This window comes from Leptolyngbya sp. PCC 6406 (assembly GCF_000332095.2).
Lineage (GTDB): Bacteria > Cyanobacteriota > Cyanobacteriia > Phormidesmidales > Phormidesmidaceae > PCC-6406.
The window spans coordinates 18,125-74,943 of the sequence record NZ_KI913950.1 but is presented as its reverse complement, the minus strand read 5'-3'; the positions used below and the strand labels follow the sequence as shown (position 1 = coordinate 74,943).

Sequence of the window (56,819 nt, the reverse complement as noted above, 5' to 3'; positions counted from 1 at the left end):
TGGGGTTGAACGACTACGACAAGCTTTTGGCGCGGGGCAAGAATGCGGGGTTCCTAGCCAGTTAAAGGGCGACTTCTGGAATCTCATCAAAGTCAGGCACCCCTGGTATCCTCCTCTCTGGTTCAACGGTGGTTGGGGTTGGAGACTGTCTCAAGAGTTGCTGCTGAATCCATGCCCCGGTCTGGTGCTGCTGCCGGGGGTGCCAGGGAATGACCATTGTTTGAGGCGGATGCTTCAAGGTCAGCGCCACCACCACCAATTTCAGTTGCCCTGGGGCTATCCCCAACACCTGCTGAAAGTGCTGAGTCGCGACCCATAGTTTCACCCGGTCACTCTGGGTGATCTGGGGTCTGCGGATGGCCCAGTCTAATAGTTTGGGTAGCCCTTGGCGATAGCCCACATTCACCGACACCTGCACTTGTACCCCTTGGCCCGCCACCGTCAAGGGAGCCTGGAGTTCCATCCCCAGATGCAAGTAACGGCGGGGAGTTGACAACGATTGGGGCATCACCCCTTGCAATTGGCCAATCAATCGGGCCAGCTTCGGATCTGTGGACACCATGGGACGATAATCGAGCCCCAACTGCGCCTGCCGCATCACCAGCATCAATCGGTCCTGCAAGGTGCGGGTGCTGAGGTGTTCTGAGAAATGTTGGGGGCGGCGCTGGAGGGCATAGCGCCCTGGGCAAATATCCTGGAGGGTAATGATGGGGGGAAGAACCATGGGGAATCAGGGCCAAGAACAGCTCCCCATCCCCCGTTAGGGAACTGTTCCCCTAATCTTCATCCAGTTCGTATTCCTCATCCTCTGGCTCTAGGTCTTGAAATCCCTGGGCAAAGGAGAGGGTTAAATGGCAATGGGTATAGGGAGCCGCAAGACAATGCTTATCCACCTTGGCCTTCACCTGGAAGCCATATTCCCAGGGCTCTCCTGGATGCTTCAGCCCTAGGATCCGATTTAAGGTGAGGCGTAAGGAGGCCCGATAGCTGAGAATGCCATCGGCAACGGGAAAATTAGGGTTACCGTAGAGCACCCCAGCTCGCCGTCGCAGTTGATTCGTGAACAGCACCACCCACCGGCTGCGGCTGCGATTGAGCTGGGCAATCAGATAGGTCAGGGCTTGGTCTAGGGCTAAGGTTTGACCTTGGGTAAAGGCTTCCGGCTCCTCTGGCCAGGGTTCGGGCAGCAAACTGGCCAAGGAGTCCACCACCACCACGCCTCCCAATGGACGGCGCACCAATAGGCGCAATAGGCTAAAGACTTGGCTAACCTCATTTACCTGGGATACCCGCAGTCGGGTCAGATCACACCCTAGGGCTTGGGCACGGTCACCATTGAAGGTGCGGTCGCTATCAATCAATACCGCCAATTGTCCCAAACCCTGAGCCCGAGCCAACAGGTGCAGCGCCAAGGTGGTCTTGCCACTGCCCCCATAACCCGACAACTCTGTAATCCGGCCCTGGGGTAGGCCACCCCCCAGAATGGCATCGAGGGGGTCGAGGCCCGTGGCAAAACTAGACAGATGCAAATGGGGTTCATGCGCGGCATACCAAGGGGTGACAGCCGCGCGGCCTGATGGGGATAGGCAGGAACGGCGATAACGGGCAGGATATCGAAGCATCGCTTGCTCTCTATAGGGGAACACCCTCCCCGGCGATAGCCCTATCCCCTTGGCCCCTTCCAGGGTTTAGGGCTCCCTGCAACACCGCCAGCCCCATCTGCTTAATCAAGCCCTGGTTCTTATCTGGGCAATGCCATTGGGCCAAGCACTTGGGACAACCCGCAACACAATCACAGCCCTCCGCTAGGGAGATCGCCTGGGGCACCAGCTGATCCCAATAGCGCAGAATCGCCTCTGTGGCCCCATTGCCCCCATCACTGGTATCAAACCAAGCCCCACTCACCTGTCCCACCCTCGGTTGCTGGCAAATAAACTCCAAATCCCCTTGGCTGTGCAAAACCACCAAGGGCAGCGCCAACATCAACTGATGACCCAGGCTATGAATGGCAACCAAGTCGCTGGGGTGGTCCCATAGGGCTTGATACGCCCCCCGCTGCTCGTGCTCCTGAAATTGCTTCCTCAAGCGACGGTTATAGCCCTCCAGGTAGTCCTTCGCCGCCCCATTCAAGCTCAGCTCCAGAATCGGACTCTCGAAGCTGGTGCGATACACCTTTGGCTCTAGACTGCGGGTCTCAATCACCTCCACAATCTCTGCTCGACGGGTGGTCTGACGGCATTGGGGGCATTGGCCATAGTCCAGCAGGGGCTTTTTGAACTGGCTACATTTTCTGCTCAAGCAGGTGCGCTCATAACGACGCTCTTGCACGTCATAGCCCTCCATCTGTTGCACGATGGGGCCATAGTTTAGAGTCAGGGTCAGCGCGGGGGTGCCCTGGGCCGGGGGCCAATGCAGCGGTACCGTTACCGGCGCAGTGAGGGGCTGACTTCCCTGGATGTCCGTGGTGCCCTGGACTGCGGTGAACCGGGTCTCAAGGGGGTAGGCTTCTAAGTCCGCTTTATCCCCATGAAATGCCTTCACCCGAAAGGTCTGCATCTGGCCCGATTCGTCCTGGCGGCGGTAGATCGCTCCGGCAAATACTTCCCGGTGGGCGATATCTTTGGACATCGACTCCACGGTTCGACCTGTCCCCAGGTCAATCAAGTCCACCATGCCGACACTCGTCCCCCCCCGAAAGTTGACGCTGCCATGGGGGTAGCCTGTGGCGTACAGTGTCCCATCCCGGCGAGACTTCAGCTCCCCTTGCTGGCGCAAAAGCTGGGCAATCCCTACCGCATCGGGGCCAAAGTACGCTTTCACCTGGTCGGCTTTAATCCCTGATTCAGAGGCGCTGCACAGCAGGTGTTTCGCCACCATCACGGGGTAATCGGGATTGAAGTGAATCGCTTCGGAAGGACTCAGCAAGGGTTCCGGTTGGCTGAAGTGGGTGTCCAGCAAACTGGTGGCCATGGGAATCAAGATGGCAAGACCGCCCTGTTGTCGTCCGGCTCGACCGATGCGTTGCAGGAAGCTCATCACACTACCGGGAAAGCCCCTCAAGATGCAGCAATCCAGTTGGGGTAGATCAATGCCCGCCTCTAGGGCTTCGGTGGCCACAATCCACCGCACCGCTCCCGACTCTAGCTGAGCCACAATATCCCGACGGCGCGATTCATCCAAGGAGCCATAGAAGCTTGCGACCTGACTTTGGAGGTGGCCCCAACCCCGATGTTGCGCTTCCTCTGATAGCAATTGCACAATTCGTTTGGTTGCCTCCCGTGAATTGCAAAAGGTAATCCCCTGCATCCCTTCGACCATCAAGCTCACCATCACCTTCGCCACATCCCCATCAATGTTGCGACTGGCTTTGGCTACAATTAAGCGCTTTTCCGGAGCCGCTGCGCCACTGCGATGAATCCAAGTCAAGCGGGTATTTTTACTCCCATCTAGATTCACCGCAGGCCGGGAGATCAAACTACCCGCCAGCTCTCGGGGGTTACCAATGGTGGCAGAGAGGCAAATGAATTGCAGGTGATCGCTATGGCCACCACAGGCATCTATCGCTAGCCGCAGCCGCCTCAGTAACCAGCACAGGTTGGCTCCAAACACCCCTTGATAGGTATGCAGCTCGTCAATCACCACATAGCGCAACTGGGCCAGGAAGCTTTGCCAGGGCTGCGACCAGTAGACCCGGCGCAGTTCGTGGTGTAGCAGGTCTGGGGTCATCGCCAACAGGTGGGGGTTCCTGGCCAATAGGGCATCACGGGTCTCTCGGCCCTTCACATCCCCCGTCAGCTTGACTAAACCCACCTCAGGACCTTCTATCTCCCCCAGCAAGGTTTCGAGCTTGGCAGCTTGGTCGCTGGCCAGGGCCTTCAAGCCATAGAGCGATAGACACCGATGTCCTTGTAAAATTGCGCCTTCTAGCACCGGCACGTAGGCCGCTAGGGTCTTGCCCGCTGCGGTGGGGGGCGTTAGGACCAGGTCTTTGCCCTTGCGAATCACGCCATAGGCTTTGGCCTGGTGGCTGTAGAGCTGCTCAATACCAATGCGCTCTAGAGCTTGGCGCAGCGCTGCGGGCACTGTCTCTGGAATCGGCACCAGGGTAGGGGCTTGGGCGGGCCAAGTCGTTTCCCAGTCGGTGAGTTGTTCCAGGGTGGTCTCTACCGCAACGCCAGTTTCGACCCTAGCAGCGGCGGGTGAGGGTAGGGCGGCAGCAGCAGGTGCCTCTGGGGTTGGACTGTCGTACCAAGCTGACCCCAGGAGTTGAGCAAAGTTAGGTGGGCTCATGGCCGCTCTCCTTAAAAAACCACCCCCCACCCCCATCGGGGGTATCTCGGGCTCAGGATTCGGGGGTCAAGATTCGGGCGGCATCGGGCCACCCATTCCCCTCACCTAAGCTTGCAGTTCTTGGGCCGCTTGCAGCAGTTCCGGCAGTACCCTACGCCGGGGCCAGCCTGTCTTTAGGTGCAGACTCAGGGCTTGCAACCGACAGACGGCCTGCATCAATCCCTCTAGGCTCAGGGGCTCTACCTCTTGCTTAAGGTAATACAACCGCTTGGGATTATTGAGGCCGCAGCGTTGGGCAATCTCAGCATCTTTATACCTAAGGCGTTCCTCCAGGGCTGCTTTCACCCACAACCAGGTGCGGCACTGGGTCAACACCGTCGCCACCAGCACCCCGCTATAGACCGTGGCCATCCCATGGAATTGGGCTATCACTCGTGCCCTATCCCCTTGACGAATGGCATCGGCAAGCTGAAGGGCATTTTGGGTTTGATTTGGCACGAGCTGTTTCACGACCTTCAAGGTCACGGGCTGGGGGGCTAGGGTCAGCTTGCCTAGTTCTCCAAACATTCGTTGGCGATCATTACCGATGGCCTCTACTAGGTACCCTACGACTGATGGTGCTAATACCAAACCCAGCTCTTCAGCTTGGCTGCCAATGGCGTCAGTCATGCCCTGCCGGTCCCAGGGGCTGAGGCCGCTACAGTCATGCCATTGGCCTTGCTTCAGCAGAAACTTACTCAGCTTGGTACGCCGATCTAGTCTGGGGGCACACAGCAGTAGGGTGTTGGCGGCGGGCATGGCGGGCAGCCAGTCTAGGGCCGCTAGCAGGCTGGCGTTGAAGGTGCAGTGTTTAACCACGACCACTTTGCCTGCACCCGCCATGGGCAAGCTCCGGGCTAGGGGGGCGACGGTGTACAGCAACAATCGCCCCAACTGCTCTGCCTTAAGCCCCTCGGCATCAACGCTATGGGTGTTAAGACTGCGCCATTCGGGCTCTAGGCGATCTCGGTGGGCGGCAATCCGCTGCTGGATTTGGTAGGGGTCATCACCAATCAAAAGTTCTAGGGTCATGGATGGGGAAGGGGGAATGAAGACAGGAGTTCTGATGTAGCACCAGAACGCTTCCCCCACCCGGCGATAGCACCCTAGACTCCTACTGGGTCAGTGATTTGCAGCTTTAACCTCACGGGCTGTCCCAACACCTGCTCCAAGAGGGCTTCTACCTTCGCCTTGTGCTTCACCAGGGTGTTTTGCCGGCATTGGTCCACAATTAGGGTGGCTTTGCCCCTATCCACGTCCAGGTGACTCAATTGGCAGTAGCGCTTCAGGATGCCTTGGGCTTTGGGTTGCGCTTGGGCCAAAACCTGTTCCCATACTTCGGTGCAACTTAGGGCATCGGAGGGGAGGGGACGGGGCGTGATGACAGTCTCTGGCATCAGTTTCATCAGCACCACCTCTAGCCAGGGTTGGGGATTGGGGCTGAAGCGCAGTTGCCGTTCTGATTCCCCCAGAACCTCCAAGCTCTGATAAATCTGCTCTAGACTCAGGCTCCCGGCTAGGGGCTCTAGTTGTGATGGGCTCAGGGGTCCACTCAGCAGGGACTCGGCCTTAGGGGTTTGCTTCACCACCATCAGGTCGTGGTACACCGCTAGCAGGGCTAGGTGCAGTTCCATGGGTGTGTGGCCTGTTTCTATCAAGGTTCTGGCCCTTTGCAGCAGCTCTAGTACGGCTCTGCTCAAGACCGATTCCAACACCGGCAGCACCTGATGGCCACCCACTTGCCCCGTCATGGCGTATACCTGGGGGCCATCTACTTCATCGCTATCAAGCAATGCCACTTTGGCCAGCAGTTGCAGGGCATCTCTTAGTCCGCCCTGACACAGCTTCGCCATCGCTTCAATCCCATCTCCGGTAATAGCAATCCCTTCTGCCTGGGCGATGCGGCCCAGGTATGCTTTCAGCGCCTTAGCACTCAGGGGCCGAAACTCGAAGGTCAAGCAACGGCTACTAATGGTGGGCAACACTTTGTGGGGTTCGGTGGTGGCCAGAATAAAGACTACTCGTAGGGGCGGTTCTTCAATCACCTTCAGCAGGGCATTTTGGGCCTGGGTCGTCAGCATGTGGCATTCGTCGAGAATGACCACCTTGTAGCGACTTTGGGCAGGGGAAAGCTGGCTACTCTGCACCAACTCTCGGGCATCCTCTACCCCGCCATGGCTGGCTGCATCAATCTCAATTACGTCTAAGGCTGATCCGTTGGCGATACTGCGACAGGTGCCACACTCGCCGCAGGGGGTCGCTGTTGGGCCTTCACGCTTCAAGCAGTTCAATGACTTGGCAAGGATGCGCGCGGTGGAGGTCTTCCCCGTCCCCCGTGGCCCATAGAACAGGTAGGCGGGGGCAATCTGGTTCTGGTTCAGGGCTACGGTTAAGCAGTCTCGAATCAAGTTCTGCCCGACCAAGTCCACTAGGCGCTGGGGGCGATATTTCAAATGTAAGGGTTGGCTCATGGGGCTGGGTTGCTAAACTCTCCCCACAACAAGCGATAGCGGATCCCCAATCTCCCTAGGATAAGTGGCGGCGATCAGAGAGGGCATCCTCTCTACTCAGCCTCGCTTTCATCGAGCAAAGATTCCAAGTCGCGGAGTAGGCGCTCCAGCCGCTTCCGCTTTTGGGTTCTCTCAAAAAAAGCTTTGGCCTTCTTCGCTCGTTTCACATTATTTTCTAGGCGATCTAACAAAGAGGGTTCTGGCGGGGACGGAACCGGATGGATTGGCTGGGCAGTGGTTTTAACGCGATCGCGAATCTCACGGAATGAAAGCTGATTGCCTAGCGCCTCTTGCAACAGAACATCCCGTAGAGTTGCATCCTTAATCTTGTCTAGCTCGAAGGCCGCAGAATAGGACAATTTGCCGGTCAAGTGAGCCTGCTTGAGATCATCGGGTAGCCGTAGTGTCCGCAGATTCTTGGTTCTAAAGGTTTGCAAGCCGATATTGAGCTGGGACAGAATGGCTTCGATTTGCTGAAGTTCAGCGCTCGGAGCGACGTCGCTCCGAGACTGGCGATCGCTGTGCCCCTCTCGACCAATGAGGGCGATCGCCGCATCTCGATCCAGGCCAACTTTGATTTCGATGAGCTGCAAGATGCCTTCAGTTTCCTCTAGCTTACTGAGGTCTTCCCGTTGGAGATTTTCCAGCAGCGCAAACTCTAGGGCATCGGCATCGCTGTAATTATCGACAATGCAGCGCACCTCTGACAGTCCAGCCTTTTTAGCCGCTCGCCAACGGCGTTCTCCAGCGACGATCTCATAGGAGCCATTGGCCAAGGGCCGGACATTGATCGCCCCTCGGAACCCCTGTTGTTGAAAAGACTGGGCTAGGCTATCGATGCTTGATTCGGAAAAGTATTGCCGTGGCTGACAAGCGCCCGGTTGAATTTGGTCAACGGGAATAAATTTGGCCGCTTGATCCTGGGCGGGCGACTCTGGAATCCCCGGTTGAGAAACTAATCCCTGGAGAATCCCCCGGCCTGCCAAGTTAAAGGTGGAGTTAGTAGACTGCTTACTCATGGCAACTGCTGAATAGCTTGGGTAATGATTTCCAGGGACTCTAGGGCTGGGTGCCGGGGAGAATACTGGGCCAGGGGTAAATGTTCCGCAGTGGCATTGGCAAAGTCGGTGCGCCTGGGGATGGGGGGAAACACAATCGTGTCCGCAAAGCTTTTGTTTGTCTTGAGAGAGAGAAACACTTCTGTGATCGTTTGTAGTGCCCGCTTGGCCTGAGAGGTACGCTCGTCGTACATGGTGGGTACAGCCCCGGCAATTTTTAGGGTTGGGTTCACCACCTGAGCAATCTCATGGGTTGTTTGCAGCAGGTTCACCGTTGCCTCTACGGACTTATATTCAGTTTGAATTGGGATCAGCAGGTATTGAGCCGCCACCAGGCAGTTGACGGATAAGAGCCCTAGGGAAGGCGGGCAATCGATGAGGACAAAATCATAGTTGGGCTGAACGGCTTTCAAGGTCTCAGCCAATCGATACTCCCGACGCAGTTCCGAGGCCAACTGCAACTCTGCTTGAGACAGGAAAATATTCGCCGGAGCCAAGTCACAGCCCAGCAGGTCAGGGATTATGGCTAGGGGATCTCGTTTCAAGAGACTATCGTAAATGGTCTGCTGTAAGTCGAAAGGCCCCAGCCCCATAAAGGTGGTGAGGGAGGCTTGGGGATCCATGTCTACCAGGAGAACGCGGTTCTTTTCCTGAGCCGCCAAATGAAACCCTAAATTCATGGTTAGCGTAGATTTGCCAACCCCACCAGACATATTGAATAGGGCGATGATTTGGCTCATGGCGTAGCACGGGTGAAGAGCGGCAGAGGGGCGGGCAGGACTGCTTTCAGGAGATCTTTTATCTGTGCCTACAGGGCATCTCCATAACTATAGGTCTCCGTTAGGAAAACGGAGGGAATTTCTATAAAATTTTGCCTGCTTTTTACCGAAAACAGGCTTAGATTTTACCTGCTATTTTTATCGGCCATTTTTATCGACGATGGTGGGCCTACCCTCAGGTGCGATCGCGAGCCAGGGAAAGACTCTGGGGGTAGGCCCATGGAATTGGCCCTAGGCCGCTTTCTGGGCCTGGGATTCGTTGCCGAGATAGTCATTCAGGCGATCAATAGCCTGGTCAATATCCGTTACAGCGCCTTGTATCGGCGGGGCTTGTACCCCAGCGGCAAGGCAATATTCCAGATGGGCCAGTTCAATCACAAGCTGTTTTACAACGCTACGGAGACGACGGTGGTGGGCGGTGCCAGGGGTGGAGTGGGGGGAGATCATGGGCGGACTCCTAGATGGGTAAGGGGTACACCGCAGTGATAACATGACGTGCATTGTTGCAACAACATGCAATAGTTGCAACACTTACTGCGACTGAACCGATGCGGTTGGCAACAGGTTCTGTTGCCGATCTGTTGCAGAACAGTTAGGGATAGGGTGCCGTAGCCAGCAACTCGCTATATGCCGGTTCAGAGCCTTTGCCCTCGAGTCAGATGACCCCACCCGGTGGTACGGGTCAGGTTGCTTAAGCTTTACCCCGACAACAACAGGGCTCCCGCTGGGCCTGGTCTTGATTAGACTTCCTTAGTGGAGTCAGGCTGCTGGGCACCGTCCCCTCGGGATGGGTCATGTTTACTGAGGATAACCAGTGCACTGTCGATATCTCGGACTTTGATGCCCCTCAGAGCCGTCAAAATCGCTTTGATGCGGACAACTTCGTCAGGAGTTAGGGTAATCATGGTTTTCTCCTAGCAGTACGCCTCACCTGGGTTCGCCAGAGCGGGCATGATAATAATGGCCTTACTATAAGGCAATCGCCTTATAGCGGCAATATCCCTAGATTTGCGTAATGTAAACCATCAACATAAGGAGGTAGCCTTAAAGACAGAGCACGAGTGTCTAAGCCAGCTAAGCCACAGATCAGGGTCTATATCACCGAGGAAAAGGATCGTCTGCTGAAGGCGATTGCGGGTATCAAAGACTCCTCGGTAAATGCGATCGCCAATGAAGCCATCGACCACTGGCTAGCGGAGGCAGAGCAACGGGACATCATCAAAAAATTCAATCTTGATCAACTAGAAGAGATGGACTGACCTTGGAGCCGTGATAGTCGGGGCTTGGGATGTTGGGTTTGTTTGGGCAGGGATAATGTTCGACTAATCCGTACCCCCAGATTCCTCTAGGCTTCGGTCACTCTTAAACCTTTGCTAGGAGTGCACGTTTTTCCTTTCTGGCTCTGCCTGGGAACTCTCCAGGAAGCTCTGCCTCCCGTACCTGATCGCGGCGCAGACCTGAATCGAGGCGGAGCCTCGGGGAATGGAGCCTGGGTGCCCGGTGGAATCGCCAGAGGGCAAGAGGGAACATCACCACCACCAGACGGCAAGGGCTTTTAGCTAGGAGGTGCGATCGCAGTCTCTAAGCGGCGATCGCCTGTTGCTGGGGCACTACTGCCGCAGCACACCAGTAGACCAATACCTGGTCATAGGTGCCCTCGGTGACAGGCTCAAATTCCCTAACGGTGCTCGCCACCCAACCTGGCATATCGTGGACTTCAGAACCTACTTTAGGAAGTGCCTCAGAATGCTCAGGTAGACCAAACAGCACATCGTCTGGAGAGATGCAAACATACATTAGCCGCTGCCCTGAACTGTCCCACGGGTCGCGATCGGGGACTTGGCCATTCATGGTCAACACAGCCACACTAAAACTGTTTTCAGAACCATCGGCGGGGGAATAATTCTCAACCTGAGCGACTGTCCACTGCCGTCCTTCCCAGGAGCGGACATCGCCAGCCGCAGGAGCAACACCACTCATCTCGAAGTCGTAGTCTTCAATAGCCCACCCTTGGTAGGTGTCAGGTTCACAGGAGTATTGAGCCTCCCGAGGCCAAGAAAACACAAGCTGGGTAACATTCATGGCTGACTCCTGAATCGACAAAGGTAGCGGTTGCGGGTCTTGGTACTGGCCTTGATGACGTCGATCAACTCAATCTCTGAACGACCCTGCTCAGTATAGTCGTCGGCCATTGCCTTACACTTTCGCCTAGCCTGCTGCTGTCCATCGGCCAGAATAGGCTCATCCCAATCTTCGGGGACGCCATCGGGGTCTGACAAATTTTCCTGGTTCCCTGGCTCTGCCTGGGAACTCCCGAGGAGGCTCTGCCTCCCGTACCTGATCGCGGCGCAGACCTGAATCGAGGCGGAGCCTCGGGGAATGCGCCCAGGCGGAGCCTGGGTGCCAGATGAGTCCGGTGAAATCGCCAGAGGGCAAGAGGGGAAAAGGGTAAAGAGCTATGTCCTTGCGATGCCGCACGCCACCCGAAAACCAACGAGGCTGCCGATGCTGTCGGGCGCGACCCTGAGACGGTACGCCGACCGGCAGCCCTCAGGATAGAAGTCCCAGGAACCGCCCCGCAGTACGCGCTTTTCTTCAGCGTCTTCCTCATGGGCTAGCCAGGGGGTGCCATCACCGGGCGCACCCTCATAGCTCTCATGCCACCAGTCCTGGCACCACTCCCACACGTTCCCGTGCATGTCATACAGACCAAAGGCATTGGCCACTTCAAAGCTGCCTACGTCTGTCGTCTCTTCCCGAAACTGTCCGTGGGGGCCATCGCCATAGGCTCCAGAGTAGGTTTTACCTTCATATTCCCAATCAGTGCCCCGGTAGTTAGCCAGGTCGGTGGTGATCGAGTCACCAAAGTGAAACGGGGTGGTAGTGCCAGCTCGACAGGCATACTCCCATTCAGCCTCGCTAGGCAGGCGATAGGGGCGGCCCGTGGCCTTTTCTAAACGACGGCAAAACTCAACCGCATCAAGCCAAGAAACCTGCTCGACTGGGCGATTATCCCCCTTAAATTTAGATGGATCTGACTTGAGTTCACGCTCCACCTGAGGCATTGCCGCCACACCTCTCCACTGGGCCTGGGTGATAGGGTGCTTGGCCATGAAGAAGGGCTGAGTAATCGCCACAGGGTGCTGAGGGCCTTCATCCTTATATCGGCCTAACTCATCCTCTGGAGAGCCCATCAGGAAGCTGTCAGGGGGGATGTAGACCATATCCAGCGGTGTTTGTCCCTTCGATAGTTCCAGCTTGCCTTCGGTGAAAAACTGGGCGGTGCGCTCTCGATACTGGATGATGGGCTCTGGTTTAGCCGTCGAAGGTGCTGCCATAGAAACCTAGAAAAAGGGGGTGGAACTCTGGTGCCCAGACTCTGAAACTCTGGTCCCCTGGCTCCGCCTGGGAACTCCCCAGGAGGCTCTGCCTCCACAATCGAGGCGGAGCCTCGGGGAATGCGCCCAGGCAGAGCCAGGGTGCCAGACTCTGAAACTCTGGTTCCCTGGCTCCGCCTGGGAACTCCTCAGGAGGCTCTGCCTCCATCAATCGAGGCAGAGCCTCGGCAAATGCGCCCAGGCAGAGCCGGGGTGCCAGATGGGCAGAGCCGGGGTGCCAAGTGGGCTGGCAATTCCAGTCAGGGGATGCACCTCAAAGTCAGGAAATGGGAACCCTAGACAGGGTACTGACGCTAACTTACTATGGGGCGTTCTCGTTACCAAGTACTTGGTTCTCAACCACATTTTGTCACCTGCTCCACCGTTGAGTGGATGCCCATTTTTAGCCAGCCAGAGCTGGTTGCGATCGCACTGGATTCTCTTCAGTTTCTGCAAGTTCAGCAGCGGCTCACCCTGTACAGCTACGTGATCATGGAAAACCACCTTCACTTGATAGCCTCAGCGGAGGATTTGTCGAAGGAGATGGGCAATTTCAAATCATTTACCGCTCGATCTATCGTTGATTGGCTACACGAGGAACAGCCCAACAGCTATTGGCTAGCCCGCTTGGAGGCGGCCAAACTAGCGCATAAGTCGGGGCAGCGGTATCAGCTTTGGCAAGAGGGGAGTCATCCCCAGATGATCTCTTCTGAAGATATGTTGCGGCAAAAGCTGGAGTATATTCACAATAATCCGGTGAAGCGGGGCTATGTGGATGATCCGGCCCATTGGCGATATTCAAGTTATCGGAATTATATGGGTGAGGTCGGGTTGTTGCCGGTGACGATATTGTGATTGATGGCCTGAATCGAGGCGGAGCCTCGGGGAATAGCTGCCTCTGGTTCCCTGGCTCCGCCTGGGAACTCCTCAGGAGGCTCTGCCTCCATCAATCGAGGCAGAGCCTCGGGGAATGCGCCCAGGCGGAGCCTGGGTGCCAGACTCTGAAACTCTGGTTCCCTGGCAGAGCCAGGGAACTCCTCAGGAGGCTCTGCCTCCACAATCGAGGCGGAGCCTCGGGGAATGCGCCCAGGCGGAGCCTGGGTGCCAGGTGGGAGGGAAAAAGGGTAAAGAGCTATGTCCTTGCGAGGCCGCACGCCACCCGAAAACCAACGAGGCTGTTGACGTAGTCGGGCGCGACCCAGTAACGGTTCGCCGACCGGCAGACCACAGGATTGTCGAGCCAGGAACCGCCCCGCAGTACGCGCTTTTCTTCAGCGTCTTCCTCATGGGTTAACCAGGCACTGCCATCAACAGGAGATCCTTCGTAGTTGTCATGCCACCAATCCTGACACCACTCCCAGAGGTTGCCATGCATATCGTAGAGACCAACGCTGTTCGCAGGAAAGCTGCCGACCTCAGTAGTTTGCTGGCGGTACTCGCCTTCAGAGCCTGAACCATAAGTCCTAGTAGCATCATAGTTGGCTAGGGCAGAGGTCATTGTTTCACCAAAGTGGAATGGAGTAGTCGTCCCAGCCCGACAGGCATATTCCCACTCGGCCTCGCTGGGCAGGCGATAGTCTCGCCCCGTGTGCTGACTGAGGCGGGCACAAAACTCCACTGCATCCAGCCAAGAAACCTTCTCTACCGGGCGGTCATTACCTTTGAATCTGGATGGGTCTGGCTCCAGTTGGCGCTCCACCTGGGGCATTGCCGCCACCCCTCGCCACTGGGCCTGGGTAATGGGGTACTTAGCCATGAAGAAGGGCTCCGCAAAAGTCACCTCATGCTGAGGGCTTTCGCTGTTTCGATGCCCTTGCTCATCCTCAGGGGAGCCCATCACAAAAGCTCCTGGGGGGATGAGCACCATGGCTAGGTCTATCCCCTGGCCTAAGTCTTCAATAAACTGCTGGGCAGTCCGTGAACGGCGCTGTATCAGCAGTTGAGACTGGCCAGACTGCACCTGCAAAGTCGCGGTTTCAAACTCAAACGAATGCAGTTCATCCCTAGATTCCCCTAGGTCCGGATCTGGAGCTGGTGCAAAGACCAGGGTGGCTTCCCTGAACGTATAGATTTGCAGTAGCGGATACAGGTCATCAGGGTCGGGGGGTGGCGGCGGTGGCGTGACCTTGGGCACAGTCCCCAACTGCTCAGCGATCTCAGCGTACTCGCCTCCCATACGTTGCAGGGTAGGGATAGCAATTTCAGCAAAAGGCAACACCAGATCTTGCGCTGAGGGGTCGCCCTGAAAATCAAACCGCAGCAGGGCTTCAAAGCTTCTGGTATTTAGCCCCAGGCGCTCTGAGATGTACCGCGACACGGCATCCAGCACCGACCCTGTTTTTGTTCTAGAGAGGGCATCAGCCAAAAGGGGCCGCACCCCAGGGGCAAAGTCATACTCCAGGGCAGGCTGCTCGCCGTCCTGAACCGCCATCTCACGGGCTGCCATCAGCCCCCCCATATAGACCTCCGCCACATGCACTGGCTCCGCCCCCCGCAGCAACGTCTGACGAATTAAATCGACAATGGGCGGACTCACCGGGGCAGCGGCCATCAACTCGGCCAGCCGCTGAGCCGTCAACGAAGCTGTGGTTCTAAAACGCTGCACCCGTTCCTCTGGGGAGGGTGCAGCCGGGGGTGAAGGGCTCGCCTCAGAGGGTTGGGAAGTAACCGGGGGTGGAGAGCCCGCCTCAGGGGTTCTGAAGGTAGCCCGGTCAAACTGTACCCCCAGGGTTTGGCTATCGCCTGCCCCGGCCACCACCCTGGCCCACTGCTTGAGGGGCTCTGCCTCCAGGGTCACCATGGGCACCGTTATCCCTTGGGTAGGCTTAGCCTCGGTCAATGCCAGCAACTGCTGGAGCAGAGGCACCCGATGCCGAGTGGTGAGCTTGGCACTGACAGTTCCGGGTTCGAGGGCACTTAACCACATTGAAGTGCCCTGGGCCAGAGCGCTTTGGGGCCAGAGCCGTTCAGGCAAAAGCTGAACGACAGCCGTGGGGGCTTGGTGGCCACTTTTTTCTAGCCACCGCACCATCGAGCCGTTATACCAAGCATCAGAGGTGCAATCACTCACCAGCAAAATTAATCGTCGCCCAGCGGCATCCCACAGGTGATTGGCCCGTCGGGGGCGCTGACGCTGGGATGGACGCCGCCAGTGGGGAAAGAGCTGGAGCTTACCCTCGGTCTCTAGCCGCCAGGTGGTCACCCGCCGAAAGGCCCCCTGCCGCTCTAGCAGGGTTTGAAACTCGGCAATGGTCTCCTGCCACAGGGGCAGGGAGTCCATGGCTTCGACCACCAAGGCCACCTCTAACCAGCGCTCTAGGGCAGGCTTCAGCACCGGAAACCAGACCTGCTGGTCGGCGATTTGGTCGAGGGTGGCCGCTTCGTCAAACTCTAGCTGGCCGGGGGAGGGCACCTGGCGGCGCAGGGGCCGCAGGGCGCGGGCAAGATCTAACCGAATGCGCAGGGCCGGAGCGGCGGGAGCCTTAATCGCAATCCCTGATTTAGACGGGCTGCCACCCCGGCCCTGGCTCTGACGGGTGGGCAACGATACTTGGGCGCGCCTAGCCTCGTCGTCGTTGTCAGCAGCATCAATAAACTCTTCTCGGATGTTGAGTTGGGTGCCCCTGTTGCCCGAGTCTCTCTCCTGGTTCTGCCCTGCTCCAGCGAGATCGCCCATGTGCGCGGCCAGCCACAGGGCATCGGCCACATCTTCGGCACCAAAATCCACCCCCGCCTGCTTGAGCAGCGTGGCCAGACCATCGATGTCTTCCACCTTGGGCTTACCGGGCCTCATGCATCCTCGGTACTGGAGAGATATTTCAGTAACGACTCAACCAGCTTATCTTTGGTCTTTTGCTCCGGTACTCGCTCGCGGGTGACAAAGTAGATGGCATTGAGCAACTGATCGGTAGATAGGTCACCGTTCTTGCTGCGAGCACAGAACTGTTCAATTAGCTTACTGGCCTCAGCTACCTTGGCCTTACTGTTCAAGTCGTCTTGCAGGTGAGCTTCAACAATGCGCTTGAGGCGATCGGGTTTGGGTTCGCCCATATTCAGCCGCAGGCAGCGCCGCAAAAAAGCAGGCGGAAAGTCGCGCTCGCCATTGCTGGTCATCACCACAAAGGGAAAGGCCCCACAGGGAAAGCGCCCCGTAGTGCTTTCTACCCACTGCAACTCATCCGCCTCGGTATAGGCGGTGCGAATGCGAACGGGCTGCTGAGATTGTTTAATCTCTTCGGCTAGACGCACCACCTCAGGAATCTCAAATTCCCCGTCTTCAAACAGATGGAGCAGGTCGTTAGGCAGGTCGATATCACTCTTGTCGATCTCATCGATCAACAGCACCCGAGGGCGCTTGGCATGGTCTGTGGGCAACAGCGCCGTTCCCAAGGGGCCAAGGGTAATGTAGCTGCCAATGTCCTTTTCTTTTTGTAGCTGGGCATCGCGCAAACGGGCGATGGCATCGTAGCCGTAGAGACCATCTTTGCGGGTGGTGCGGGTGGTAATCGGCCAGTACAGCACCTCTCCTAGATTTAGCTCATAGGCCACGGCATAGGCCAGAGAGGTTTTACCCGTACCCGGTTTACCCGTAATCAGCAGGGGACGGCGCAGATACAGGGCGGCATTGACCATGTCAATTTCATCGTCGGTGGCCTGAAAGGTAGCTCCTCGCTGTTGTTTTTTGAGATTGGCGACGGTTTCGTGGGCCGCCAGTTCGGTGCCAAAGGGCCGCCAACTGGGCGGGTTGGGCAGCCGTTCTACCACATAGTCCTGATTCTCGTGGGGAGTGTGAGTTCCCTGAAAAATTCGCCAGTCTGGGTTGGTCATAGCTGGGGCATAGCAAGGGACAGTTGAGTGCTGGGCGGAACCAGGTTAGGGTCATCCAGCAGGAAAGACAAGTGATGACCAATGTGAGCGTCTTCGGCCACAGCCAGGGCAGCAGAACGGCATTGCTTGATGGCTTCGGGCAACGTAGAGATTCTACAGTTGAGCACCCTGTCTAGATCGGTCGCGGCAGAAACCGTGGCAGCAAACTGGTCAGATCTCAGCCACAGGGCGGCGGGGGTGCCGGTGGCGATCAGGGTAGCGAACAGCTTTGGATACTGGCTCTCTTCATGGACCGTTGATAGCTTGAGGCCAACACTGGTCAATGGGTTCAGCTTGGCTCTGAGTTCTGGCCCCGGAGCGACCCCATCCCCCGGCACAAAGGCTGTGCAGATATCGCTGCTTTTCAGAGACTCAAGCTGCTGCCATTTGTCTTGCCAAGGCTCTCGAAACAGTTTGAGAATGTCAGGGTTCAGCCTTTCGGTAATGCGCACCGCACAGCAAAAGCGCTCGCCAATACGGATTTCGTCGTCTAGCAGGGCCAGTACCTCACTGCTGGAACAATCCGCCAAGGGCCAGCGATCGCAGGCTTGATGGAGCCACGCCAAGGGCAAGATCAAATGCAACATTAGCCGCTGGGGAGATTTATTCAACACCTCAGCGACACAAGTCTGAACCAGGGCCGGGAGGGTGGCCAGGGTGACCTTTTCATGAAAGGGATCTTGTCCAGGAGCCCGCACCGGTTCAGCGCCCATGCCAGAGCTAATGGTGTACTGGCTGGCATCTCGCACAAACAGGGCAGAGACAGAACGCGCCTCCGTCGATTCATCCTTGACGTAGATCAGCAGGTGGGAAGGGGCATCGATGGCCTGGGCCGCCTGGTGCTGATTCAACAAGCGCTGGGCCTGATCCAGTAGAGGCTGGACATCCTCGACTCGCTGCTGCACCCAGCTCTGTAGGCGTTCCCTCAGGTCAACATTGGGGTTTAAGTCGGGCAGACTCAGCAACCCCACAAACTGATCGATGGCCTCAAAGGGGCGATCGCCCCGCTTTACATCCTGAAGGTTGGCAAGTTTGCTCTCTAGGCTCTCGGGCATCTCCCAACCCTGAGGACAACAGAGGCGATAGGCAAGCTTAATCCCATCAGCCAGGGTTTCTGCACCCTCGGTCAGCAGGGCCATTAGCCCCAGACTCTCCAACTCACGGCGCACGGCGAGGAGTTGCCGACCGGTCACCATAAAACCGATCTTGGCTGCGGGCTGATCTTTTTCACGGGCCACCACCATACCCACCACCGCTCCAGCGGCCTCATCCCAGACGGGAGTACCACTAAACCCAGGTAAAATTGCTATCCCTTCGGCCTTGGTATCTTCCATCTGCACCAGGCCATTGGGTAATTCTTCAAGAAGCTGACCATAGGAGCCAATTCCCTTGGCATGGCCCTTGGGAAACCCCAGCACCTGGTAAGGGTTACGGAATTGATAGCTACCCACGACCCTGGCCTGGCAGACCGCCGCCGGCAGTGGCTCTAGCACTTGCAACCCAGCAATGTCATCATCAGGGGTTTCTTCACCCTTGTCGTAGCGATAGAGCAGCACCTCAGCGGTGAGCTTCTGGCTCAAAGACACGAAGGGGAAGTTGATTTTTACCGTCTGCCCCAGGGCTGATTCCCCTGCCTTGAGGGCCAGGGCATCACGAATGACGTGGGCACAGGTGAGCAGGTAGCCACCCTCCATCCAAAAGCCAGCCCCAACCACCGTATTGCCTTTGTAGATGCGGGCGATCGCACTCTTGCCTGGTGTATTAGGCTTGACGCTGAAGTCAGCCATACCAGTTACTCAGCCCCTTTACCTGTCCACTTGAGAGTAACTTCAAAATTCACTTTGCCACCTACCGTGGAAATGATAACGCCAGATTCCACGCTCAGATCCAGCCCAAACTTGACCTCCACCTCATCGGCAGCTCCCGCCTTCAGGCTCGACATCACCGAGGTAGCAATGGAGGCTGCTTTGTTTAGGGCAGATTTGATGCTCTGCCCGCTCTTGTAAAGGGTTTCATCCAAGATTGAAACTTCTTCTACAGCACTGCTATCTAGCGGCTTAGGCACCTCAACCCGGACAGCGGTGCCATCTTCCAGAAGAAACTCAGCTAATACCCGATCTTCGTTCATGCTGCTCTGTTCAACCAAAGATGGACAATATTGCTACTTTTACAACACTTCAAGCCGAAAATGGGGGATTCTGGAAAGATATAACCTCAATGCAAAAAGCAGAGGCAGCCACGGGGTCAGTTGGGGAGTGATGGGGTGATGGGGTGTTGGAAGTTTTAAATTAACAATTGACAATTGTTAATTGACAATTGTTAATTGACAATTGTTTCCGTAGAGGCGCAGTTTCCGCGCCCAATGCAGGAGGGGATAGCAAGGGGATTGGGGTGATCCGGCCTCTGTTTATAGCGGTTCTCCCTCGGGTTAAGGACAGGCAAGGGGCTTAAGCCTCTTGTTCGCCGAAGTGTCATTAAGTTGAGGCGTCCCTCATACAGTAGGGAACCGCTATATTCAGCCAAGCGATAAACTCTTAGGCATGGATTCGGTTTGTCCGCCCCTGCTTCTTCTTCTATGACTTATCCTACCCCCCAGAATCCTGACTCAGGGCCAAACGAGGCCAGCCCTAAACCCGTTTCCCCACCCCCCTCCAAAGAGCGGCCCCGCACTAACCCCGATCTCTTTACAGAAGGGGGAACGGTCCCGGTCAACTCTTCTTTGCCCCTATGGGAAGCCAGCAATATTCTGACCCAGCGCCGCCATCTCCCCTGGGTAATGGATCCCGATGGCAAGCTCTGTTACACCCGTGATGTCAATGAAGGCCAAGGGGCCATTTACTTTTGGGTGGCAGAAAACACCGAGGACGAGCATCCCGCGACCCTGGCCGGGGCAGCAGCTCTGGCGGTGATTGACAACTTTGATATCCGGGCGGCCTGTATGCACTTGATCTATGCCGCCCATGCCACCCAGGTAGAGCGCCCCTGGGAAGAGGAAATTGTGATCGACGATCGCCAGATCGAAGCTTACCTGGGGCTGCAAAAGCGCACCGATAAGTCCCGCAAGGAAAAGCTAGCGTTAATTGAGGAGATTGCGAAGCAGCCCTGCAAAATCACAACCTATATTTCCTGGCCCAAACAGGGACGGCGCAAGGGGTTCACCGTTGAAGAAGGCCGCCTCTGGCACATCCTGGGTACCCGGTATCACTACCAACAGGATCTGTTCGGCAATAAGGAACTGTCCGGGATCTCTTTCATCCTCAAAGCGGGATTGTGGGCCAAGTATTTCCTCAGTGAGGATGGCAGTCAAGACCAAAATCTCTCCGCCCAACAAAGCACCCTCTCTAAGGCGCTGCTAGAGAGCGTCATGAGCATCTGGCAACATCGAGAGGGGGCAGCGCGGCTGATGGTGTGGCTGTTGTTCAAAACCCAAACGGCCAAGAAACAGGCTCTGAGTGTGCAAACCCTGATGGAGGTGGCCTATGGGCCAGCCAAGGTGGAGGCCGCTAAGAATGACCTGCAACTGCGGAAGAAATTAGCCAACACCTGGGACGAGGATCTGTTTACCCTCCATGATCGGGGCTGGAAACTCCATTTTGATCCGGCCCTCTATCCCCCAGAAATTCAACCCGTGGGCTTTGGCCGCACCGATACCCGGCGACCCCGTGGCTTCTTTGAGACCTTGCTCACGGCCCAACTCTGGATTAGTCCCCCCGATGATTGGGTGGCCCAACCGCTCCCTAGCGAGGGGCCAGACGCCCCCTCGGAAATCAGTGTGGGCGGCTCTGACCCTAACCCCACACTGACCGGGGACGAGGTGAAAGCATTACGTCTAGAAAAGGGCTGGAGCCAGCGTAAGCTCGCCGTGTTGACTGGCCTCAGCCAGGGCTTAATTTCAATGATGGAAAACAATAGCCGATCGGTTACGCCTGACAATGAGCTGATCCTGAGGCGTGTTTTTGATTACATGTAAGGCCGTAATGATGACATTTTTCTCTAGACCCCCCACCCCAAACCTAGAGTATCGTCTTAGCAATCACTGTCTTGGGGAATCCCTGATTACATGCAATCCTCAGGAGATGCTGTGATTACAGCTAATCCTAGACCCCCATACCTGTCGTCACCCTAGAATCTGTTTGGCCTCCCTCAAAGCCTTATGCAGCAAGGGATTACCCTTTTCAGAAGGACGATTACAATCGCCTTCAGACCCCCAGACCTGATTACATTATTTTCTAGAACCCATACTCCAATAGTGGGGATCGGGCGGGGGATTTGAGGGACTGAGATCCCGCGATCGCAGGTGATTACACCGTCATCTAGATCCCCCCACCCATGATTACTGAATCATCCCCGAACCCACCGCCATAGATACTAACCCTAAGGCTAGGGGATACTACCGCCACCCCTACGCCATACCACACTAGATCTGCGGTTAGGCTCGCTCCAGGGATTGATAGTCCACCCCCTGCAATGGGCTGTGATTACATTGACCCAGCCAAAGGGTCATGATTACAGCCACAGTCTAGAACCCAGGACTCAAAAATTCGAGACCCCCATCCCCGATCGCCCTAGTCCCCCCACCCCGATCCCAGAAAGCTGTCACGAGTTTTCAAGCCCTATCCCCAGGGATCACCCCACTGAACCCTGAAAATGATTACAAACCAGATGGTTCATTCGTTCTGATGTAATCATTCCCCAAGCTATAAAAGACGGACAAATCGCAAAAAGCCCCAGCCGTTGGCGCGGCTGGGGCTTCTCGAAATTGCACATCCCTCTGTGGGATATCGCAAGGGCCACACTAGTCCCTAATGCTTTGGCGAGCAAGACTAGTATCGCTCCGTATTTCTATGCCCATTCATTCTAGGAGCCCAAGCTAGGTTTCCACAAGGTTTTGTGTCTTGAGGAAGCAGCTAGTACTGCTTGGCGGAAATAAGCCTACGATTCTGCCGCACTAGCCCAATATTTTCCGGTCCCCTCTCCCTTCCTGGGAGAGGGCTAGGGTGAGGGGCCGAGGTGTAGCACGATGAAACGGTTAGAGTATTTGCGCCGCAGAGAACTAGTCAAGAACTAGGGGCTGTGAACAACCACAACCAGGAATCTGGTTGTGGGGGAGATACAAGCACCCTGAAAGATCCGGCGATGGACCTTGAGACTTAAAGGGCTCGGCATAGAAACAGCGATATCCCGCAGGTTCACCTATCCATGCGGGATTTTGAGGCTATGGCCCAGACTACAAACCAACAGGCTTCCATCTCTAAGTATGTCGTAGACTACCAAGACCCTTTTTTACAACTATGGCCCCATCGCTATGACTATCTCTGGGCTCCCCACCCGAACCCAGGGGAAAAACCCCAGTGGCAAACGGAATCTCGGCATCCCCTCAGCGATCGCTTGATCCAACAAGGCAGCCATCTGTACGGGGTTCGTTTCGGAGCCATGACCCATTACGTCATGTTGGACATCGACCGAGGTAGTCTCTACCATCCCGCCCAGGATTCCCTCGCTCTACCCAAGATTCAAGGTGCTTTAGAAGAATTAGGACTCCTACGGGGAATTCTCTGCACCTCCAGTTACAGCGGCGGCCTCCACCTCTATTTCCCCTTTCAAGAAGCCCAGAAAACGTGGGAAATTGCCCTGGCAGTAGCAACAGTCCTAGAAAACCAAGGCTTTAAGCAAGCCCCTGGCCACCTAGAAATTTATCCTAACCCCCGCAACTTTGCCGTCAAAGGGGAAAACACGCTGTATCGAGGGCATCGCTTACCCCTACAAGCAGGCTCATACCTACTCAACGAAGACCACATTCCCGTATCCTCCTCTCTAGATTTATTTGTCCAACGGTGGCATGCCAGTCAGGCCAAAAATAGCCTGGATCAAGCCACCCTGAAGCGCATCTTAAAAGCCTGCCGCCGCCGGGACTATCGAGTTACCCAACGGGCAGAGAAATTCCTCAATGACCTCAATGCGGAAATTGAACGGGGCTGGACAGGGGCGGGAATGACCAATCGCCTGCTGGGACGCATTACCCTACGCAGCTATATCTTTGGCCATATTCTCTACGCTGCCGAACCCTTAACGGGAGCAGCCCTAGTAGGGGATATTGTTCGTACCGCGCAAAACCTACCGGGGTTCTACGAGTGGAGCAACCACGTCCAAGAGCTAGAGAAAAAAGCCCAAGACTGGGCCAGGGCAGTGGAACGCACCGACCGCTATTTTCCCTACGGCACCCCCAAGCCATCACTAGCCTCTGAGACCAGTGATGCTGCCACCCCCCAGGAAGCTCCGTCATACCACAGCCAACTCGCCGCCGAGGCGCGAGAAAAGATCCGCCTTGCCATTGCCACCCTCCTAAACGAAGGGCATCTACCCATGAAGGTGGGGGAGCGGTTTCGATTATTGTGCCAACGATTTCACATCGGTGGCCCCACCCTATATAAGCACCGAGATCTCTGGCATCCCGATCACCTAACGGAGGCCGCTCCGCCAGAATTCCCCCCAGACCCCCCACGAATTAGTGCGCCTTCTGGGGACGGCTGCTATGAAGCAGCGCCGTCCCCAGAAGGTCACACAAGCTTATTGGATCAGAATAGCTGTAACGGCTTACCAGAAAAGGATCCCAGCTCCAGAGAAAACCAAAACCCAGGTGTCGAGTCCTGTAATGAAGCTCAGATTCCCCTCTTTGATATCGAGAGTGCGATCGCAGCCGCCAAAGACCAGCAAAAACAAGCCGCTGCCCAGCGCCAAGCCCAACTGGAGTCCCACCGCCAGCAGCAGGCAGCGGCCTCCCAGCAGGCCCATATTGCCCGTATGAGGCAATATCTAGCCTCCGGTGACCCCATCTTGATGGCGGAGGCGTTGCAGTGGCTTCAGGCCCACCCCGACCGCCTCAATGACCTCCTTTAGCCCGTTCTAGCTAAATTCTGGGCCGGATCTGATGGGTCTGCCCACCCTAGCCTTACCATGGTTCCTATGACAGATTCCTCTCCCCTGTTTTCCCAGAACAAAAACTACATTGCCCTGCTGGAAGGGCTGAAGCAGCGCATCCAATCGTCGCAACTGAAGGCTGCGATCGCAGTTAATCAGGAGATGTTGCTGCTCTATTGGCACATTGGCCAAGAGATTTTGCAGCGCCAAGCCCTGGAAGGATGGGGCAGCAAGGTGATCGATCGCCTTGCCAAAGACCTAAAACAGTCATTCCCAGATATGAAGGGGTTTGGTGCCCGCAGCCTGAAATATATGCGGGCATTTGCCGAAGCTTATCCCGATGAAGCGTTTGTGCACCAGGCTGGTGCACAAATTCCCTGGCGACATAACTGCATCATCCTAGAGAAGGTCAAAGACCCCCAGGCTCGCCGCTGGTATATTCGACAAACCATTGAAAATGGCTGGAGTCGCAATGTTCTGGTGCTGCAAATTGAGGCTGGTCTCTATCAAAATCAGGGCAGTGCCATCACCAACTTTGAGCGCACCTTACCCACCTATCAATCGGATCTGGCCCAGCAACTGATCAAAGACCCCTACAATTTTGACTTTCTGACGATTGGGAAAGATGCCCAAGAAAGGGAGCTGGAAACGGCACTGGTCACCCATATTCGTGATTTTTTACTGGAGCTAGGGGTGGGGTTTGCCTTTATGGGTAGCCGCTATCCCCTCACTGTCGATGGGCAGGACTACTCCATCGATTTGCTGTTCTACCATACCCAGCTCCGCTGTTACGTGGTCATTGATTTGAAGATGGGGGCGTTCGAGCCCGCCTTTGCCGGCACAATGAACTTCCTGGTTTCTGCGATCGATGACCTGATGCGACGCGGGGATGACCAACCCACCATTGGTTTGATTCTCTGCAAGGACAAACGTAAAACCACGGCAGAATACGCCCTGCGCAACATCAACACCCCCATCGCAGTATCCACCCACAGCTTGCCCAAGCAGCTTCAACAACAGCTCCCCTCCGTCGAGGAACTGGAAGCGCAGCTTGAAACTGCCCTGCAAACGATTGAGGTTCAGGACGTTGAAGCCCAGGATCTGCCAGATCCCGAAGTGCCGTAGACCTGGGCTCTCTAGGGGCGCTACTGTTCCAACTGCCGCCGCGCCCCCCCATCCCCACTGAATCCCCAGTGATCCGATGCCTTAGGAGGGGTATCCCCCCCCTGGCAATTGGGATCTCTTGTACTACACTATCGGCACTACTGCTATTTTCCCGTCGATGACCATCGCCCAACTCCCCGAATTACTCCATTTCCTTCACCAGGATCTCGCCGTCCCTAATTGAAAATATCTTGCCGAAGCTGAGCAATTGCCTGCTTCAGATTGATCAGGTCACGACTGCAAATAGCATAAATCTCATCGGCGTCGATATTGAAGTAGTCGTGGACCAGGATATTGCGGATGCCTTTGACACTTTCCCAGTCAACACTAGACTCCTCATTTAACAGTTCATTTCCAGCCGTTTTCTCGATGCGACGGATATTTTCGCTGATAGAGATCAGCATCATGCCAATGCCATCCAGGCGATCGAGCCCTTCGTCGTTGCGGGTAAAGTCAGTGGGGGAGCGCACACCCGAAAAGCGACGCTCGATTCTACGGATAGCTTCTTCGATTTCAAGAAACAATTCCAACAAGAGAGAGCGGTTATACATACCGAGCCTCTTTGTCGATCCGAGACTTGAGGTAGGGGTTCATGGTAGGGCGATAGCGGATCACATCAACAGATCTGCCAAAAAGTGATTCCAGTTCGGCTTTGAGGCGCACGCGCTGGAGCAGATCGGGCATCATGTAAACCACGATGTCGATGTCACTGTCAGGGGTGGCTTCCCCACGGGCAACGGAACCAAAAATCCCAATGCGAGTCACGCCATAGCGCTCTTGCAAATCGGCTTGGCGTTGTTTCAACTGATTCAAAATATCGGTTTGGATGGAAGCGTTAACGCTCATCGCTGGCTTAGGCGATCTATGCTCCTATCTTATGTGACATACTTCCGACAGCCACGCTATGCCTACGGCTGTCTTACGCCAACGCATATCGCGTCAACCCTTGATCTCCATGGGCATCAGGTAGAAGGTGGTCTCCGCATCCTTCACCTCCCCGGTAGCCACCACCTGAATCAAACTGGTGGTTGTCCCCATCTTCATCATCAGGTCACTGGAATCCAGAGCCTTGACCATCTGGAGGAAAAGGAACAGGTTGAGGCCAATGGCAAACCCTTGACACGCTTCATCAACGTGGGCCACCAAACTCTGTTGGGCCTTCACCTCACTGTCTTCCCGTTGCAGCAACAGCAGCATGCCCTCAAAGCGCAACGTCACCCTCGGTTTTTGGCCCTCCGTAATTGCAGCAAGGCTGGCCAACCTTACCTCCAACTCAGGTCGAGATGCGGAACAAGGGTGAGGTAAAAGGACGTAGCTTCACGGGAAATACATTCGTATAAATTTTCTATAAAGCCGCGTCATTTTACATAAAAATACGGAAGCTTAGGTGAGACTACAGAGTAGTGACTGGATTTAACCGGATGCTCTACCCCCTCCCTCACGACCCCAGCCAGAATCCTTTTCAATGGCTGAGCCCGATTCCCCTCACCTGCGGCCTACTACTCGGCACCCTACTCGCCCCCCTAGCTGCCAGTGCCCAGACTGGCCCCGGCGGGGGAGCCCCTCCCACTCCCTGGATTCTCCCCGATGGCACGCTGGGGCCAGAGTTATCCATTGTTAACCCCAACGGCATTATTAATGCCCAACCCGCCACCTTAATTGAGGGTGGTGCCATTCGAGGAACTAACCTTCTTCACAGTTTTACAGAGTTTAATGTTGGTGCTGGTCAGCGTGTTTATTTTGATCATGGTAATACTGTCAATTATATTATTGCCCGTGTTACGGGTGGTAATGCTTCCAACATTAATGGGGTTTTAGGAGTATCTAGCAATGGCTTTACTGGTAGTGCTGATTTATTCTTAATTAATCCCAATGGAATTGTGTTTGGACCTAATGCAGCTTTAGATTTGGGAGGTTCTTTCATTGCTAGTACTGCGGAAAGTGTGATATTTGATAACGGAGAAGTCTTCTCTAGTGCATCTCCAGATGTTCCACTTCTGACGATTAATCTTCCTGTTTCCCTCCAATTTGGGAATAGGGCTGAAAGCATCCAGGTTAATGGAGTACAAGTTGGGTTTAATATTTTTCCCAGGTTGGCTGTTGATTTTGATCGCACGCTTGCTCTAATTGGTGGTGATCTTGAGATAAGGTCTGGTGATATTAGTGCAACCCATGGCCAAATTGCTCTAGGTAGTGTTGCTCCGCAAAGCACTGTCAATTTGATTACGGTTCCTACAGGTTGGATTTTTGATTACAGCAATGTATCAGATTTTCAGGACATTCTTCTTTCTCAGAGAGGAGCAGTTGTTTCTACTGGTGGCAATATTCAGGTTCAAGCTAGAAATTTAATTATAGAAGAGCAAGCTTATTTTGATCTGAGTCCTACACCCGTTCAAGCATCTGGCAGTCTCGTGATTGAAACCTCTGAATCTGTTCAGTTACGTGACAGTGGAACAGATTTATTTTTGGAGAATGGGGGACTTGCTCAAGATGTAGGATTCATCGAAATTAGAACTGGCAACTTGCTGCTAGATCCCGGCACATCTATTCGTAGCACAACATCTGGTGATGGTCGAGTCGGAGATATCAATATATATGCTCAAAATATTGATTTATCTGACAGTCAAATTCGCTCGGAATCTCTTCCGAGTTCTACCCAAGAGGCAGGGAACATCAATTTGTTCTCACAGAACTTAAGTTTGCAATTTGGATCCAGAATTTCAGCCGCTACTGCTAGTAACGCAGCAGGGGGCAATATTGCTGTTCGCCCCCTGCAACCCGGTGTCCCTTCTGCGATTACGGTTAACAGCCTGAGTCAGATAACTACCGAGACCTTTGCGGCGGGGATTGCAGGCAATATTGTCCTGGAGGCCACCACGGTTAGGCTGGACAATCAGGGCCGGATTACTGCGGCAGAAACCACCAATAGCCAAGGGGGCAGCATTCGCCTGGAAAATGTTGGAACTTTGACCTTGGATAATGGCGGTCGCATCACCACAGAGGCAGTTAATGGTCAGGGAGGCACGATTGATATTGTCACTAGTGGCGATATTGCCCTAGGTACTAATAGCCGCATCACTTCAGAATCAACCGGGAATGGCTTAGCTGGGGGCGTTCAAGTTCGCAGTACCAATGGAGACATTAATCTCACCGATGGCGCTAGCATTACGGTCAGTACGGCAGGGACGGGGAATGCGGGCAACCTTGTTGTTGCGGCTAATCAGGTGACGGTAACTGACGGCAGTGAGATTGTTGCTTTCTCTGTTGGAGCGGATGCGGGGGATATTACGATTACGTCTAATCGGCTGTTGATGTTGGATGGGGGGCTGATTTCTGCATCATCCACGGGGGCCAATGGGGGCAATATCACGTTTAATAATCAGACTTCGATAGAACTGGGGGATATCAACAATATTCAAGATCGCCCCCTGAGTCGAGGGGGCAACCGAATTTTGGCCACTGTTGAGGGAGATGGCACCGTCACTGGTGGCGCAATTACCTTCAATAATGTGCGGCAGATTGACATGATGTGCTGCGACAATACAATCTCTGCGACTGCCGAGTTAGATGCCAATGGCGGCAACATTTTCTTCAACTTTTCACTTCAGACTAGTCCCATCCTCGGTAGGGGTAGAATTGATTCCCCTGGAAGCTTGACAGTGAATAACGATGTAATTGCAATTGCTGAGAATGGTTACGGTGGCAATATATATATTAATGATTTGGAAGATCTAACTACAGGTCGCTTATATCAAGGATTTGTCCCCGGTGACAGGATCACTCCCAGTAGTAACATTATCGGTATTATTTCTTTCTCTGGCCTTAGTCGAGTCAATGAACCTGGTATTGAAGCTATTCGTCAGGTTACTCAATTGCAAGTGAGCAACTCTCCTTACTCAGATATTTGCACTAACAGGAATAGTTATTGCTCCTTTGATGCGTTTCTTAATACATCTAGATCTGCAAGTAATGCTCAATCTGTTGGCACTATCAGCGAATTTATCAACTCTGGTTCGTCTCCCGACTTAGAAACTGAAGACGAAGAGTTAGAAAGCGAACCGGGAGAAGTCAGTGACTCTATTGAGGAATTCTCTACTGAGGTTTTGGAATGAGGTTATTTACTACTGCAAAACCCATTGGCTCCATAGCCTGTGGCATTGTAGCGACCCTCTACACAGCAATGCCTACCCTGGCTCAGCATCTCGTTCCAGATACCACTCTGCCAGGAGAAAATACCGTGGTGTTGCCCTGCACCACAGACTGTATTGTTACCGGTGGTGCTACCCGAGGGGGTATTCTTTTCCATAGCTTTAGAGAATTTCAGGTACCCTCTGGCCATACTGTTGGGTTTGACAATGATCCTGGTATTCAAAACATCATTACCCGCGTCACCTGGCTAGACCCAAGTAATGTATCAACCATTGATGGTCGGATTACTGCTAATGGTGCGGCCAATCTCTTTTTGCTAAACCCCAACGGCATTATCGTCGGGGCCGGGGCTGAGTTGAATATTGGCGGTTCCTTTATTGCCAGCACCGCCGACAGTATTACCTTTGCTAATGGCCTAGAGTTCAGTGCTAGCAATCCCCAAGCTCCGCCGTTGCTAGCGATCAACCTACCCGTCAGCCTCCGCTTTGGCGACAATCCAGGGGCTATTCAGGTGCAAGATGCTCAACTGGAAACCAGGGCCGGTAGAACCCTGGCTCTAGTGGGAGGTGGGTTGACATTGAGGGGGGCAGAGCTTAGCGCACCTCGGGGGCGGGTTGAGCTAGGTAGTGTGGGGGCTGGAGCCCAAGTTTCCCTGACGGTGGCCAATCAGCAGTGGCACTTAGACTATGGCAATACCCTCAATTTCCGTGACATTGAGCTGGCAAACTTCAGCCAGGTGGGCCTGACTGAGGCGTTGAGTGCCAACATTGCCGCCAATGGCAGCCAGGATATTCGCTTGCAAGGGAGAGCCATTACCCTCACAGAAGGCTCATTTATTGATGCCAGTACATCAGGGGCAATCCAGGGAGGGAGCATCTACTTGGGGGCATCTGAATCGGTGGAGATTAGCGGTAAAACAACTGCACCGGGGGGGCTCTTTTCCCAGGTGCGCCCTAATTCTCTGGCCCCTAGTGCCATTAATCGTGGCGGCGACATCACCGTTAGAACCCAGCGGTTGCGATTAGCTGAGGGGGCTGTGATTTCAGTCTCTACCCTGGGTACAGCGGCGGCGGGCAACATTGATATTGTGGCGGCGGATAGGTTGGATATCCTGGGAGACTCCAGCCCCAATGGAGCCTTCAATACTGGTATTGGTAGCCAGTCCCGCGAGCTTCTATACCCCTTGGTGTCGGTGGGGAACGCGGGCAGGATCCAAATTCAGACTGGACATTTATGGGTCTCGAATGGTGCTGGGATTCTGACATCTACTCGCACTGGTGGATCTGGGGGCATTATTGAAATCAATGCTTCTGAGTCCATCACCCTTGATGGTGTTTCCGCGAACTTGGTCACCAGTAGCGGCATCGGCACCCAATCTAGGGGGCCGGGGAATGCAGGCGACATCACCCTGCACACACCAATCCTTGAGTTGCGCCATGGGGCTACAATTACGGCCAATGGTGAGGATGCAGGAGCCGCTGGCAACGTCACGATCCATTCTGATGTGGTCATTCTCCGCAATGGCAGTTCCATCAGCACGGAAATTCAGGCGGCCACTGGGGGCAACCTATTTTTTAACGGACAGCGGTTAATTGTGATGCTGGATCGCAATAACCGCATCTCTGCGAGAGCCTTTGGAGCGGCTAACGGGGGCAATATTTATTTCACGTTCAATCCTTCGGGGGGGATCATTACGTCTCCCTATCCCTTGAACTACAACAACGATGTGATTGCTAATGCTGAAGCTGGCAGTGGAGGTCACATTGCATTGGTTAACTTGCTGGACTTGCTCAACTCTGGCGAACCCTACAATTTTCAATTTCTGGTGCCAGGGGAAACACCAGAGAGTGACTTCACAGCCCGCTCGATATCAGGTCAAGATGGCACTGTCAGTATTCGCCCCTTGGATGAAGCGCCAGCGGAAGAGTTGCCCGATAGCTTCATTGAGCCCTTTGCGCCCAGTAATAGCTGTGGGGAGGGTAGGACTGCGGCAGGTTCTAATGATCAAAACAGTAGCTTCAGGATTGGTGGCCCAGGGGGGTTGGCGGTGGGAGTTGAAGGGGCGTTGGCGGGCGATCAGCTCCAAGTCCCCCCAACCCCTTGGCCCACCAGTGAGAGCCCGCCCCCCCCAGAGGCTGCAATCCCAGCGGAACTTACCGTAGCTTCTGCCCCCCGGAACCCCTGTTAACAGCGCTATTCCCTTGGGGGGTAGCCTCAGCTCATGACGGAATGGGTAAAGCCAGTGTAGTGTCCACCATTCTCACACCCCTTCACCCAGGACGGGCAAAGGGGTAGAAAGGTAGATAGCGAAAACCTGTCAACCGAAGCCCAACAGGCTCGCATCGACCGGGCCATGGGCAATTTCCGCTGAAGCGCAGGCGGGTTTTGATTTTGATGCCCTCCGGCAAGGGCTAGTGGATGGGGTCATTGGGGGGGATCCTGGCTTTTTTGCCAGTGCGGTGCGCGATAGCTCCATTGCTCTGATTCGTGCCCTCCTTTTTGCCCTGCAATGGATGGTGGTCAATTTGCTGGAGGCTGCCCTACTCCTGACTGCTCTCTTTGCCCCCGTGGCCATGGGCCTTTCCCTACTGCCCTTCCAAGGCCGACCCATCCTGGCGTGGCTGACGGGGTTTATTACCCTCTTCGGGATTCAGTTTGGCTATAACCTCATCACCGGTTTGGTGGCCAATCGTATCGCCGCTAGTGATGGCGCAACCGCAGCAGATTTGGGCTTTTCCATGCTTTTGGCCATCGGGGCTCCCCTCTTTGCCACGCTGATTTCAGCGGGGGGTGGGGTGGCCATTTACCGGGGGTTGAGTGGCACGGGCAAATCTATTGCCCGCACCGTGGGGGGATTGACCGCAACCTTGGCCGGGGCCGCCCTCACCGGCGCGATCGCAAGTGGCGCGGGCGGCGCGGGCAGTGCCGCTGCCCTCACCGCCGCCAGCCAGCCCCCGGCAAACCCCAACAGTAATGACCCCACCGCCACCGGTGGATAGGACTTAGGAGGACATCATGGTAATTCGACGGGCTCCCAAGGGCTCAGGGAGCTTACTCTCCCGCCGCCGTCTTTTGGATGGCAATGACAAGAGCCTATTGGCCATTCTGCAACTGGCTATCCTGGGCCTCAGCGGCCTCAGTTTACTGTTCACGCTCTTTCTAACGCTGCGGGTTAATGCCATCGTTACCCGCAGACCCACCTTCGCCCAACTCACCAATGGCGAAACCCTCTATATCAGTGAGCGCGATCGCAACTATCGCCACCCCGAGGTAATTCGCAAAACCGTCAACGATTGGACCCTACTCACCTTTAACTGGGACGGCACCCTCCCCGGCAGCGATGAGCCCGATGAAGGCGTAGGGGTACCCGAGAGTCGCGCCAGAGTCCCCTTTTCCATGTCCGTCGCCGCCCTGATGCTGGAGCCAGACTTTGGGGCTGCCACCCTCCGGCTCTTTGCTGAAGAACTCGTCCCATCTGGGGTGTTCACCGGCGACCTCCGCCAAGTCGTCACCATCGAGTATCTCTCCGAACCCCGACAAATCGCTGAGGGCCGTTGGCAGGTGGATATGCTCGCCACCCGTCGCCTCATCGACCGCCGGGACGGTGCCAGTCAACCCTTGGCCTTCAACCGCACCTTCACCCTACAAGCGGTAGAAATTCCCCAATCCCCCCTCGGAGATCAGGCTTCCCTCGTGGAGCAACTGGTCTACGACACCCTGGGGGCCGGTTTGCAAATCACCGACATTACCCCCTACACGCCCTAAATGCCATGAGTGACTCCAAGTCAGGATCTAACCCCGATCTCAACCCCGATTTATGGGCAGAGCCCGCCCCCGCTGACACCAAGGTAGACCCCCACCAAGAACGACAGTTAGCCGGGTGGGGCGATTCTCCGCTACCCGATACCTTTCTATTCCAGTCGGGCGCTGACCCCGATGCCACCCCCTCACCCCAGGAAGCCGAGGGAGATGACGATGCCCTTGACCTAGAAGAACAACGGCCCCACACCGCCACCCATAAGCCCACCCGTAAAACCCTATTTGCCGCGATCTCCGTCTTCTCTACCGTCGGACTCATCTTTCTCCTCTGGCACAGCTTTAGCGCTCGACCACCCCAGCAGGCCGAGGCAGAACCGGAGGAGAACGTCGGGGAAGTACCCCTAATTGAGGATGATTCCCCTGTCCTCAGAAGTCAGCTTGCCTTTCAAGACCAGCAGGCCAGGATTGCCGAAGAAACCCAACCCCCAGACAGCGAATTAGTCGTTCTAGACGAAACGGAGAACCCTGAACCAGTCACCGCCACCCCACCGCCACCGCCACCCTCACCGCCGCCCGTGCGCACACCACCACCCCCTGTACGGGTATCAGCGCCACCAGCCCCGGCGACCCCAGCCCCCGCTGCCGTAGACCCCTACGAGCGCTGGGCACAGTTAGCCCAACTCGGAACCCCAGGCCAAGAAAACGCTGGAGCAACGCCCACCACCAGCGCCAACCCTGAAGCCTTCCCCACGCCAGGGAACAGCACCCCGCCACCCTTTCAAACCGTCTCCATTGGGGGCGCACAGGTGCAACCCAAGGGGCAAGCTGAAACTGAGTCTGAGAGCGAACTTGAAACTGAGGACACCCCATTTCCCCTTAGTCCTGGTGCCCAAAACCTCCTGGATTGGCAGCGCGCCCAAACACTCCAGACCCCTGGACCAATCTCTGTTCCCTTAGGCACAACGGTGGCCGCCACCGTCACCCTGCCCATGGCCTGGGATTTAGACCAAGCGGAGCAACACCCAGAACTGGGGGCAGGCCGCTTTACCCTCCAACTGAGCCAGGATTTGACCACTCCTTCCGGTCACATCGTTCTCCCCCAAGGCACCACCCTGATTGCCCAGGCCACTGCCGTCAACCCCAACAATCAACTCATTCAAGCCAGTGCCATTGCCCTGGTCTACCCCGATGCCCAGGGTCGCCCCCAGCAGCAGGTCTTACCTCCGGGCGCTTTAGTGATCCAGGGCGAAGCGGGGCAACCCCTCGTGGCCCAACGCCTCAATGATGTCGGCCCCGACCTGCTGGCCCAAGACCTGTTGGTGGGGTCCCTAAGCGCCCTAGGTCAGCTTGGGCAAGTCCTCAACCAACCCAGTGAAGCCTTCTCCAGCACTGCAACGGGAATAGGTACCAGCACCACCGTCACCCGCACCACCCGTGCCCCCAACCTACTGGGGGGTCTCCTAGAGGGCTTTGGCACTGCCGTCTCTAGTCGCATCGAGCGCCGCTCCGAAGCCAATACCCAAGCCCTGATTGAGGCCAATACCATCGCCATCCTGCCCCAAGGCACCCCCGTCACCGTCCTCGTCAACAGCTTCTTCCAAGTCACACCCTAGTACCGCAAGGCAGAAGGATGAGAGCAGAAGGCAGAAGGCAAAAGGCAAAAGGCAAAAGGGTTTCCCTATCCCCTGTTCCCTATCCCCTGTTCCCTATCCCCTGTTCCCTATCCCCTGTTCCCTATCCCCTCTCCCCTGCCCACCAGGCAACCGTCCTATTCCCTAAGGAAATTCAATTCAAAACTCAAAACTCAAAACTCAACCCCCCCTATCCCCTATCCCCTATCCCCTATCCCCTATCCCCTAAAACCTGTCCCCTATCCCCCATGTCCTATTCACCCCTCGCCCTCACCCTTGTCCCCCTCGTCCCCATAGCCCTGGTGCAACCGGCCCAGGCCAGCGCCTACCAAACCATCCCCCAGGACCAGGCCACCTCCTCTTGGCTAGACCTGGTTCTGGGACCGGGACGCTCCACTGCCCTGGACTTTAACCTGGTTCAAGAGCGCATCGTCTTTGTCAATTTGGCTGACCCCTCCCGCACCGTCTTTACCAGCAATGCCCCCATTGACTCCGGCAATGCCACCACCCTATTTCTCACCCCAATTCAACCCCTGGCTTTCCCTGGGGCTACCACCAATGTCGTCACCACCCTGCAAGTCCAAACCCTCGACCCCCAAGGTCAACTGCGGCTCTATAGCTTCAATGTGCGCCACCAAAACCGGGCCGCGCCCTACGCTGCCGTGCGCATCACCCCAGTCTCCCCATCCCGTCCCCCCACTCAGACGGCTATCCCTACGGCCCAAACCTTGGCCCAGGGGCTGGCGATCGCCATCGAGCGCGGCATTGTTACCCCCCAAGATCCCTTGGTGGCTACCCTTGAAGCCCTGATCCACCAGGAGTTGTCCGGCTCTGACCTCAGGGCTGCGGCCCAAGCCCAGGGCGTGCCTTGGGATGTCCTGGTCGCCTTAGCCACCCTGACCCCAGTTCCCTAATCCGCGATGCCAACCCCACCCCAAACAGAACCATGACTCACCTAAGCCAACAACAACCCTCCCGCCAGCCCCGTATGGACCTTTTCCAGGCGGTGGAGAAGTACCTTTCCCTGGCCTACACCATCGGCGATCGGGAACGCATTTTGCTCATTGCCCTGAAGTTGGCCTGCATCAGCCTGGGCCGCAATATCGGCAGCACACCCGCCTGTTGGTTCAAGGACTTTATTGACGAGGCTGAAAAAGTTCACAAGAAGCGAGTCCTGACCCTTGCCGACCCCAAACCCAATCGAATATAGTTCATTTGTTCTAGTTTAACCCTCACCTTAGGAGGCTGACAATGGTGATCCAACGCCTCGATGATCTATCCCCCGTGGACCCTGATGTCTACCCTGAATTTGCCCTCGCCCTTCTCAATAACCAGGTGCGCGGCCACAAGCATGGCGTGCAGTGGGCCTCCACTGGGCTCCACTTTCGTGTTGAGAATCGGGTCTATAACCTCGCCCAGGCAGACTATTGGGAGCTACAACCCCCTAAGCTCAGTCGTGACAATCGCCGGGATGTGGTGCTCGCCGTTCACATTCATTTCCGGTTCCCCGTCCCTGGGGCTAAGCGCTATTTCGTGGACCCGGATGACCTAGACGGGCAACTCCGGCCCCTTAATACTGCGGCGCAGTTGCAGCGGGTCCTTCCCAGCCAAGTGGTCTGGGTGCTCTCTTTTGTCGCTAATCCCCATGGCCCGAAGGAGGAGTATCAACGGGTGCAGGCTCTGCGCAAGATGCTGGTGGAGTACAACAAGGCCCTATCCACCCCACCCCCGGAGGAGGAGGACGAGGTGGGGTAATTGTGTCAAGACAGCTGATCCAGGTGCTGGAAGTGGTCTAAGGCCAAGCTACGAATCAGGGTATGTTGCCGCAGAGTATATTGACCGGCGGCGATCGCTTCCTCCACCACAAAGCGATCGCGCAGGGCATCCAACGCTGCTGTGGCCGTCTCACCATCACAGTCCCAGTAGTCCAAATGGCTCAGCCACCAATCTTCCGGCACAGCACAGCGATAAACAGCAGCTTCGCACAGCAACACATAGGCAAATTTTGCCTCCTGGCGCAGGCGCAGGAAGGTCTGTTCTAATCGCGCCCGCACATTCCGGCGCAGGGTGCGGGTAAAGCGATCCAGCCGCCACTTGTCCTCAGCCCCAACCGCCTGCCCTGCCGCTGCCTCAGCGATCGCCTGCTCCACTTGCTCAATTTCCTGACCATAGCGCTGCCAATAGGCGACCACATTGCCATAAAACGGACGACTGCCCATCTCCCCAGCCATCACCCGCAAGGCCAGGGGATGGCCCTCATAGGCTTGCCCCAATCGCACCAAGTAACCGTGGGCCTCCGTATCGGGACTCACCGCCAAACCTGTCTTAGCAAACAGCGCCAACTGCTCAGGGGCGGACAATCCGGGCAACAGGTGGGTGGCCCAAAAGTTGCGGTACCGGGTGCCATAGGTCAGCAGTTGGGTGGGCAACGTCTGGGTGGTCACCACCACACAACTCTGGCAGGACTCTGCCGCCAGCAGTCGTTGAAAAAATTGCAGAAACACCGGGTCTTGAAACTCACTGCCCTCCGCTGCCTCACTCCCCCACAGGATTTCCTCTAGGGAATCAATCAGCACCAGTCGCCGAGTCCCCTGCAAAGCCTCGCTCAGGCGGTTCAATAACTGGGGGACATCGGCGCGATCGCAAGGGGTTACCCCCTGCCCCAGCTTTTCTAGCCAACGGGCGGCCACACTGGCAAAGTCGGCCCCCTGATCCTGAGCATCAAAATTCTCCCGTAGGGGTGGCCCCCAATCAGCCAAGGCCATCAACAACCGCTCCGCCAAGGCCGTTTTTCCCACCCCAGCAATGCCCGTAATAAACAGAAGGCGACACCCAGCAGACACCTGCTGTTGCAGGATTTCCACCCAAGTTTCCCGCCCCACCCAGCCCTCGTCATAGGCATAGAAAGCAGGCGGGGCTTCAGTTTCAGAAACCGCAGCATCCCTCCCCTGGGCCTGAATCAAGGTTCTGGCATCTAGCCCTAGGGCGTCAGAAATCTCCTCAAATTTTGCGATCGAAACCCTCACCCCTCGGCAAAAGTTACTCACCGTTGACAGCGCAATCTCTAGGTGAGCCGCCAAATCCCCTTGCGTCAGAAAGCCATTGCGCTGGAGGGCTAACGCAACCGTTTGTCTATGGACAGGGTGAACCGCAACAGAACGAGGCATGGGGGGTGGGGGAAGGCAGAAGGATGTAGGGCTTTGCCCGTGCGGAGTAGGCAGAAACTCAGATACGAACTCAGCAATGAACTCAGGTGCAACTCAGGGTTGAGCACAGATACCCGATTGCGACGATGACCTCGTGAACTTCAAAGGATATCAGGACTCTTCCTGAGCCGGATGTCCGACATCGTAATCGGGAACCACCATGCAGCTTTATCCAGAACAACTCGCGACTGCTTGGCACCTAGTGCAGCGCGGCAGTCCTGCCGCTGGGGTTGATGGCATCACCGTGGATTTGTTTAAGGGCATTGCCCAAGAACAAATTCGGCTGCTGCATCAGCAGATGCGGCAGGAGCGGTATGTCGCTAGCCCCGCCAAGGGCTTTTATCTACCGAAAAAGACCGGGGGCGATCGCCTCATTGGCATCCCCACGGTAAAGGATCGCATTGTGCAGCGGTATCTGCTGCAAGGGATCTATCCCCACCTAGAAAACACGTTCAGTGAGGCAACCTTTGCCTATCGTCCCGGCCTCTCGATTTATACCGCTGTGGCGCAGGTGATGACACGCTATCGTCACCAACCCGCTTGGGTGATTAAGGCGGACATTCAGCAGTTTTTTGACCGCCTATCGTGGCCGCTGTTGCTCCATCAATTAGATCAATTGCCATTGCCGCCCGTTTGGATGCGGTGGATTGAGCAACAGCTCAAAGCAGGCATTGTCATTCGCGGCCACTTCCAGCGCCCTAATCAAGGGGTGCTCCAGGGCAGCATTTTGTCCGGTGCCCTGGCCAATCTGTATCTGAACGATTTTGACCGCCGCTGTCTCGCCGCTGACATTGACCTGGTGCGCTATGGCGATGATTGCGTGGCGGTGTGCCAGAGCTATTTGGAAGCAACCCGGTCCCTAGCGCTGATGCAGGACTGGATCGAGGATCTATACCTCAGCCTGCACCCCGAAAAGACGCAGATTATTCCGCCGGGGGAGGCGTTTGTCTTTCTAGGCCATCGGTTTCACAACGGCGAGGTGGAAGGGCCAGAAAGGCAGAAGGCAGAAGGCCCTGAGCGGAGTCGAAGGGCAAGCAAGCCTGGGGCGAGGTGGGGGCCGCCCATGGTGTGCAGCATCGTGAAACCCCCGAAACGCATTCTCGCTACATCCACTGACGAATATTGGAGGGACGGTATGACGACGTTATACGTGACGGATCAAGGGGCCTATCTGCGGGTTCAACATCAGCAGTTTCAGGTTTTTCATCAGCAGGAATTGCGGTGTTCTGTCCCCGCTAGCCGCATCAGCCATGTGGTGCTATTTGGCTGTTGCAATGTCTCCCATGGGGCGGTGAGGCTGGCCCTACAGCGGCGCATCCCGTTGCTGTATTTATCCAACAAGGGGCGCTATTTTGGCCGATTGCAGACGACGGGTCAAGCCAAGCTCGATTACTTGACCCAGCAGGTATACAAAGCTCAAGACCCTGAGTTTATTCGCACCCAGGCGGCCAGCATTATTGTGGGCAAGTTGCACAACTCCCGCATTTTGTTGCAACGGCTGAACCGACGGCGCAAAACGGAACTGGCCACCCAAGCCATCGACACCCTAGCGGAGTTGATGCAGACGGTGCCCAGCGTTGAGTCGGTGGAGGCGATGTTGGGCTATGAGGGCACCGGAGCCAGTGCCTATTTTCAAGCCTATGCCTCTCTGTTGAAGGGGGAATTTGAGTTTGAAAAGCGCACCCGTCGCCCCCCGACGGATCCGATCAATAGCCTGCTGAGTCTGGGCTACACGCTGCTGTCGCAAAATGTCCACGCCATGGTCGAAGGGGTGGGGTTACACACCCACTTTGGCAATCTCCACGTGCCACGGGAAAACCGCCCGTCCCTAGTCTGTGACCTGGTAGAGGAGTTTCGGGCCGTGGTCGTCGATTCCCTCGTGGCCTACCTGATCAACTCCAACATTTTCAAGGCCGATGACTTTACCCCCCCGGACGAACGGGGCGGGGTATACCTCTATCCCGATGCTATGAAGCGATTTCTCAAGCACTGGGAGGAGAAGTTGCAGCACACCGTCACCCATCCCCATACAGGTTACAAGGTCAGCTACCGCCGCTGTTTTGAGCTTCAGGTTTGGGAATATGTGGCCTGCCTAACGGGGGAACAGTCGGTGTATAGGCCAATGAGGATGGAGAAATAATGTTCTACCTCATCACCTACGACATCACCCTCGATCGCCGTCGCAACAAGGTCGCCCACCTACTCGAAGGCTATGGCATGAGGGTGCAGAAGTCGGTCTTTGAATGCGTGCTGAGTCCTGATCAGCGAGACATGTTGCACCGCAGGCTGAACCGATACATCAATCCCGACGAAGACCAAGTGCGGTTTTATCCCCTATCCCCTCGCTACCGCAAAAAGGTGCTCGTTTTGGGCCTACAACCCCAACGAGAAGTGGACGACGTTGCCTTTATTGTTTGACCGGAGACTTCACCATGCAAAGTTCTACCCAAAGCTTCCGAGACTTGGCTGTCTATCAGTTGGCGCGGCGTTGCTCAATTGACGTATACGCCCTAGCCCTAGACTTTCCCACCCATCGCGATGACGATGTGCCCCGCCGCCTTTTAGCCACCGCCCATAGCGTCCGCGCCCACATTGCCGCCGCCTGGGGCACGCGGCGACAGCGGGCTGCCTTGATCGAGCAACTCAGTACCGCCCAACTGCAAGCGGCGGAAATGCAGACCTGGATTGAGGCGGCAGTTGCCACCGGATACCTCAGCCCAGAGGCCGCCCAAGATCTCCATGACCGCTATCGCCACCTCTACACCGTCCTTGATCACCTAATGGAAAGCGCCCTAGCTGAGAAAACGCAACCCATTGCAGACACCCCAGACGACTTGCCCGCCACAGCCTAAGGGGAACAGCGATCTCCCCATGCCCTGACAGGGCGAGCACCGCTCGCCTCTACCAATGTCCCCCGATCCCTGGCAAGGCGAGCACCGCTCGCCCCTACCAATGTCCCCAATACCCCAACACCCCAACACCCCAACACCCCAATACCCCAACACCCCACTCCCCATCTCCCCACCCCCCATCTCCCCCACTCCCCCCATGCAAGACTTCATCCACAGCTACCAAGAACTCCAGGTTTATCAATTGGCCTTCGAGTGCTCAGCTCAGATCTTTGAGGTATCTCGTCGATTTCCTTCCGAGGAGCAAGCGCTCCTGACTCGGCAATCCTTGACGGCATCGCGATCGGTCTGTGCCAGCATCGCCGAAGCCTGGGGCAAGCGCCGCTATCGCAAGGCATTTGTGGCCAAGCTTAGCGATGCCCAAGCAGAGGCGGCGGAAATGCAGACCTGGGTCCAAGTCGCCATTCGATGTGGGTACCTGGATCCCGAACGGGGCCAAGAATTGTTTGGCCATTACCGAACCATTTTTGCCGCCCTAGAACGATTAGCCGACAACGCCACTGTTTGGATTAAGCCTCTGGAGTAACCCCATGCTAAAACCGCTCCTAACCTGGCTCAGCCAAGGCTTTTGGGCATTACAAGCATCCCTTCAATGCCTGATCCGTAGCCTCTCAGGGCAAGATCGCCGTGACAAGCGTCGCCTGATGAAGCATCTCTCGACCTTGCAGGCTGAGCAAAACCTGATGCAACAAAAAGCGACAGAAAACCAACGTCTGACCCATCTGGAAATACGGGGGCTAACCACCCTGAAAAAACAGGCGGAGGATGAACGGGACGACCTCCAACTCCAGGTGTGGGAACTAGAGCAGCAAGTCCAGGAGTTGTTGGGATACATCACCCAAACCCATACTGACCAGCAACAGCCCCAGACTACGACCCTCCTACCCCCAACTGAGGCTATTCCCACAGCCCCACTCCCCGATTTATCGATGCTGGTGTTGGGCCTAGTGGGGGGCCACCCCGCCACCCGACGCGGTGTGATTGAAGCCCTCACCACCCATTACGGCCTCAAGCACTGGGTCACCATTCCCCCTTTACATGAGGCCAGCATCCGCAAGCACAAACTCAAGAAAAAACTTAGCCGCTGCGACCTGATCGTGATCATTGCAGACTATATGAGCCACCCACTCACCCATGCCATCTATGGCTTACAAGCCTCCGGATCTCTCAAGGGAGAAGTCGTTTTGCTGAACTGCCACGGCAAAAGCGGTGTCCTGCGCGACATCCTCTACCATGTGAATCGCCAAAATATGGAGAAATAATTCGTTTTTGTCACCCAGAACCAATTCTGGGGTTATTCTCTACCAAGAGCTAGCGCTTTCGCTAGGGTCTACCGATCCTTGAAAACCGCATTATCTCGTCAACCCTAGCGAATCGCTTACCCTGCAACGCTTTCAGCCGTTTTCCACAGGGGTTTATTGACAGCAATTCGCAATTATTTTGACTTCCGTTGAACCCTAGCGAAAACGGCTTCTGAAACCCTTGCTCCGTAAGGCTTCCAGAAGCCGGGGGTTCAAAATCCATTACCCCGCAAGGGGACGGAAACGCTTGGGATCGGGCTTGGGCTTGGAGTCGGACTTGGTTCAAAATCCATTACCCCGCAAGGGGACGGAAACAGAGCCAGGTCGGTGTAAAATAGCACTCCCTCCTGTTCAAAATCCATTACCCCGCAAGGGGACGGAAACTGCACAAGCTGTTCTAGCTCTGCCTGAGCCACGTAAGCCGTTCAAAATCCATTACCCCGCAAGGGGACGGAAACGGGTCGTGGTATCTCATTGGATCCATCATCTGGTCAGGTTCAAAATCCATTACCCCGCAAGGGGACGGAAACCTCCAGATGTTTTTAGAAACGCATCAAATTTTTCAGTTCAAAATCCATTACCCCGCAAGGGGACGGAAACGACACCTCCCGACGACTTTACCAGCCAGGATAGCATCGTTCAAAATCCATTACCCCGCAAGGGGACGGAAACGCCAGAAATGCCTTGTCTAGCATAATTGCCTTCCAACGTTCAAAATCCATTACCCCGCAAGGGGACGGAAACTCAATGTGCGTTCGCACATCAATGCAGGTTTGCATCTGGTTCAAAATCCATTACCCCGCAAGGGGACGGAAACGATCGATATCCGCTTGGGTGAAGGTGTCTGTCCCTGTTCAAAATCCATTACCCCGCAAGGGGACGGAAACGCATGGCGATGGTCGTAAAGCTGGATGCTGTGATCCAGAACGTTCAAAATCCATTACCCCGCAAGGGGACGGAAACGCGGCAGCGAGCAGCGGCGAGGGGAATACCCCGGTTCAAAATCCATTACCCCGCAAGGGGACGGAAACTAGCCTGGGCAGCTGCGCTCAGCTGTGCCGGACCAGTTCAAAATCCATTACCCCGCAAGGGGACGGAAACCCAACTGCCCCATAGTACCACCCGGTGGTATATGAGTTCAAAATCCATTACCCCGCAAGGGGACGGAAACCATAGAGCGTCCCAGCGTAGGCGTTGGCAGCACCGAGTTCAAAATCCATTACCCCGCAAGGGGACGGAAACATTATGGCTTCAGTACTCTCCCTCATAGCCTGCAAGGTTCAAAATCCATTACCCCGCAAGGGGACGGAAACCACGGAACGTCGTCTGCTTGCTTGCCATGAGGGGTTCAAAATCCATTACCCCGCAAGGGGACGGAAACAGAAGATGCATCACCAACTGGGGTGACGACATCGTTCTCGTTCAAAATCCATTACCCCGCAAGGGGACGGAAACGATGGGAAATCAGAAATCAGAAGGATGAAGGATGAATGGGACTCGGGTGAGGACTTGAAAGCCTTCTCACTCAGGAACTTGTCTCAACCGTCGCAACATCCTAAACATTCCACCAGCCACCTTTTCTGCCTTCTGCCTGCTCCGCACGGACACAGCCCTACATCCTTTCCCCAAATCCATTACCCCGCGAAAACTAGACCTCCGAGGTCTGACGTGACGTGGGACTCACTCCCAGAAAGCCTCTTCATGCCATCAGCTACCGCAGCATCCCCGATACCCCACCAGCAGACTTTTCTACCTTCTGCCTTTCCCCGCAAGGGGACGGAAACAACTGTGTCGTATGTGGTTCTAGTTAAATTCAGCGTTAAATTAGTGGTAGACGAGTCGTCATCCTGTTAGCAGCTATGGATAATGGGGCTTTATTGAAGATTTTGGAGCGCAACCCCGATCTCGTGAGTGGAGCTTGGGTGTTTCGGGGAACGCGCGTGCCGGTGACAGCATTCTTTGAAAACCTGAAGGACGGCGCTTCGGTCGATCAGTTCATTGAATGGTTTCCAGGGGTTCAGCGGGCGCAAGTAGAGGCACTGCTGGATTATGAGATGACAGCTTTGAATCAAGCAGTTGGCTAATGAAAATTCTGTTTGACCAAGGGACGCCAGCGCCATTGCGACACCATCTGTCAGGGCACTCGGTAGACACCGCCTATGAGCGCGGCTGGTCGCAGTTTACCAATGGGGATTTGCTCACCATTGCTGAGCAGGAAAACTACGATGTCATGATCACAACGGATCGCAATCTCCGCTATCAACAGAATCTGTCCGATCGCCAAATCGCTATTGTCGTTTTGCTCTCTACCTCTTGGCCCCGCATTCAGTTGCAAACAGACCATATCAAAGCTGTGGTGGATGGGGTACAGCCGGGTGGCTACGAAGAAGTTTCTATCTGACCAAGAAGGTTGCCTGGGCACCCGCCGCCGAGGCTCTGCCTCCGGCACTAGGCGGCAGAGCCACCCCCGGAAGCTCCCAGCCAGAGGCTAGGAGCCAGGGAAATCAATTCCATTCCGGCGCAGGGTCGCAGTCGTGAAGTGCGATCGCGGCCATCCCCAACCGCCCGATTCTGCCTTCTGCCTGCTCCGCACGGGCACAGCCCTACATCCTTCTGCCTTCTGCCTTCTGCCTTCATCCTTCTGCCTTCATCCTTCTGCCTTCATCCTTCTGCCTTCATCCTTCATCCTTCATCCTTCATCCTTCTGCCTTCTGCCTTTAGTTCCGCTAGGATGACTCATAGCGGCAGAGGTCACCATGTCATTTAGCGCCTATACCAGCTTGGCTAAAACCATCCAAGCATTTCAAATCACCTACACCGAAGCCAACTTCATCACCACAGTAGACTTTTCAGTCTCCGAAGCCTTTCGCCAAGATTTACAGTTCACCATGCAGGAAGGCGTGGTGGACAACTCTGAGTTTGCCATCTGCGAAAATCTGGTCTACCCCGTTCTGAAAGAAGTTTGGAAACAGTACCACAGCAGATTTATTTTGTGGAGTCACCAATTTCTCAACTGCGATGCCAACCTGTCAGGCTTTCCTGAATACATTTTGGCGCGACGATCGCCCCTCGGCAAAATTGTCTTTGACCAACCTTATTTTGTTCTAGTCGAAGCCAAGCAAGATAACTTTGATGCCGCCTGGGGCCAATGCCTAGCCGAAATGGTGGCAGCTCAGCGCATGAATGAACATACCGAAATCGTCATTTTTGGCATCACCTCTAACGGCGATCGCTGGCAATTTGGCAAGCTCGATGGGATGCAATTCACCCTCAATAGCACCTTCTATACTATCCAAGAGCTAGACAAACTCTTTGCTGCTGTCAACGCCATCTTTCAACAGTGCGCCGCCCAACTCGATACGCTGGTAACCGCTTAACCCTATGGTCGAAAGGTTGCTCAAATAAGCGCCTGAAGAATAAGCGCCTGAATGCAAGCTTTACTGAACTTGCGTTTATTACGGGTGCCCCGGCTCTGCCTCCGGCTCTAGGCGGCAGAGCCACCCCCGGAAGCTCCCAGCCAGAGGCTAGGAGCCAGGGAACTCAATTCCGGCGCAGGGTCGCAGTCGTGTGAAGTGCGATCGCGGCCATCCCCAACCGCCCGATTCCACCTTCTGCCTTCCACCTTCTGCCTTCTGCCTTCCACCTTCTGCCTTCTGCCTTCCACCTTCTGCCTTCCGCCTTCCGCCTTCTGCCTTCTGCCTTCCGCCTTCCCCCTTCCCCCCATGCTCTCCGCCCTCGGCATTGACCCAGCCCGCATTCGCCATGTACAGCCCCGCACCCGCCGCACCCACTGGCAGGCCATAGTCAACTGGCTAACCCGCTACCAGCCCCCCCCAGAGGCCAGTAATCTAGACCAGGTAAAAGGCTACTTAGAAGCCTTTTATCACCTGTGCGAACTGGAAGAGTGGGAACGGGCTAATCACTTGATCAACACCGAACTGGAGACCCCCGCCCAGGCCCAACTGCACTACCACCTCAAACTGTGGGGCCACATCCCCACCCAAATCACCCTCTATAAAGCCCTGCTGGATCGCCTCAGCCCCAAATGGAACGGACTGCTGCGGCAATTTCTGGGGGCCAGCTACCACACCCTTGGAGACTACGCCCAGGCCCAAACCTACCTAGAGCAGAGCCTCAGCATCATGCAAACCATAGGCGATGCCGTAGATCAAGGGGCCATTCTCAGCCACCTGGGGGAAATCCACTACGTCCAGGGCAACTACGAGCAAGCGATCGCCCTGCAACAGCAATGGCTAGAAATCTCAAGGGCCAACGGGTTCCGCCCCGGTGAAGGCATCGCCCTGGGTAGTCTGGGCAACATCTACGAAGCCCAGGGCAACTATCCCCAAGCAGTGACCTACCATCGCCAGCACCTGGCCCTGGCCCGTGCCGATGGCGACCTGGAAATGGAAGGAGCCGCCCTGGGCAACCTGGGCAGTTGCTACCATTCCCTCGGTCAATATGCCCAGGCTCAAGCTTGTCATCAGCAACACCTGACCTTGGCTCAACAGTTGGGCGATCGCACCGGCGAAAGTAATGCCCTGGCAGGTCTGGGCAGCGCCTGCTACGAACTGGGGGACTATCCCACCGCCCACCAATACTTTGAACAACAGCGGCAACTGGCCCACGACATTAGCGATCGCCTCGCCGAAGCCAATGCCCTGGGGGGCTTGGGCAATGTGTGCTTTGCCCTGGGGGACTATCCCCAAGCCTTGGCATATCACCAGCAGCACCGAGCGATCGCCGCGAGCCTGGATCATCCCCACAGCCTGCTCCATGCCCTGGGCAACCTGGGCAATGTCTGTAGTGCATTGGGGCAATATCCCCAGGCCCAGGACTACTATCAGCAACAACGGGCCATGGCGGAGCAGATCGGCGATCGCCTCGGCCTGGGCTTGGCCGAAGGCAACCTGGGGGTAGTGGCCTATGCCTTGGGGGACTACACCGCTGCCCTAGGGGCACTGCATCGCCAACTGACGATCATCCGGCAGTTGGGGGCGGCTGACCCCGCTCACCCCCACCCCCAAGAAAGCGCCATTCTCAGCACCTTGGGCAATGTCTATAGCGCCCTGGGACAACCGATGGCGGCACTGGATCATTTGCAGCAGGCGCTGGCCTTGGCCCAACAGCAGGGCAATCGCCAGCAGGAAGCCCATGGGCTGGGCTATCTGGGTGTCTTTTATCAAGCCCAGGGCGACTTTCGCACTGCCCTGGACTACCATCAACGGCACCTAGCCCTGGCCCAGACCCTAGGCGATCTTCCCGGCCAAGGCCGTGCCCTCCAGGGGTTGGGTAATGGTTATCAAGAATTGGGGCAGTATGAAGCCGCCCTCAACTATCACCAGCAAAACTTAGCCCTAGTGCGGCAGCTTGGGGATAGGGCTGGAGAGGGGGCAGCCCTGGGCAGCTTGGGCAACCTGTACAACAGCTTGGGAGACTATGCCCAGGCGATTGAGTACCACCGCCAAGACCTGGCGATCGCCCGCCAGATTGGTGAAAAACGGAGCCAAGAGGCGGCCCTGGTGAACCTGGCCAATGCCCAAAGTGAGTTAGGCCAGTATCAGGAAGCGGTTGAGCATTATCACCAAGCATTGGCCATCGCCCAGGAAATTGGCGATCGCTGGGGGGAAGGGTTGACCTGGGCTAACCTGGGGGAGACCCTGACCAAGTTAGGGCAATACGATCAAGCCTTGACCAGCCTGGAAACCGGGCTAAGGATCTCTCAAGAACAGGGGGCGCGATCGCTAGAGGCCGCCGCCTACAAGTACCTGGGGCTACTGCACCAGGCCATGGGTCACCGGGAGAGGGCGGCAGATTGCTTTGACCGGGCGATCGCGATTAACTCGCCAACAACTCTCCCCGCCCGTGAATGCGGTCGCACCACTGCTGAGCCAGCGCCGCCATCTCCTGACGCTTAGCTTCATGGCTCCACAGGTCAGACCATCCCAGTTTCCATCGACTGAGCAACCGTTGCAGGTCAACTAAATCACTGGCAAAGGCGATATCTGCTTCCAAGTTGATACCCAGCACTGTCCACTCAATGAAGAACTGACTTTCCCTGATGAGATGTTGGGCTACCGATTCATCAGTGCCACTGTGGGCCAGCAGTTGAATGCGCGTTAAGTTCAGCGCCAAACTATCAAGCTGAGTCGCTTGGTTGGCTTGGAGGTACTGCCCCTTAAGAATGTCCCAGTTTATTGCCAATGTAAATTCCTAGCGCCTCAAGCATCCGACGCATCTGCTCAGGCTTCGCTCTCTGGCGAATGATATAGATCATCACGCACTAGCTCACACCATCGAACAAATATACTACCAGAGACGCAAGGCCCAGAGACGCAAGGCATATAGCCCAAGGGGCAATAGCCTCCGGCATGGCTACGCTAAGGCTAACGCTAGGGCGCAGCCTGCCTGCAAGGCATAGGACTCCGCTCAGCCAGCGTCAACGGGCTCGGTTCTCTGTAACCTTCCAAGTTGTGTCAGGAATCTGGATGAGCTGCTGTGTTTTAGAATCAGTACGCCCAATGCATCTACTGCCAAATTTAGGCAAGATAGCCTGCTCTAGGACATGTCAAAAGAGTTGATCTATCTGGAAGTTTGGGTACGTTAGAGGTTGGCAATGGGGTTATGACATCAGGTCAGGAGTCGCTCATGTCATCAAAGGATGCCGAGGTCCAGAGACAATTGCAACAATTGATGGCGGATATAGAGTCAAAGTCGTCACTCCCAGACCGTCAAGGGCACGACCAGCAACCCGTTGCCAGTAATCAAAAATTGGGATGGTTAGAGCGATTCAAAGGTAATGCGCTATTACCTTTGCAAATTCTAGCGATTCCCTGGACCCAGGAAATCATTGATCAAGTCTTTTTTCAAGGGCGCTGGAATTTGCCTGTCCACCCGCGCACTATTGATGGCATATCAGGCATTTTTACTTCGGCTTTTTCCCATGCCAACTTTGCCCATTTAATCGGGAACACTATCGCCTTCACGATTTTTAGTTGGTTAATTCTGGCTAAAAGTCGGCAAGATTACTGGATCACCTTTTTGATCGGTTGGCTAGGGGGCGGCTTTGCCACTTGGCTACTGGGACCTCAGAGCGCCCATGGCTTGAGTGGAGTGGTGTATACCCTATTTGGCTATCTTTTATTTATTGGCTGGTTAGAAAAAAGAATTATTCCTCTATTTATCTCAGTCTTTGTTCTGATCAACTACAGTGCTTTCATTTGGGGAGTATTTCCTACTCATCCGATGATTGCCTGGTGGGGGCATCTGTTTGGATTCTTGCTGGGTATCCTGGCTGCTTTTGGGGTCTACCGCGAACCTACAGGTCCGCGAGTTTAAGTCAAAATGATTGAATTTTTCGTGGTCAATGCCCATCCTACGCTTTCTTAAATGGATTGATAAGATAGCCATAGATAATAATATTGGTGTCGAGGAATGCTTTAGCGCTCATTTGCCTCATCTCGATTAAATGTGAAGCCTTTAGTATTTAGAGATACGGCTTGAAACCCACCAACATTAGGGGCCGTTAGGGACTTCACTTTAGCTTGAGTACGTTGACGCACAAATTCCACAAACTCTAGAACTAAGCCAGCCTCTTCTTCAGGTAGCGTTTTTACGAGTTCATAAATGCTCTCTGCTGTATTCATGAGTCCCTCCTAGAACAGTAGGGCGGGCAGTGCCCACCATTCACGCTGATCGTAGACAGCCATCCCTATGGACGAGACGGTACTAGACTGTTAACGGGTGATGAGCCGCTAGAAGCCCTGCCAGACATGCGTTTCAGGCTGTTTACGGCAATCAGCTAGAACCCTTGCAACATGAGCCTTTCAGGTGTTCATCACCTCTTTGGAGACCCGTGCCAAATAGATCGCGTCGTTCCTGAAACATTCCCAAGAGGGCAGTTTTCATCGGATCTTTGAGTTTTGCTTCGCTGAGGCTAGCTTTTGACATTCTGCCTTGCTCCCAGTTGAGTGAATCGCTGATGGCTAGCGTAGCCTATTCCCTATTGATGGTTGCTGGCAGGACAATCGGGGTGGAGCCACTTGACCCATGAGGCCGATCGCTAGACAGATGACAGATGTTACCCAGACTCCTGAAACCCTCGCAGTTCAGATTGCTGGCCTAGAAGCTCAGAACCCCGCTGCGGTGGAGCTGCCAGAGTCCTATCATCAACTTGGTGCCCTCCATTATCAAGCGGCTAACTATGGGGAAGCATTGAGCGCCTATGGTCAAGCCTTAGCTTGGCAAGAGCAACACCTGACCGCCGATCATCCCCACAGGATTGCTAGCCTCCAGGGCTTAGGGTTAGCCCACCACGCCTTGGGAGACTACACCCAAGCAGAACGACAGTATCAACAGTCTGTGAGGCTGGTTGAGCGACATCAAGACACCCAACTTGGGTCAGCCGTCGCAGGCCACTATTTCCTGGTTAACCTGTATTGTCTGCTGGGTCGTTATCAGCAGGCTCATGATTTAGAACAACGCGCTCTCCCCCTGATATATACCTTGCTAGGGACCCTGATCGGGGCTGATCAGCCAGCGATCCTTGAACGCCAGGGCCATGCTGGCAGGCCATCCCAGTTTCTGACCCCTGCGGGGGCTTACTGGCATAGAAAAGCCCAGCCAATTTTCTCGGCTCCAGTGCCAGGCGAGTTAGATCCCTGGGACAAAGATTTATTGATTCTGGGGCGACTATATCGATTTAGCAATTCCTCCATGGCCGTCAACCTCTATGAAGCCTGTTTGGCCCTTTACGACGCCTCCAAGGGTGATAGCCCCCTCAAAACAGCTACCCCACTCAGCGCCATTGGGGAGATTTACGCTAGTCGAAATCAGGATGCAGGATGTGGTCCCTCTACCACCTGGTTTACCGCCGCAGAGCCCTTGGTTATCCGCGCCTTAGAGATTCGAGAAAAATATCTTGCCGCTAACCACCCCTTGATTGCCGTCAGCTTGACTCAGGTTGCCAACGTGATCAGCGGGTTGGGACGCTACAGAGAAGCGCTTACCCTACTGGAACGGGCAGTTGTCATCAAAGAGCAGTGCTTGGGGGATAGCCATCTTGAAACAGCCACAAGCCGGTTTAACCTCGCAGTGGCGTATCAGACCCTAGGTTATAGGGACGCGGCAGTACGCTTATTGGAACCAGTCTTGGATATTCAACTGCAAATTTTGGAGCCAGATCATCCCTGCATCTGCAGAACCCGCCACTTGCTAGCCTTGGTGACAGGGCAATCCCCTTTAATCTGAAGATGCAGTGCTATGGGGCGGGCATGGACAATGGGTTCTTGATGAACGTTCTGGCGGCGAGTGCGGCATAGTCAGGGCTTTGCCAGGGCGGTCTTCTCAATTCCTCCATCTGCGCTTCATCTCCTAGGGTGGTGTAGGCAACCAAGGCCGTTGCCATATAGGCGATCGCGACTCTGTATTGATGTTCTTCTTGGGCAACCACGGCTAACCCGTCCAAACTATGGGGAAACCTTAACCAAGTTAGGGCAATACGATCAAGCCTTGACCAGTCTGGAAACCGGGCTAAGGATCTCTCAAGAACAGGGGGCGCGATCGCTAGAAGCTGCCGCCTACAAGTATCTGGGGCTACTGCACCAAGCCATGGATCACCGGGAGAGAGCGGCGGATTATTTTGACCAGGCGATCGCGGTAGCCCTGAAGAGCCCCTTAGCAATAGAGTATCGAGAGTTGCGATCAGCCCTCACTGGCTAAGATGAACCAGACTTCATCACAGGCCACCTTTGCACCACCCTGCGATACCGTAGAGCGAAAGGCAGAAGGCAGAAGTTTCCACTCCCCCACTCCCCCACTCCCTCACTCCCTCACCCCTCCACTCCCCTAAAAACCGATGCGATCGCGGCAATTTGGTCAATCTTCCCCATCCCCAATCCGCAACGGGCTGTTGCTGTTGTTCCTGATTGTCAGCGTCGTTGGGGTCATCTTTTTCGCGGTGTTACTGCCCCCGGCGGCGGGCCAATCGGGGTCTGCGGATGCGGAGCTGTTGACCAAGCAGATTGACTTCATCCTCAAGATGAACAGTGCTTTTCTGGGCTTCCTGGGCATCATCGGGGCGCTGCTCACCTGGTTTTTCAAAAGCAACCTAGAGGATGCCAAAAAAGTCGCCAGTGAGATGGTGCGCAAAGAACTGAATGAGCACATTACTGTCCGGGTCAAGGAAGAGTTTCGCTATTGGGAAATGAGTGCCCGCACCGAGCGGGTGGTGGGACAAACCCTAGTCAGCTACTACCTGCCGGAGGGGCAAGCGGAACCCCCAGAATGTCTGTCATTGCGGCGGCGGGGATTTCGCCAGGTGTCTTTCTGTAGCCGCTTAGAGGAGGTGCGGCGGCTAGCGGATACGGATGTCGTTGTCCTGGACTGTCAGAACTGGATGAAGAGTCCCACGGAAAAAGTAGTGCAACTCCAGAAGGGATGGCTGGTTGAAGACAGTGAAACCCTGGTCAAAGCACAAATTGATGGGCTGCGAGCCCTGCTGTCTCAACATGCTGTTTTGGTGGTCTATGTGCGGGGCAATGTCAGCTACCTGAATGAATCCAAATTTGAGCGAGCCTATGTGCTACCCGCCAACAATCAGGTAACGCTGCTGGGCCATGTGGTGAATGGAGCCTATGTGGCCCACAGCGATCGCGTGGAGCATCGACCCCTGAGCTAGAGTACAGGTACCTTTGTTGCGAGAGCTGCGATCGCCTACGGCCCACCCCCAGTACCGCCACTGTCAGAAGAAGATGCTACTTGGGTCACCAAGCAATTAGCGATCCCCTAATCTCCCCTTCACCCCCACTCCCACTCCCTGCCAGGGCGAGCACCGCTCGCCCCTACCCCAACACCCCAACACCCCAACACCCCAACACCCCAACACCCCAACACCCCCACTCCCCTACCCCCATGGTCACCCTCCAACTCCGCCAACTAGATGTCCCCCCAGGGCAGCGACTCCTACACCCCAACACCCCAACACCCCAACACCCCAACACCCCAACACCCCCACTCCCCTACCCCCATGGTCACCCTCCAACTCCGCCAACTAGATGTCCCCCCAGGGCAGCGACTCCTGCTCCACGATGTAAGCTGGGCCGAATTCGAGGCCATTTTGGCAGACTTGGGCGACCATCGCCGCACCCGCATCGCCTATGACCACGGTTTACTCGAAATCATGACCCCCCTACCAGAACACGAATATTTCAAGCAGTCGATTAGCATTGCCATTGAGGACATTGCCGAAGTTCTGGAGCAGGACTACGAAAGCTACGGCTCCACCACCTGGAAGCAGCAGGCGCAGCAGGCGGGGCTAGAGCCGGACAATTGCTTTTACTTTCAAAATGAAGCCCTAGTGCGCGGCAAGCTGACCTTCGACCTCGACCAAGATCCACCCCCAGACCTGGCCTTGGAAATCGACATCACTAGTAAATCCCTAAACCGCTTTCCCATCTATGCCCGCCTAGGGATACCGGAAGTGTGGTGCTACGACCAGGGGGCTTTGCACATTTACCTCTTACAGGGCGATCGCTACATAGAATCACAGCAGAGTCAGGTCTTTCCCGCGCTGAAAATTCCAGCCTTACCCGCCCTCATCGAGCAATATCGAGGGCAGGGACGCTTAGCCCTGCGGCGGGCGGTGCGACAGTGGGTGCGCGGCCAGTTGCCATGAGGTGCGCGATCGCGGGGTCACTAGGGTCTGAATCATGGAACACTTCCCTGGGCCATCATTACCAGCATAGGGACTAGGTCAGGAGCGGGCAGGCTCACGCGGGGGGTGGGGTGCCTAGGCGACGGGTCAGAATACTGACCACGGTACCGGGCTGGGGGCCGGGAAGCAGCGGGCTCCACTGGCCAACCTCGGCAAAGCCCAGGACGTGCAGGGTATGGATGGTGCTGGTAACGCCCTGGCGCGATCCGATCAGGAGAACTTGGAGGCGATCGGGCTGAAATTCTGAGGATGAAGTCTCCTGCACCGCAGGTAATTCAGGCTGTTGCAGCCCATCAGCAAGAAACATCACAGCATTGGACATGGGGCATTTTCCGATAATGACAATTGTCATTATTAAATCATAGAATATAGTGACAATCGTCATTATTTACGCGCCTATGCCCCTCTGACACAATCAGAGGCATGGGTAAAGCAGGGAAATCGCTACGACGAGTGCTGGAGACCTATGGCATCAGCCAGAATCAGTTGGCGCTGGTAATGGGCATCAACGCTACAAATGTGAGTCGTTGGGTGAATGAGAGCCGCGATCCTGCTGGGGATGCGATCGTTGAGATCAAAACTGGCCTGGAAAAGATTGACCCCGCTGCCGCTGAGGATTTTGTCATGGGGTACCTGTACAGCGCTGATGGCTACTGAGGCAAAAAAGATCGCCAGGATGGCTGGAAAGAATTGTTAAGCTTGGGTTTCAGCGATTGCCAGGGAGAAATGCCCCTGCTAATCTGAGGGGGTCTGCCGATCCTTGAAAACCGCATAGTCTCGTTGACCCCCTCAGATGCCTCTCCGTGCAAGGGTTTGAGCCCGATCTGAAGTGGGGGTATTGACAGCAATTCTCAATTATTTTGACCCTAAGCCGACCCCCTCAGATTTGGGGTGTTGAAACCCTTACACAGCAAGGGCTCCAGATCGAGGGGGTTCAAAATCCATTACCCCGCAAGGGGACGGAAACCCCCCCACTACAACCTCCCCACACCTGCAGTTTGGCGTTCAAAATCCATTACCCCGCAAGGGGACGGAAACCTGGTCTTGGAGGGTGTTTGTCCTCCGTGACGTGTTACACGTTCAAAATCCATTACCCCGCAAGGGGACGGAAACGGTCAACTCAGTTTTGAACTGGTTGAGGCGCCTCGCAAGTTCAAAATCCATTACCCCGCAAGGGGACGGAAACCATATACAGTCGGACGACACCTCTACAATCTCATGTTCAAAATCCATTACCCCGCAAGGGGACGGAAACGTCTCTTGCCCAATTAACTTGAGCTTTCCATTTTTGGTTCAAAATCCATTACCCCGCAAGGGGACGGAAACCATAACAACAGTCACTACTTGCTGACTATTGATAAACTGGTTCAAAATCTATTACCCCGCAAGGGGACGGAAACAGCCAGTTAGGTATCCTTCTAGATATTGGTTAGGTGTTCAAAATCCATTACCCCGCAAGGGGACGGAAACGTGACTTGCCGGCGGTCAGACGCATCAAGCGTCTGAGTTCAAAATCCATTACCCCGCAAGGGGACGGAAACATGAGGAACATCCTGTGTACCCACGTGGTTACCCGTGTTCAAAATCCATTACCCCGCAAGGGGACGGAAACCCAAAGGTATTTGCCTTATCGAGGCAATGGGAGTTGATATCGTTCAAAATCCATTACCCCGCAAGGGGACGGAAACCTGGGGAAATCAGAAGGCAGAAGGAGGAAGGATGAATGGGATTTAGGTGAAGTGTTGAAAGTCTCTGCATACAGTCAATTTCTGCCGTATCCTCAAAGCCCTACCAGCCATCTTTTCTGCCTTCTGCCTTCTGCCTTCATCCTTTCCCCAAATCCATTACCCCGCAAGGGGACGGAAACGATGGGAAATCAGAAATCAGAAGGCAGAAGGATGAATGGGATTTGGGTGGAGTGTTGAAAGTCCTTCATACAGTCAATTACCGCAGAATCCCCAACACCCCACCAGCCAACTTTTCTACCTTCTGCCTTTAGTTCATCCTTTCCCCAAATCCATTACCCCGCAAGGGGACGGAAACCTGGGGAAATCAGAAATCAGAAGGCAGAAGGATGAATGGGACTCGGGTGAGGACTTGAAAGTCTCTTCATGCAGTCAATTTCTGCCGTATCCCCAACACCCTGCCAGCCCCCTTTTCTGCCTTCATCCTTCATCCTTCTGCCTTTAGTTCATCCTTTCCCCAAATCCATTACCCCGCAAGGGGACGGAAACCTGGGGAAATCAGAAATCAGAAGGCAGAAGGATGAATGGGATTTGGGTGGAGTGTTGAAAGTCTTTTCACTCAGGAACTTGTCTCAACCGTCGCAACATCCTAAACACTCCACCAGCCACCTTTTCTGCCTTCTGCCTGCTCCGCACGGGCACAGCCCTACATCCTTATTCACCCTACATTCTTATTCAGGAGTCCTCTTTTAGAGGACGGTAGCTATGAGCGGCGGAATTCCATTCCGGCGCGGGGTAGCAGCAGGGCGATCGCTGTGAGCATCACAATTTCATTGCCACGCGGGGTAGCAGCAGGGCGATCGCTACCGTCCCCAACCGCCCGGCATTAAAATGACCGGGCTAATTGCTGCCGTTCTCTCAAAGAGAACTCAATGCTGGAGAGTCCTCTTTGAGAAGAAGGGCACTCAATTAAGACTGCCTTCCCCTGCCTGCTCCGCACGGGCAAAGCCCTACATCTTTTCCGCAAGGGACGGGGAAACCAAAGACCTCCGAGGTTTTGAAAACCTCGGAGGTCTGAGAGGGATTCACTGCAAGGGGACGAAAACAGTAAACCTTCAATTGTTGATTGGATTCACTTTGATGCGCTTCAGGGTTCCGTCATCGCGCAAGCTATCAACCGTCACAGCGATGGTTTGCCCTTCGCTGAAGCTGCCCACCAACTTAGGTTCCTTTTGCGTCAGCTTAATACTGCCCAAAATCTCATAGGTCACCTTATTTCCCTTAATCGCCGTCACTGATTCATCGATAGCGCGAACACCTAAAATAGCAGCAACAACACCAATTATTGTAATTACTGCGATTACCCTTACAGGGTGACAACCCCCCTAGAGAGCTTGCTGGATAAGGGATAGAGCGTGAAAACCTCGCTGAAAATAGCGGTGTTTATGGGGTTTAAGGGCCACCA

Annotated in this window: 54 protein-coding genes (1 of these 54 cut by a window edge); 29 read left to right on the top strand and 25 right to left on the bottom strand. The window is 55.3% G+C overall.

What is annotated here, in order from left to right; translation table 11 throughout:
* Nucleotides 1-65, top strand: the 3' portion of a protein-coding gene (locus LEP6406_RS33220) for a hypothetical protein (protein WP_155834873.1). 76 nt of this gene lie to the left of the window's left edge; 65 of the gene's 141 nt are visible here — the last part of the coding sequence; its start codon lies beyond the left edge, outside the window; its stop codon occupies nt 63-65.
* Here the strand turns inward: LEP6406_RS33220 and LEP6406_RS0224855 are convergent.
* The 9 genes from LEP6406_RS0224855 to LEP6406_RS33215 all read right to left on the bottom strand — a co-directional run bounded on the left by LEP6406_RS0224855 (nt 62) and on the right by LEP6406_RS33215 (nt 9,581).
* Entirely contained in the window at nt 62-724 is a 663-nt protein-coding gene (locus LEP6406_RS0224855) for a hypothetical protein (protein WP_008319468.1), read from the bottom strand. The genes LEP6406_RS33220 and LEP6406_RS0224855 overlap by 4 nt on opposite strands.
* A 52-nt stretch (nt 725-776) precedes the next feature.
* Nucleotides 777-1,622 carry an ATPase domain-containing protein gene (locus tag LEP6406_RS29670; RefSeq protein ID WP_008319465.1) on the bottom strand — a complete coding sequence of 282 codons (846 nt, stop codon included), beginning with the start codon at nt 1,620-1,622 and terminating at the stop codon, nt 777-779.
* A 10-nt stretch (nt 1,623-1,632) separates the two neighbouring features.
* Entirely contained in the window at nt 1,633-4,290 is a 2,658-nt protein-coding gene (locus LEP6406_RS29665; RefSeq protein ID WP_008319464.1) for a DEAD/DEAH box helicase, read from the bottom strand.
* A 105-nt stretch (nt 4,291-4,395) separates the two neighbouring features.
* Nucleotides 4,396-5,361: a DNA polymerase III subunit delta gene (gene holA / locus LEP6406_RS0224840; RefSeq protein ID WP_008319462.1), complete on the bottom strand. Its 966-nt coding sequence runs from the start codon at nt 5,359-5,361 to the stop codon at nt 4,396-4,398.
* A gap of 74 nt (nt 5,362-5,435) precedes the next feature.
* Nucleotides 5,436-6,800, bottom strand: coding sequence for a DNA polymerase III subunit gamma/tau (gene dnaX, locus LEP6406_RS0224835; RefSeq protein ID WP_008319461.1), 1,365 nt, complete (start codon nt 6,798-6,800; stop codon nt 5,436-5,438).
* A 92-nt stretch (nt 6,801-6,892) separates the two neighbouring features.
* Nucleotides 6,893-7,858 (bottom strand): ParB/RepB/Spo0J family partition protein, encoded by a 966-nt coding sequence (locus tag LEP6406_RS0224830; protein WP_008319458.1) that lies wholly within the window; start codon nt 7,856-7,858, stop codon nt 6,893-6,895.
* Nucleotides 7,855-8,637, bottom strand: coding sequence for a ParA family protein (locus LEP6406_RS0224825; protein ID WP_008319457.1), 783 nt, complete (start codon nt 8,635-8,637; stop codon nt 7,855-7,857). The genes LEP6406_RS0224830 and LEP6406_RS0224825 overlap by 4 nt, the downstream gene beginning before the upstream one ends.
* Before the next feature lie 270 nt (nt 8,638-8,907).
* Nucleotides 8,908-9,123, bottom strand: coding sequence for a hypothetical protein (locus LEP6406_RS0224820; RefSeq protein WP_008319456.1), 216 nt, complete (start codon nt 9,121-9,123; stop codon nt 8,908-8,910).
* A gap of 293 nt (nt 9,124-9,416) precedes the next feature.
* Nucleotides 9,417-9,581, bottom strand: a complete 165-nt coding sequence (locus LEP6406_RS33215; protein ID WP_008319455.1) for a hypothetical protein — start codon at nt 9,579-9,581, stop codon at nt 9,417-9,419.
* 156 nt (nt 9,582-9,737) lie between these two features.
* On the opposite strand from LEP6406_RS33215, the gene LEP6406_RS0224810 reads away from it, so the two are divergent.
* On the top strand, nt 9,738-9,935 hold the full coding sequence (locus tag LEP6406_RS0224810; RefSeq protein WP_008319454.1) for a hypothetical protein: 198 nt from the start codon (nt 9,738-9,740) through the stop codon (nt 9,933-9,935).
* A 322-nt stretch (nt 9,936-10,257) separates the two neighbouring features.
* Here the strand turns inward: LEP6406_RS0224810 and LEP6406_RS0224805 are convergent, their stop codons facing one another.
* The 3 genes from LEP6406_RS0224805 to LEP6406_RS0224795 all read right to left on the bottom strand — a co-directional run bounded on the left by LEP6406_RS0224805 (nt 10,258) and on the right by LEP6406_RS0224795 (nt 12,014).
* On the bottom strand, nt 10,258-10,758 hold the full coding sequence (locus tag LEP6406_RS0224805; protein ID WP_008319453.1) for a hypothetical protein: 501 nt from the start codon (nt 10,756-10,758) through the stop codon (nt 10,258-10,260).
* Nucleotides 10,755-10,955, bottom strand: a complete 201-nt coding sequence (locus LEP6406_RS0224800) for a hypothetical protein (RefSeq protein ID WP_027269424.1) — start codon at nt 10,953-10,955, stop codon at nt 10,755-10,757. The genes LEP6406_RS0224805 and LEP6406_RS0224800 overlap by 4 nt, the downstream gene beginning before the upstream one ends.
* 177 nt (nt 10,956-11,132) lie before the next feature.
* Complete coding sequence (locus LEP6406_RS0224795) at nt 11,133-12,014, bottom strand: formylglycine-generating enzyme family protein (RefSeq protein ID WP_008319452.1); 882 nt, start codon at nt 12,012-12,014, stop codon at nt 11,133-11,135.
* A 363-nt stretch (nt 12,015-12,377) separates the two neighbouring features.
* Between LEP6406_RS0224795 and LEP6406_RS0224785 the strand changes: the two genes are divergently transcribed.
* Nucleotides 12,378-12,908: an REP-associated tyrosine transposase gene (locus LEP6406_RS0224785; protein ID WP_008319451.1), complete on the top strand. Its 531-nt coding sequence runs from the start codon at nt 12,378-12,380 to the stop codon at nt 12,906-12,908.
* 277 nt (nt 12,909-13,185) lie between these two features.
* Here the strand turns inward: LEP6406_RS0224785 and LEP6406_RS35405 are convergent, their stop codons facing one another.
* Genes LEP6406_RS35405 through LEP6406_RS0224765 form a run of 4 tightly spaced genes read right to left on the bottom strand, consistent with a single transcriptional unit; the run spans nt 13,186 to nt 19,047 of the window.
* Nucleotides 13,186-15,846, bottom strand: a complete 2,661-nt coding sequence (locus LEP6406_RS35405; protein ID WP_008319450.1) for a formylglycine-generating enzyme family protein — start codon at nt 15,844-15,846, stop codon at nt 13,186-13,188.
* The gene (locus tag LEP6406_RS0224775; protein ID WP_008319448.1) at nt 15,843-16,880 is read right to left on the bottom strand and encodes an AAA family ATPase; all 1,038 of its coding nucleotides are present in this window, start codon (nt 16,878-16,880) and stop codon (nt 15,843-15,845) included. Before LEP6406_RS0224775 ends, LEP6406_RS35405 begins: the two co-directional genes overlap by 4 nt.
* Entirely contained in the window at nt 16,877-18,706 is a 1,830-nt protein-coding gene (locus LEP6406_RS30715) for a VMAP-C domain-containing protein (RefSeq protein WP_008319446.1), read from the bottom strand. Before LEP6406_RS30715 ends, LEP6406_RS0224775 begins: the two co-directional genes overlap by 4 nt.
* 5 nt (nt 18,707-18,711) lie before the next feature.
* Nucleotides 18,712-19,047 carry a CU044_2847 family protein gene (locus tag LEP6406_RS0224765; RefSeq protein WP_008319444.1) on the bottom strand — a complete coding sequence of 112 codons (336 nt, stop codon included), beginning with the start codon at nt 19,045-19,047 and terminating at the stop codon, nt 18,712-18,714.
* A gap of 447 nt (nt 19,048-19,494) precedes the next feature.
* Between LEP6406_RS0224765 and LEP6406_RS0224760 the strand changes: the two genes are divergently transcribed.
* From LEP6406_RS0224760 to LEP6406_RS0224750, 3 genes are all read left to right on the top strand, one after another.
* A complete protein-coding gene (locus tag LEP6406_RS0224760; RefSeq protein ID WP_008319442.1) occupies nt 19,495-20,889 on the top strand; it encodes a helix-turn-helix domain-containing protein in 1,395 nt (464 codons plus the stop codon).
* Between the two features lie 1,247 nt (nt 20,890-22,136).
* Nucleotides 22,137-23,816, top strand: a complete 1,680-nt coding sequence (locus tag LEP6406_RS0224755) for a hypothetical protein (protein WP_051463993.1) — start codon at nt 22,137-22,139, stop codon at nt 23,814-23,816.
* A 57-nt stretch (nt 23,817-23,873) separates the two neighbouring features.
* On the top strand, nt 23,874-24,962 hold the full coding sequence (locus tag LEP6406_RS0224750) for a PDDEXK nuclease domain-containing protein (RefSeq protein ID WP_008319438.1): 1,089 nt from the start codon (nt 23,874-23,876) through the stop codon (nt 24,960-24,962).
* 215 nt (nt 24,963-25,177) lie between these two features.
* On the opposite strand, the gene LEP6406_RS0224745 is transcribed toward LEP6406_RS0224750, so the two are convergent.
* The 3 genes from LEP6406_RS0224745 to LEP6406_RS0224735 all read right to left on the bottom strand — a co-directional run bounded on the left by LEP6406_RS0224745 (nt 25,178) and on the right by LEP6406_RS0224735 (nt 26,261).
* A complete protein-coding gene (locus LEP6406_RS0224745) occupies nt 25,178-25,552 on the bottom strand; it encodes a HepT-like ribonuclease domain-containing protein (RefSeq protein ID WP_008319436.1) in 375 nt (124 codons plus the stop codon).
* Nucleotides 25,545-25,847 (bottom strand): nucleotidyltransferase family protein, encoded by a 303-nt coding sequence (locus LEP6406_RS0224740; RefSeq protein WP_008319434.1) that lies wholly within the window; start codon nt 25,845-25,847, stop codon nt 25,545-25,547. Before LEP6406_RS0224740 ends, LEP6406_RS0224745 begins: the two co-directional genes overlap by 8 nt.
* 93 nt (nt 25,848-25,940) lie before the next feature.
* A complete protein-coding gene (locus LEP6406_RS0224735) occupies nt 25,941-26,261 on the bottom strand; it encodes a hypothetical protein (RefSeq protein WP_008319432.1) in 321 nt (106 codons plus the stop codon).
* A gap of 161 nt (nt 26,262-26,422) precedes the next feature.
* Here LEP6406_RS0224735 and LEP6406_RS0224730 point away from each other — a divergent pair, with 161 nt between their 5' ends.
* The 8 genes from LEP6406_RS0224730 to LEP6406_RS0224695 all read left to right on the top strand — a co-directional run bounded on the left by LEP6406_RS0224730 (nt 26,423) and on the right by LEP6406_RS0224695 (nt 36,295).
* Nucleotides 26,423-29,113: a two-partner secretion domain-containing protein gene (locus LEP6406_RS0224730; protein WP_027269421.1), complete on the top strand. Its 2,691-nt coding sequence runs from the start codon at nt 26,423-26,425 to the stop codon at nt 29,111-29,113.
* The gene (locus LEP6406_RS0224725) at nt 29,110-31,338 is read left to right on the top strand and encodes a two-partner secretion domain-containing protein (protein ID WP_008312873.1); all 2,229 of its coding nucleotides are present in this window, start codon (nt 29,110-29,112) and stop codon (nt 31,336-31,338) included. The genes LEP6406_RS0224730 and LEP6406_RS0224725 overlap by 4 nt, the downstream gene beginning before the upstream one ends.
* 226 nt (nt 31,339-31,564) lie before the next feature.
* Nucleotides 31,565-32,149 (top strand): hypothetical protein, encoded by a 585-nt coding sequence (locus tag LEP6406_RS29650; RefSeq protein WP_008312871.1) that lies wholly within the window; start codon nt 31,565-31,567, stop codon nt 32,147-32,149.
* Between the two features lie 16 nt (nt 32,150-32,165).
* Entirely contained in the window at nt 32,166-32,915 is a 750-nt protein-coding gene (locus LEP6406_RS0224715; RefSeq protein ID WP_008312869.1) for a hypothetical protein, read from the top strand.
* A gap of 5 nt (nt 32,916-32,920) precedes the next feature.
* The gene (locus LEP6406_RS0224710) at nt 32,921-34,522 is read left to right on the top strand and encodes a hypothetical protein (RefSeq protein WP_008312865.1); all 1,602 of its coding nucleotides are present in this window, start codon (nt 32,921-32,923) and stop codon (nt 34,520-34,522) included.
* Nucleotides 34,523-34,788: 266 nt separating this feature from the next.
* Nucleotides 34,789-35,454, top strand: coding sequence for a hypothetical protein (locus LEP6406_RS30710; protein ID WP_155834871.1), 666 nt, complete (start codon nt 34,789-34,791; stop codon nt 35,452-35,454).
* 32 nt (nt 35,455-35,486) lie between these two features.
* Nucleotides 35,487-35,750: a hypothetical protein gene (locus LEP6406_RS0224700; protein ID WP_008312862.1), complete on the top strand. Its 264-nt coding sequence runs from the start codon at nt 35,487-35,489 to the stop codon at nt 35,748-35,750.
* 41 nt (nt 35,751-35,791) lie between these two features.
* The gene (locus tag LEP6406_RS0224695) at nt 35,792-36,295 is read left to right on the top strand and encodes a hypothetical protein (protein ID WP_008312860.1); all 504 of its coding nucleotides are present in this window, start codon (nt 35,792-35,794) and stop codon (nt 36,293-36,295) included.
* Nucleotides 36,296-36,300: 5 nt separating this feature from the next.
* On the opposite strand, the gene LEP6406_RS29640 is transcribed toward LEP6406_RS0224695, so the two are convergent.
* A complete protein-coding gene (locus tag LEP6406_RS29640; protein ID WP_008312857.1) occupies nt 36,301-37,707 on the bottom strand; it encodes an AAA family ATPase in 1,407 nt (468 codons plus the stop codon).
* A 199-nt stretch (nt 37,708-37,906) separates the two neighbouring features.
* Here LEP6406_RS29640 and cas1 point away from each other — a divergent pair, with 199 nt between their 5' ends.
* From cas1 to LEP6406_RS0224640, 9 genes are all read left to right on the top strand, one after another.
* The gene (cas1, locus tag LEP6406_RS0224685) at nt 37,907-39,886 is read left to right on the top strand and encodes a CRISPR-associated endonuclease Cas1 (RefSeq protein ID WP_008312855.1); all 1,980 of its coding nucleotides are present in this window, start codon (nt 37,907-37,909) and stop codon (nt 39,884-39,886) included.
* The gene (gene cas2 / locus LEP6406_RS0224680) at nt 39,886-40,164 is read left to right on the top strand and encodes a CRISPR-associated endonuclease Cas2 (protein ID WP_008312853.1); all 279 of its coding nucleotides are present in this window, start codon (nt 39,886-39,888) and stop codon (nt 40,162-40,164) included. Before cas1 ends, cas2 begins: the two co-directional genes overlap by 1 nt.
* Before the next feature lie 14 nt (nt 40,165-40,178).
* Nucleotides 40,179-40,598, top strand: a complete 420-nt coding sequence (locus tag LEP6406_RS29635) for a four helix bundle protein (RefSeq protein WP_008312851.1) — start codon at nt 40,179-40,181, stop codon at nt 40,596-40,598.
* A gap of 100 nt (nt 40,599-40,698) precedes the next feature.
* Entirely contained in the window at nt 40,699-41,181 is a 483-nt protein-coding gene (locus LEP6406_RS0224670) for a four helix bundle protein (RefSeq protein WP_225886719.1), read from the top strand.
* Nucleotides 41,182-41,185: 4 nt separating this feature from the next.
* Nucleotides 41,186-41,917: a hypothetical protein gene (locus LEP6406_RS0224665; RefSeq protein WP_008312846.1), complete on the top strand. Its 732-nt coding sequence runs from the start codon at nt 41,186-41,188 to the stop codon at nt 41,915-41,917.
* Nucleotides 41,918-43,815: 1,898 nt separating this feature from the next.
* Nucleotides 43,816-44,040 carry a DUF433 domain-containing protein gene (locus tag LEP6406_RS0224660; RefSeq protein ID WP_008312845.1) on the top strand — a complete coding sequence of 75 codons (225 nt, stop codon included), beginning with the start codon at nt 43,816-43,818 and terminating at the stop codon, nt 44,038-44,040.
* A complete protein-coding gene (locus LEP6406_RS0224655) occupies nt 44,040-44,357 on the top strand; it encodes a DUF5615 family PIN-like protein (RefSeq protein WP_008312843.1) in 318 nt (105 codons plus the stop codon). The genes LEP6406_RS0224660 and LEP6406_RS0224655 overlap by 1 nt, the downstream gene beginning before the upstream one ends.
* A 355-nt stretch (nt 44,358-44,712) precedes the next feature.
* Nucleotides 44,713-45,333: a hypothetical protein gene (locus tag LEP6406_RS0224650; protein ID WP_008312841.1), complete on the top strand. Its 621-nt coding sequence runs from the start codon at nt 44,713-44,715 to the stop codon at nt 45,331-45,333.
* 345 nt (nt 45,334-45,678) lie between these two features.
* On the top strand, nt 45,679-47,874 hold the full coding sequence (locus tag LEP6406_RS0224640) for a tetratricopeptide repeat protein (protein WP_008312839.1): 2,196 nt from the start codon (nt 45,679-45,681) through the stop codon (nt 47,872-47,874).
* Here the strand turns inward: LEP6406_RS0224640 and LEP6406_RS0224635 are convergent.
* Entirely contained in the window at nt 47,795-48,160 is a 366-nt protein-coding gene (locus tag LEP6406_RS0224635) for a hypothetical protein (RefSeq protein WP_008312838.1), read from the bottom strand. The two genes, LEP6406_RS0224640 and LEP6406_RS0224635, sit on opposite strands and share 80 nt — an antisense overlap.
* A 420-nt stretch (nt 48,161-48,580) precedes the next feature.
* Here LEP6406_RS0224635 and LEP6406_RS0224630 point away from each other — a divergent pair, with 420 nt between their 5' ends.
* Nucleotides 48,581-49,294 carry a rhomboid family intramembrane serine protease gene (locus LEP6406_RS0224630; RefSeq protein WP_225886718.1) on the top strand — a complete coding sequence of 238 codons (714 nt, stop codon included), beginning with the start codon at nt 48,581-48,583 and terminating at the stop codon, nt 49,292-49,294.
* Nucleotides 49,295-49,395: 101 nt separating this feature from the next.
* Here the strand turns inward: LEP6406_RS0224630 and LEP6406_RS0224625 are convergent, their stop codons facing one another.
* On the bottom strand, nt 49,396-49,602 hold the full coding sequence (locus tag LEP6406_RS0224625; protein ID WP_008312834.1) for a hypothetical protein: 207 nt from the start codon (nt 49,600-49,602) through the stop codon (nt 49,396-49,398).
* A 424-nt stretch (nt 49,603-50,026) separates the two neighbouring features.
* Here LEP6406_RS0224625 and LEP6406_RS0224620 point away from each other — a divergent pair, with 424 nt between their 5' ends.
* A complete protein-coding gene (locus LEP6406_RS0224620; RefSeq protein ID WP_027269418.1) occupies nt 50,027-51,205 on the top strand; it encodes a tetratricopeptide repeat protein in 1,179 nt (392 codons plus the stop codon).
* Nucleotides 51,206-51,215: 10 nt separating this feature from the next.
* Here LEP6406_RS0224620 and LEP6406_RS33445 read toward each other — a convergent pair whose 3' ends face one another.
* Complete coding sequence (locus LEP6406_RS33445) at nt 51,216-51,407, bottom strand: hypothetical protein (RefSeq protein WP_027269417.1); 192 nt, start codon at nt 51,405-51,407, stop codon at nt 51,216-51,218.
* On the opposite strand from LEP6406_RS33445, the gene LEP6406_RS33210 reads away from it, so the two are divergent.
* The 3 genes from LEP6406_RS33210 to LEP6406_RS0224600 all read left to right on the top strand — a co-directional run bounded on the left by LEP6406_RS33210 (nt 51,356) and on the right by LEP6406_RS0224600 (nt 53,630).
* Nucleotides 51,356-51,676, top strand: a complete 321-nt coding sequence (locus LEP6406_RS33210) for a tetratricopeptide repeat protein (RefSeq protein WP_008312831.1) — start codon at nt 51,356-51,358, stop codon at nt 51,674-51,676. The genes LEP6406_RS33445 and LEP6406_RS33210 overlap by 52 nt on opposite strands.
* A 136-nt stretch (nt 51,677-51,812) precedes the next feature.
* Nucleotides 51,813-52,634: a hypothetical protein gene (locus tag LEP6406_RS0224605; protein ID WP_008312828.1), complete on the top strand. Its 822-nt coding sequence runs from the start codon at nt 51,813-51,815 to the stop codon at nt 52,632-52,634.
* Between the two features lie 261 nt (nt 52,635-52,895).
* Nucleotides 52,896-53,630, top strand: a complete 735-nt coding sequence (locus LEP6406_RS0224600) for a Uma2 family endonuclease (RefSeq protein WP_304607867.1) — start codon at nt 52,896-52,898, stop codon at nt 53,628-53,630.
* Between the two features lie 94 nt (nt 53,631-53,724).
* Here LEP6406_RS0224600 and LEP6406_RS0224595 read toward each other — a convergent pair whose 3' ends face one another.
* Nucleotides 53,725-54,021 (bottom strand): hypothetical protein, encoded by a 297-nt coding sequence (locus LEP6406_RS0224595; RefSeq protein WP_225886717.1) that lies wholly within the window; start codon nt 54,019-54,021, stop codon nt 53,725-53,727.
* A 71-nt stretch (nt 54,022-54,092) separates the two neighbouring features.
* Here LEP6406_RS0224595 and LEP6406_RS0224590 point away from each other — a divergent pair, with 71 nt between their 5' ends.
* Entirely contained in the window at nt 54,093-54,326 is a 234-nt protein-coding gene (locus LEP6406_RS0224590; protein WP_008312820.1) for a helix-turn-helix domain-containing protein, read from the top strand.
* Between the two features lie 2,143 nt (nt 54,327-56,469).
* On the opposite strand, the gene LEP6406_RS0224585 is transcribed toward LEP6406_RS0224590, so the two are convergent.
* Nucleotides 56,470-56,649: a hypothetical protein gene (locus LEP6406_RS0224585; protein WP_027269415.1), complete on the bottom strand. Its 180-nt coding sequence runs from the start codon at nt 56,647-56,649 to the stop codon at nt 56,470-56,472.
* Between the last annotated feature and the right edge of the window lie 170 nt (nt 56,650-56,819).

Coding starts and splice junctions, on each gene's coding strand:
- LEP6406_RS29640 (WP_008312857.1), bottom strand. CDS start 37,707: ATGCCTCGTTCTGTTGCGGTTCACCCTGTCCATAGACAAACGGTTGCG.
- LEP6406_RS0224670 (WP_225886719.1), top strand. CDS start 40,699: ATGTCCCCAATACCCCAACACCCCAACACCCCAACACCCCAATACCCC.
- LEP6406_RS0224640 (WP_008312839.1), top strand. CDS start 45,679: ATGCTCTCCGCCCTCGGCATTGACCCAGCCCGCATTCGCCATGTACAG.
- LEP6406_RS30710 (WP_155834871.1), top strand. CDS start 34,789: ATGTCCTATTCACCCCTCGCCCTCACCCTTGTCCCCCTCGTCCCCATA.
- LEP6406_RS35405 (WP_008319450.1), bottom strand. CDS start 15,846: ATGAGGCCCGGTAAGCCCAAGGTGGAAGACATCGATGGTCTGGCCACG.
- LEP6406_RS0224775 (WP_008319448.1), bottom strand. CDS start 16,880: ATGACCAACCCAGACTGGCGAATTTTTCAGGGAACTCACACTCCCCAC.
- LEP6406_RS0224740 (WP_008319434.1), bottom strand. CDS start 25,847: ATGAGCGTTAACGCTTCCATCCAAACCGATATTTTGAATCAGTTGAAA.
- LEP6406_RS0224650 (WP_008312841.1), top strand. CDS start 44,713: ATGTCATTTAGCGCCTATACCAGCTTGGCTAAAACCATCCAAGCATTT.
- LEP6406_RS0224725 (WP_008312873.1), top strand. CDS start 29,110: ATGAGGTTATTTACTACTGCAAAACCCATTGGCTCCATAGCCTGTGGC.
- LEP6406_RS0224700 (WP_008312862.1), top strand. CDS start 35,487: ATGACTCACCTAAGCCAACAACAACCCTCCCGCCAGCCCCGTATGGAC.
- LEP6406_RS0224625 (WP_008312834.1), bottom strand. CDS start 49,602: ATGAATACAGCAGAGAGCATTTATGAACTCGTAAAAACGCTACCTGAA.
- LEP6406_RS0224605 (WP_008312828.1), top strand. CDS start 51,813: ATGCGATCGCGGCAATTTGGTCAATCTTCCCCATCCCCAATCCGCAAC.
- LEP6406_RS0224600 (WP_304607867.1), top strand. CDS start 52,896: ATGTCCCCCCAGGGCAGCGACTCCTACACCCCAACACCCCAACACCCC.
- LEP6406_RS0224755 (WP_051463993.1), top strand. CDS start 22,137: ATGGCCCAGACTACAAACCAACAGGCTTCCATCTCTAAGTATGTCGTA.
- LEP6406_RS0224785 (WP_008319451.1), top strand. CDS start 12,378: ATGGGGCGTTCTCGTTACCAAGTACTTGGTTCTCAACCACATTTTGTC.
- LEP6406_RS0224665 (WP_008312846.1), top strand. CDS start 41,186: ATGCTAAAACCGCTCCTAACCTGGCTCAGCCAAGGCTTTTGGGCATTA.
- LEP6406_RS0224655 (WP_008312843.1), top strand. CDS start 44,040: ATGAAAATTCTGTTTGACCAAGGGACGCCAGCGCCATTGCGACACCAT.
- LEP6406_RS0224820 (WP_008319456.1), bottom strand. CDS start 9,123: ATGATCTCCCCCCACTCCACCCCTGGCACCGCCCACCACCGTCGTCTC.
- LEP6406_RS0224590 (WP_008312820.1), top strand. CDS start 54,093: ATGGGTAAAGCAGGGAAATCGCTACGACGAGTGCTGGAGACCTATGGC.
- LEP6406_RS0224660 (WP_008312845.1), top strand. CDS start 43,816: ATGGATAATGGGGCTTTATTGAAGATTTTGGAGCGCAACCCCGATCTC.
- LEP6406_RS0224795 (WP_008319452.1), bottom strand. CDS start 12,014: ATGGCAGCACCTTCGACGGCTAAACCAGAGCCCATCATCCAGTATCGA.
- LEP6406_RS0224630 (WP_225886718.1), top strand. CDS start 48,581: ATGACATCAGGTCAGGAGTCGCTCATGTCATCAAAGGATGCCGAGGTC.
- LEP6406_RS29665 (WP_008319464.1), bottom strand. CDS start 4,290: ATGAGCCCACCTAACTTTGCTCAACTCCTGGGGTCAGCTTGGTACGAC.
- holA (WP_008319462.1), bottom strand. CDS start 5,361: ATGACCCTAGAACTTTTGATTGGTGATGACCCCTACCAAATCCAGCAG.
- LEP6406_RS33215 (WP_008319455.1), bottom strand. CDS start 9,581: ATGATTACCCTAACTCCTGACGAAGTTGTCCGCATCAAAGCGATTTTG.
- LEP6406_RS0224855 (WP_008319468.1), bottom strand. CDS start 724: ATGGTTCTTCCCCCCATCATTACCCTCCAGGATATTTGCCCAGGGCGC.
- LEP6406_RS0224620 (WP_027269418.1), top strand. CDS start 50,027: ATGACAGATGTTACCCAGACTCCTGAAACCCTCGCAGTTCAGATTGCT.
- LEP6406_RS29635 (WP_008312851.1), top strand. CDS start 40,179: ATGCAAAGTTCTACCCAAAGCTTCCGAGACTTGGCTGTCTATCAGTTG.
- LEP6406_RS0224750 (WP_008319438.1), top strand. CDS start 23,874: ATGGTTCCTATGACAGATTCCTCTCCCCTGTTTTCCCAGAACAAAAAC.
- LEP6406_RS0224710 (WP_008312865.1), top strand. CDS start 32,921: ATGAGTGACTCCAAGTCAGGATCTAACCCCGATCTCAACCCCGATTTA.
- LEP6406_RS0224730 (WP_027269421.1), top strand. CDS start 26,423: ATGCTCTACCCCCTCCCTCACGACCCCAGCCAGAATCCTTTTCAATGG.
- LEP6406_RS29670 (WP_008319465.1), bottom strand. CDS start 1,622: ATGCTTCGATATCCTGCCCGTTATCGCCGTTCCTGCCTATCCCCATCA.
- cas2 (WP_008312853.1), top strand. CDS start 39,886: ATGTTCTACCTCATCACCTACGACATCACCCTCGATCGCCGTCGCAAC.
- LEP6406_RS0224805 (WP_008319453.1), bottom strand. CDS start 10,758: ATGAATGTTACCCAGCTTGTGTTTTCTTGGCCTCGGGAGGCTCAATAC.
- LEP6406_RS0224595 (WP_225886717.1), bottom strand. CDS start 54,021: ATGACAATTGTCATTATCGGAAAATGCCCCATGTCCAATGCTGTGATG.
- cas1 (WP_008312855.1), top strand. CDS start 37,907: ATGCAGCTTTATCCAGAACAACTCGCGACTGCTTGGCACCTAGTGCAG.
- LEP6406_RS0224830 (WP_008319458.1), bottom strand. CDS start 7,858: ATGAGTAAGCAGTCTACTAACTCCACCTTTAACTTGGCAGGCCGGGGG.
- LEP6406_RS0224825 (WP_008319457.1), bottom strand. CDS start 8,637: ATGAGCCAAATCATCGCCCTATTCAATATGTCTGGTGGGGTTGGCAAA.
- LEP6406_RS0224745 (WP_008319436.1), bottom strand. CDS start 25,552: ATGTATAACCGCTCTCTCTTGTTGGAATTGTTTCTTGAAATCGAAGAA.
- dnaX (WP_008319461.1), bottom strand. CDS start 6,800: ATGAGCCAACCCTTACATTTGAAATATCGCCCCCAGCGCCTAGTGGAC.
- LEP6406_RS30715 (WP_008319446.1), bottom strand. CDS start 18,706: ATGGCTGACTTCAGCGTCAAGCCTAATACACCAGGCAAGAGTGCGATC.
- LEP6406_RS0224760 (WP_008319442.1), top strand. CDS start 19,495: ATGACTTATCCTACCCCCCAGAATCCTGACTCAGGGCCAAACGAGGCC.
- LEP6406_RS0224695 (WP_008312860.1), top strand. CDS start 35,792: ATGGTGATCCAACGCCTCGATGATCTATCCCCCGTGGACCCTGATGTC.
- LEP6406_RS0224765 (WP_008319444.1), bottom strand. CDS start 19,047: ATGAACGAAGATCGGGTATTAGCTGAGTTTCTTCTGGAAGATGGCACC.
- LEP6406_RS0224715 (WP_008312869.1), top strand. CDS start 32,166: ATGGTAATTCGACGGGCTCCCAAGGGCTCAGGGAGCTTACTCTCCCGC.